Consider the following 47,545-nt stretch of genomic DNA (forward strand, 5'->3'; position numbering starts at 1 on the left):
TTACGGGTGCTGCAGGAACGGAAAGTCACCCCGGTCGGCGGGACAAAAGAGATTCCCGTTGACATCAGAATCATCACTGCCACCCACACTGAGCTGAGACAGCTTGTCCAATGCAAAAAGCTGAGAGAAGATTTATTTTACCGGCTTCACGTCTGTCCGATCCACCTCCCTCCATTAAGAGAACGCACCGAAGACATTCCCGGCCTCTTCCTCGAATTTCAGCGAAATCGCGGCTGGCGGGGGGAGCTTCCTGATGACTTTTTAGACCTATTAAAGAGCCGGAAATGGCCGGGAAATATCAGGGAATTGTTTAATGTATTTGAACGTCTTTCCGTCATGTTCCCGGACGGGCGGCTGTCAGAACGCCCCATCGCAGCCCTGCTTGAAGCGTCAGGTCTTAAAGAGGCGGCCGAGACTTATGAACAGGAAGAAGCGTCCCCTGTCTCCATCCGGGAGCACATTCAGAAAAACATCATCGTAAACGCGCTTGAATCAGCGAAGGGGAATGTCACGCTGGCCGCCAAAATGGCCGGAATCCCGCGGAGCACGTTTTACAAACGCCTCAAAAAATTCAAACTCACCACCGGACAATTGTAAGAAACAAGCATACTTCTCTTGGCTGCCGGACACGTTATGTGTGAGGCCTAAAGGAGGTTTGAGACGTGAATACACAGCGTGCGAAAGACATTTCGGAATCCGCCGCCATGGCGTATGTGACGTACGAAGGAGTCCCGATTTATATTCAGCATGTCAACGAAGACAAGGAAACAGCCAGAATTTTTCCGATCGGAAATCCGCAATTTGAGCAGGAAGTGCTGCTTTCTGATTTACAAGAGCATTTTTGAGAATGGGTCTGCTGATGACAGCAGGCCTTTTTCGTACCTGTGGGAACTTTCCCGCTTTTTGAGAAAAATAACTAAAAATGATTAAATGATCTAACTCCTCCAAACCCGGTACAGATCGGACCTTCTCATGATATAAATAAAATGTAAACGTTATCAGAGGAGGGCTTCACATGACAGACAAATCATTCTCAATCGTTATTGCAGGCGGCGGCAGCACATTTACCCCCGGAATTGTATTAATGCTTTTGAATCACCTGGAAGAGTTTCCGATCAGAAAGCTGAAACTTTATGACAATGATAAAGAAAGGCAGGAGCGGATTGCGGGTGCGTGTGAGGTATTTATAAAAGAAAAAGCGCCGGACATTGAATTTCTGGCGACTGATGACCCAGAGACGGCTTTTACGGATGTTGACTTCGTCATGGCGCATATCCGCGTCGGAAAATATGCGATGCGCGCGCTTGATGAACAAATCCCGCTGAAGTACGGCGTGGTCGGCCAGGAAACATGCGGGCCGGGCGGAATCGCATACGGCATGCGCTCTATCGGCGGTGTTCTGGAGATTCTTGATTATATGGAAACGTACTCGCCCGACGCATGGATGCTGAATTACTCCAATCCGGCGGCGATTGTGGCCGAAGCTACACGGCGCCTCAGACCGAACTCAAAAATATTGAACATCTGCGACATGCCGGTCGGAATTGAGGATCGCATGGCGAACATCCTCGGATTATCTTCACGGAAAGAAATGAACGTCCGTTACTACGGCTTGAACCACTTTGGCTGGTGGACGTCCATCACAGACCGGCATGGCAATGATTTAATGCCGAAGCTGAAAGAGCATGTCCGTGAATACGGCTACGTTCCGAAGACGGAGGCCGAACAGACTGAAGCAAGCTGGAATGACACATTCAAAAAAGCGCGCGACGTACAGGCGGCTGATCCGGATACGCTTCCGAACACATATCTGCAATATTACTTATTCCCGGATGATATGGTGAAAAAATCAAATCCGAACCATACGAGAGCCAACGAAGTCATGGAAGGGCGGGAAGCTTTCATTTTCAGCCAATGCGATATGATTACGCGCGAACAATCGTCGGAGAACAGTGAAATTAAAATTGATGATCATGCTTCCTATATCGTCGACCTTGCCCGGGCCATCGCTTACAACACAGGGGAGAGGATGCTGTTAATCGTTGAAAATAACGGCGCGATCGCTAACTTTGATCCGTCAGCCATGGTTGAGATTCCTTGTCTCGTAGGCTCAAACGGACCGGAACCGCTCTCAGTCGGGAACATACCGCAATTTCAAAAAGGCCTGATGGAACAGCAGGTGTCTGTCGAAAAACTGACGGCTGAAGCGTGGGAAGAGCGGTCATTTCAAAAGCTGTGGCAGGCGCTGATCCTGTCAAAAACAGTGCCGAACGCCCGTGTGGCAAGACTGATTCTTGAAGATCTGATGGAGGCTAACAAGGACTACTGGCCTGAGCTTGATGTAAGTCCGTCTCCTATTTCCTGATGACAATCTTCCCCGTTTTCTTTATCTGTTATTCTATATAATAGAAAGAAAACGGGGGGATTTTTGGGATGAGTCTTGAAGAACTGGTTAATCAGCATTACGCGAAATTAAATGACAACGATTTTTATATTTTAAAATATATATTGAATCATAAACATACGTGCTACCATCTCGGTATCAATGACATGGCGAAAGCCTGCAATGTCTCTCGGTCTTCCATCCTGCGGCTCGCCCAAAAACTGGGCTTCAGCGGCTACAGTGAATTCCGGGTTTTTCTGAAATGGGAGGATCAGCCTGAAGAGGGCGAGAATATGACGTTTGAAAAGCTGCTGGATGATATTGAAGCCAATGTAAAATACGTGAAGTCAAAAGATATGACGGAGATGTGCCGGCTGATAGATGAAGCAAAACGGATTTTCGTTTACGGATCGGGGACGGCTCAGAGGGTGTGCGCCCGTGAGCTGCAGCGGATGTTTGTATCCCGGCGGAAGTATCTGATTTTAATTCAGGACATCACAGAGTTTGATATCATGTGTGATGATTTTAAGGTTGATGACGTATTCATCATTATTTCTTTATCAGGCGAAACACCCGAATTAATTCCGCAGGTAAGGACCCTGTCCGCAAAGGGAGTTCCGTTTATTTCAATCACCAATCTGAAAAACAACGTACTGGCGCAAACGACGCCGTATAATCTTTATGCGACCAGCAAGCCGGTGACGTTAAGCGATAAAACGGAAATCGTCGCATTTGCCCCGTTTTTTCTGGTGGGCGAAGCGTTATTCCGCGCATATGTTGATTATAAAGAGCTCGAAAATTTTGATAAATAGCGGGAGGTCACGTGAAATGATGCAAAAAGTCCAGCGCTTCGGCAGCGCGATGTTTGTGCCTGTTTTATTATTTGCATTTTCCGGTATTATTGTCGGTCTGAGTACGCTGTTTAAAAATAAAACGCTGATGGGGCCGCTGGCTGATCCTGACGGGCTTTGGTATCAATGCTGGTACGTCATTGAACAGGGCGGCTGGACCGTCTTTAATCAAATGCCGCTCCTGTTTGCGATCGGCATACCTGTCGCCTTAGCGAAAAAAGCGCAGGCGCGGGCCTGTTTGGAAGCGCTTACAGTTTATCTGACATTCAATTACTTTATCAATGCGATTCTGACGGTTTGGGGCGGGGCTTTTCACGTCGATATGAATCAGGAAGCCGGCGGAACGAGCGGGCTGACGATGATCGCCGGCATCAAAACGCTTGATACGAATATTATCGGCGCCATCTTTATTTCATCTATTGTCGTGTATTTGCACAATCGTTATTTTGATAAAAAACTGCCGGATTTCCTGGGGATTTTTCAAGGATCTTCCTACATCGTTATCATTTCTTTCTTCATTATGATACCGATTTCACTTGCGGTGGCATACGTGTGGCCGATGGTTCAGTCCGGAATCGGCTCGCTGCAAAGTTTTCTCGTTTCTTCCGGGGCGATCGGCGTGTGGATTTACACGTTCCTGGAGCGGATTTTAATTCCGACCGGCCTGCATCATTTTATTTACTCGCCGTTTATTTACGGTCCGGCTGTGGCTGAAGGCGGTATCGTCACCTATTGGGCGCAGCATCTCGGGGAATACTCTCAAAGCGTCAAACCGCTGAAAGAATTGTTCCCGCAGGGGGGCTTCGCGCTTCACGGCAACTCGAAAATCTTCGGCATTCCGGGAATCGCGCTCGCTTTTTACGCCACGGCTTCAAAGGAAAAGAAAAAAATCGTCGCCGGCCTATTGATCCCGGTCACCTTGACGTCCATTGTCGCGGGAATTACAGAGCCGATTGAATTTACATTCCTTTTTATCTCTCCGTTTTTATTTGCGGTTCATGCTTTGCTTGCCGCTTCCATGGCAACCGTCATGTATATGGCCGGCGTCGTCGGAAATATGGGGGGCGGTTTGATCGAAGCTGCGACCTTGAACTGGATCCCGCTGGCGTCAAGCCACGGCTTGACGTATGTATACCAGATCATCATCGGGTTGTGTTTTACCGCTGTTTACTTTTTCGTCTTCCGTTTCCTCATTCTCAAATTCAACATCGCCACACCGGGCAGAGAAAAAGAGGAAGGGCAGGAAACAAAGCTCTATTCGAAAAAGGAGTACAGAGAACGGAAGCAGGCTTCAAAAGAAACAGCGGCGGCAGACGAAACACAGCAGGATACAGCCGCTTTGTATATTGAAGCGCTGGGCGGAAAGGACAATATTACGGAGATCACCAACTGCGCCACCCGTCTCCGCGTCACTGTCGCTGATGAATCAAAGGTCAAAAGTGACGCCGATTTCAGAGAGCTGGGAGCCCACGGCGTCGTCAGAAAAGGCAGGGCGCTTCAGGTCATTGTCGGATTAGGCGTTCCGCAAATGCGGGAGCGCATTGAACAGCAATTGGATCAATAAGGTCAAAACCTTCCCCTCCCCGGGAAGGTTTTATCTTTTTCGCAGATTATTGAAAAAACGGCACACCAAATTTCTTTATTCATTTGCCGGAAAGGCATAAAATAATAATATTGAACAAAGGATTTGGAGGCTTACACATGTCAAAGGCTTTATCATATGTAAAACCGTATTCTCTTTTAGCGGGAATCGCTCTGTTTTTCATGCTCATCGAGCTTGCGGTAGAGCTGATACAGCCCCTGCTGATCGGGAAAATCATTGACGAAGGAATTTTAAAGCAGGATCTCGGTACGGTTTGGCTGTGGGGCGGCGTGATGATCGGACTGACCGCTGTTTCATTCGCATCGGGCATTTTAAATTCGTTCTACTCCGCCCACATCAGCCAGAGCTATGCGTATGATACGCGAAAAGGGCTTTTTCAAAAGATTCAATCCTTCTCCTATTCGACGTTTGCGCAATTCTCATCCACATCGTTTATCACCCGGCTGACAAACGATGTGACACAGGTTCAGAATATGCTTTTCATGAGTCTCCGGTTTATGCTTCGTGCGCCGTTAATGATCGCGGGGGGCATTATTCTCTCGCTGACCGTCAATGCGAAACTCGGGTTTTTTCTGCTGATCACGGTGCCGATTTTGCTTTTGTTTTTGCTGTGGGTGCTGAAAAGAGGCGGCGCGCTGTTTCGGTCTGTGCAAAAGCGGCTTGATCAGGTCAACACGATCATGCAGGAATACCTGACGGCGATCAAACTGATTAAAGCGCTCCTCCGTGCAAACCACGAAGTGAAACGTTTTTTGAAATCGAATACGAAGCTGATGGAAAAAACGGTCTCCGCTTTTCGTCTCGTGGAAGCGGCGATGCCGATTTTAATGCTGCTGATGAACATTTGCATTTTGTTTATCTTATGGTTCGGCGCCAAAAGCATTGCTCAGGGCGGAGCGCAGGTCGGCGATGTCGTTTCCGTCATTAACTATGCGACGCGGATTACAGGCGCGCTGTCCGTCCTTCCTTTTCTCATCATGGTATTTTCCCGGGCGAAGGCTTCCGGAGAAAGAATCGGCGAGGTGCTGGAAACAGAAGGCGGCGAGGGAACGGGGCAGGACCCGGCACGGGCGCTTGCAGGCGGGATTGAGTTTCGCGAAGTGTCCTTCCGCTATCCGGGCATGGAAAAAGACGCGCTGCATCACGTGTCCTTTTCTGCCAGCCCGAAAGAAACGGTTGCCATTATGGGCGCGACAGGTTCAGGAAAATCAACGCTTTTTCAGCTGATTCCGCGCTTGTACACGGCTGATTCGGGCAGTATTTTCATAGACGGCAAACCGATCGGTGAATTCTCCGCTTGCGGGCTGCGCAGGGAAATCGGCTATGTTCCGCAGGAAGTGCTTCTGTTTTCGGGCACCATCCGTGAAAATATCGCCTGGGGGCGGGAGGATGCTTCACTAGATGAAGTAATGGAAGCGGCCCAAGACGCGCAAATCCATGACACGATTATGAAGCTGTCAAACGGATACGACACGGTGCTGGGACAGCGGGGCGTCAATTTGTCAGGCGGGCAGAAGCAGCGGATTTCCATCGCGCGCGCTTTTATCAGAAAGCCGTCCCTCCTGCTGTTAGATGACAGTACGAGCGCGCTTGATCTTCAAACGGAAGCGAAGCTTTTACAAGCGATCAGATCCTATGAATGCACGACACTGATTATTACGCAGAAAATAACGACTGCAATGAAGGCTGACACCATCTTATTGCTTGAAGACGGCGAACTGCTGGCCAAAGGCACGCACAAAGAGCTGATGGCACAGTCTCATCTGTACCGGCAGATTTATGAATCACAATTCGGAAAGGAGGGAGCTGACAATGCAAAAAGACATTCGTAAACCTTTCCGATATCCGAAAATACCGCTCAAATCAAATGAAGGCGGCAGAAAACGCGCGAAAGCAAAAGATACAAAAGGCACGCTGCGCAGAATCTGGTCTTATGTAGCCGAGAAAAAAGGGCTTTTAACCCTTGTGATCATCATGGTAGTCATAAGCGCCATATTCGGCCTGCTCGGACCGTTCGTCATCGGGAAAGCGATTGATCATTTTATCGTCGGACAGACGACAGACGGATTGGCGGGGGTGCTGTTCATCCTGTTTGGGATTTACCTCGTGCAATCATTGTCCTTATGGTTTCAAAACTATTGGATGATCAATATCTCGCAAAGCACCGTGTTTAAAATGCGGAGCGAGCTGTTTACCCATCTGCATGAGCTGCCGATTCCGTTTTTTGATAAACAGCGGCTCGGGGACTTAATGAGCCGGGTCACCAATGATATCGAAAATGTCAGCTCCACTTTAAATACATCCGTCATTCAAGTGCTGTCGAGCGTCATTACATTCGTCGGCACAATCTCCGTCATGCTGTACATGAGTCCGCTTTTAACATTGATCACGCTTTTGATTATTCCGATCATGCTTTTGAGCATTAAATGGATCACCAACCGGACGGGATTGCTGTTTAAACAGCAGCAGAAAAACCTCGGCGAGCTGAACGGTTTTATTGAAGAGTCGATATCAGGGGCGAAGGTCATTAAAGCCTATTCGAGGGAAGACCGCGTCATGAAACAATTTTTAGAAAAAAACGCGGCGTTACAATCATCGGGGTTTTGGGCGCAGACAATTTCGGGATTCATTCCGAAAGTCATGAACTCTTTAAACAATTTAAGCTTTACGATTATAGCGGCGGTCGGCGGGCTGTTTGCGCTGAAGGGATGGATTTCAATCGGTTCCATCGTCGTATTCGCCGAATACTCGCGGCAGTTCACGCGCCCTTTAAATGATTTAGCCAATCAGTTCAATACGATGTTATCGGCCATCGCCGGGGCTGAACGGGTGTTTGACGTGCTGGATGAAAAAGAGGAGCGGGAAGATGAAGAGCATGCGCTGTACCAGCCGATCAAAACGGGAGAGATTGAATTCCGAGATGTCTCCTTCGGCTATCAGGAAGACAGCCTGATCTTAAAACACCTGTCCTTCAGCGTTCCGAAAGGACAGTCCATCGCCTTCGTCGGACCGACCGGAGCGGGTAAAACAACCGTTACAAGCCTGATCGCCCGTTTTTACGAGCCGAATAACGGAAAAATTCTCATTGACGGAACGGACATCAAAAAACTGACGAGAACCAGTCTGAGAAAAAACATGGGGTTTGTCCTGCAGGATTCATTTCTCTTCCAGGGCACCATCAGGGAGAATATCCGCTACGGCCGGCTGGATGCTTCTGACAAAGAGGTGGAGGCAGCCGCAAAAGCCGCCAATGCCCACGGATTCATCGAACGGCTCCTGAAAGGCTACGATACCGTCCTTACCCAAAACGGCGCGGGCATCAGCCAAGGACAAAAACAGCTCATTTCCATCGCGAGAGCTGTGCTGGCGGACCCGGTGCTGCTCATTTTGGATGAAGCGACGAGCAACATTGATACAGTGACCGAAGTGAAAATACAAGAAGCGCTCGGCCGTTTAATGACGGGCAGAACAAGCGTCATCATCGCTCACAGGCTGAACACAATTCAAAAAGCCGATCAGATTCTTGTGCTGAAAGACGGCGAAATGGCTGAAAAAGGAACCCATGCCGAACTTCTAAGCCAGAACGGGTTTTACCGGGAATTATATGAAAGCCAGTTCCGGGAATCATAGATAGGGAAAAAGACCTCCGACAGAGTGCGGAGGTCTTTTTTTAGCGAAGGCAAATAGTACTTTTAAGTTATTTTCGTTAAATGTAACAAAATTACTTGACGTAAATAAGTTATGTATATATACTAGCTTACATAAAGTAAGTGATAATAATTTTCAAGGAGGATTTTATGAATAAATCATTCGAAACAGGAACACTGCTTTTAAGGGTTGTAACAGGTATTATCTTTTTTGTTCACGGTTTATCCAAGTTTCAAGGGTTGGAAGGAACTGCGCAATTTTTCCAGAGCATCGGGCTTCCGGCCTTTATGGTCTATGTCATCGCGACGATTGAGCTTGTCGGCGGGGTTCTGATCTTTTTCGGTTTGGCAACGCGCATTATCGGCGTTCTGTTTGCCGTCACATTAGTCGGCGCCATCTTCACGGCGAAGCTTTCCTCACCATTTATGGGCGGATCGGAATTTGATTTCATCTTACTGGTTGCGTCAATTCATTTAGCGCTTTCAGGAAGCCGTCTGCTTTCATTGGATCAGCTCCTTTTCAAATCAAAAAAGGGAGAAACTTTTTCAGCATAAGAAAGAAGGCGTTCAAATGACCGGCATTCATCAAGATACGGCAATCGGTTATGTCAAATTGACCATTAAAAATATGGAACGCTCGCTCGGCTTTTACCGGAATGTCATCGGCCTTCAAGTCATCTCGCAGACAGATCGTTCTGCAAGACTGTCAGCAGACGGAAAACGCGTCCTGCTGGTGCTTGAAGAAAATCCAAGCGCCGTCGTTCTGCCGGAGCGGTCTGTCACCGGCCTTTACCATTTCGCGATACTTCTGCCTGACCGGAAAGAACTCGGCATCGCAGTGGCCAGGCTGATTGAAAACGGCATCGCGCTCGGTCAGGGGGATCACGCGGTCAGTGAGGCTCTTTACCTGTCTGATCCGGACGGCAACGGTATTGAAATATACGCCGATCGTCCCCGCAGCACGTGGCGCCGGGATGCAGAGGGCAATTATGTCATGCAAACGGCGCCCGTCGATGTGGACGGGCTTTTGGAAGAAGCCGGAGCTGAACGGAAAAGCCGTCTCCCAGAAGGAACTGTTATCGGCCACATCCATCTTCATGTGACGGACTTACAGGAAGCCAAAGCGTTTTACACCGATATTCTCGGTTTTGATATTGTCGGCAATTACGCGGGCATGTCCGCTCTGTTTGTTTCAGCGGGAGGGTATCACCATCACATCGGTCTGAATATATGGGCCGGAAAACATGCGCCGCCGAAACCGGGAAATGCAAGCGGGCTGGATTATTACACCATCGCGCTGCCGCATCAAAAAGAGCTGTCACGTGTGACAAAAGCGCTGACCGATGCCGGCTTTGAGATCGAAGAAAAAGAAGAGGGCGTATTCGTCAAAGACCCTGTATCAGGGGCGGATATCGCATTTACACTGTAAGAAACAAACCTTGCCGTCTAACCGGCAAGGTTTTTTATTTTTCTGAAGTTTTCTTGAAAAGGCTCGGGAAAGAAGAACGTCGATTTGCAATATACACACGGCTTTTGAGTGACTGAAGAGAGCGAACATCTCAGTGATGCGCAAAAATGACGCGTGGAGCCGCCATCGCCGGCCCGAGCTCAGGGCATCCGCCGGATTGAAAAAGCTGTATGGGCAGAATTTGAATAGAAAAAGGCAAAAGCCGCATCCGGTCACAAGATGCGGCTTTTCATATACAATTTACAATTGTGTGAAAAATGTCCAAAATAAATTGTGCTTCCTGATTCTTCCTGATATGATAAGCCGAAAAAGGAGAACCTGAACAAATGAACTCAAATGCAGCACAGACGGAACAGCCGATGAAGCATAACGGAAACCGGATGACGGTCAAGGACTTTATCATTCTTGCCAAACCGGGGATTATCATCTCAAATTCACTCGCCGCATTGGGCGGATTTTGGATCGCATGGATTCAGTCAGAAAGGACGGGCGGAGGGCCCGGTATATTTGCCGCCATGGCGGTTGCCATGATCGGAACGGCGTTGGTCATGGCATCAAGCACTGTTTTTAATAACTTCTTTGACCGCGGCATGGACGCAAAGATGGCACGAACCCGCACCCGCGCAAGCGTCACGGGAAAAATACCGCCGCCGGCCATGATCCTGTACGGCACATGTCTCGGCGCCTGCGGATTCATCATGCTTGCTTCACTTAATGTACTGACCGCCGTTCTTGGCCTGCTTGCCTTTTTGCTGTATGCCGTCGTTTATACGCTTTGGTTTAAAAGACAATCCGTCTGGAGCACATTTGTCGGCAGCTTTCCCGGGGCGGCTCCGCCTTTAATCGGTTATTGCGCGCTCACCGGGTACATTGATATGCCCGCGATTTTGTTATACGCGATTATGTTTTTGTGGCAGCCGCCGCATTTCTGGGCGATCGGAATCAGGCGAAAGGAAGAGTATCGTGCCGCCGGCATTCCGCTTTTGCCGATCATAAAAGGCAATCGCGCCACAAAAATAAAAATGCTGCGCTATATTGCCGTTCTGACTGCGGTTTCGCTGCTCGTTCCTCTTTATATAGACGTCAGCCCGTTTTATACCGCGTCCGCTCTCCTGCTCGGAGCCATCTGGCTGTACCGGAGCGTCAAAGGCTTTCAGGCGGCGGATGACACGCAATGGTCGAAGGGGATGTTTTTTTATTCGATTGTGTATTTCAGTCTGCTTTTTCTTATTTTAATGGCTGATTCATTTATCAATGCGGTTCTCAGAACGTAAACAGGCGGCTTGCAGATACAGAGCCGCCCCGTTTTGTTTATGCTTTTTTGATGAGAGCCAAAATATCTTCAAGCCAGGAAATATAATTCCGTTCCCGCTCAAGCGCTTTTGTCAGTACGAGATAATGGCCGAAATCAGGAGAAGAAAATGAATCCGCCTCCGCGGACGATGTCATCAGTTCTTGATAACTGTTTTCCAGATCGGACAATTTCTCCTTCCGCTTTACGAGCTGGTCGGTGAATAGCTCATCCGCTTCTTCCTGTGTCAACGCTGAGATGAAATAAGCCTTCAGCATAAATTCATCCTTCACCGTTTCCGGAATCGGGTCTTTTTTCGTCAGCCAGGCAGCAAGCTCCAGCTCTCCTTTGTCAGTCAGCGTGTACATTTTTTTCTCAAGCTTTGTTCCTTGAATCGCAGTGCGAAACGTAATAAATCCCTCAGCCGTCAGTTTTTTTAATTCCGGATAAATCTGGCTGTGCTTTGCGCTCCAAAACTGGCCGAGCTCTTCCTTAAAATAGCTCGATATATCATATCCGCTCAATTCGCCTTTTCGCAAAAGCCCTAAAATCGCGTACTTTAAAATTCTCATGTTGTCCTCCAAGCCATTCATTTGACAGCTAGTATACCATACGGCCGCTCAAAAACGCAGAAGTGCCGGATGCTTGTCATTGAATCCGCGGCGGCAAAATCAGCAAAAATATGCAGAAAGAGGTTATCGAAACGGCAGCAGAACGGAAAAAGCCTTTCTCGTGTCTTTGCCTCATTCATATGACATCATGATATAATCATTGTAAAAATTAAGAAATAATAGGAGGGACATATGAAGACGGTGATTGTGTATGCAAACCCGGATGAGAACAGTTTCAATGCGGCTCTCGTAAAATACGTCGTCATGGCTTTAAAGGACAGCGGCCAAAGCTATACGGTCATTGACTTATACGCCGACCAATTTGATCCCGTGCTGAAGTACGGCGGCGAAAAAAAGCGCTCTGACATGAACCGGGACGCTGAAACGAAGAAATACCGGAAACTGATGAGAGAAGCGGATCATCTCATTTTCATCTACCCGCTGTGGTGGGGAGGCGTTCCGGCGATTATGAAAGGCTTTTTTGACAGAGTGCTTGTCTCCGGAGAAGCCTACACATATGAAAACGGCCGCGTAAAAGGACTGCTCCGGGCAGAGACGGCACAGGTCTTTTATACGGCGGATTCCCCGGGCTGGTACTTAAAGTGGTTCCGGAAAAACTCGGACTGGATTACGCTGAAAAAAGGCATTCTGCAATTTTGCGGCATTCAAAAAGCCGAGCGGAACCTTTTTTCTGTCGTCAAAACGAGCACACCCAAGCTGCGGGAAAAATGGCTGCGCCAAGCATACGCTAAAGTCCGGCGCGCTTGTGAAAAAGGAGCGGCCGCATGCAGATAAAAGAAATTTTCGTAATTCGCTGCCTGTCCTGTTTAAGTGTCGTTCTGCTTCACGTTGTTTCAATGGTGCTGATGATTCAGGAAGAGTCCCTAGCAAGTGCCGCCCATACGGTTGATGCTTTTCGGACCCTGTTGATGTTCAGCACGCCGGCGTTTATCTTTATTTCGGAATTTCTGCTTGCCAGGTCATACCCGGGAGGCGTTCCCGCGGGTTTTTTAAAGAAAAGGGGCAAAGTCATTTTCGTGCCGTTTCTGTTTATTGCCGCGGTGGATGCCATTTTAATGAAAAGCGTGGCGGAAGAAGGAGCCGGATTCGTTTCAGTGATCGGTAAATTTTTAGAAAATGTGTTTTTAGGAAACTTCATCGGCTACTTCATTCTTGTGATCTTTCAATTTTACATTCTCCATATGCTGCTGCACCGCTGGCTGAACAACACATCTCCCGTGTGGGTGCTGTCTGTTTCGTTTATCATCAACGCCGTCTATCTGGCTTACTTTTCCATCTTTCATCCGCCGGCATCATCGGGGCTTGATTCTATTTTTCCGTTCTTTTGGGTTCCGTTTCCGGGCTGGGTGTTTTATTTCTGTCTGGCATTTTATTGCGGAAAGGAATATCCGCGTTTTTTATCGCTCATCAATCAGTACCGTTATGCGGTTTACTTCAGTGCGGCCGTATCGGCAATATTGATTGTGGCCGTTTCATATATCAGCGGCGGCTCCATTTCCTCTAAGCGTCCGGATATTATGATGTACGCGGTCAGTATGATCTTTCTGTGTTTTCATCTGTTTTCAAAGCTCAAAAAAGTGCCCGCGATTGTGATGATGATCAGCAACTATTCGTTTTCAATCTATCTGCTGCACTCCTACTTTTTAATCAGCGGATATCTTCTGGAAGGCTATTTGCGATCAATGCCTTTGCCGGCTGCCATCCTTCTTTTATTTTTGATCTGCACGCTCGGTCCCATTTTCTTATCTTGGGTGTGCAACCATTTCAGATACGGATACCTGTTTGTCGGGAAAGTGTATCAGCCGAAGCAGACCAAAAGAAATACGGCGGCGCATCAAGGCCGCACAGTCTGAAAAAAAGGCGGCGTTTCGGCCGCCTTTTTGATACGGAAGTTGACATAACCTGCAAACGAAACCCCCCGCGGCAAGCCGGAAGCGAATGCCAGGCAAGCAGTATCGGGCAGCCTATCTCTAATTTTAATAGCGCTTTCACTGTAAGGCTGAAGACCCCGCTGCGGCCGTTTTGACGGATGCATTTATGACAACATAACGCCATCGATTTTCTCCCTTGTGAAGACCGATATATTGTATACTTATAGGAAATACTTTCAAAAAAAGTGAAAAAGAGAAAAACTGTGAGCTTGGATGAACGACTAAAAAGGAGCGGGGACATTATGAATGACTGTGTCAAAACATTCGGAGAACTTCCGGCCGAACTTTATTCCTTTGCGGGAGGAAAAGGGAGCATTCTCTCTAAAATGTATCAAAGCGGGTATCCTGTGCCTGAAGGGTTTGTGATTTTGCCGCCTGCCTTTCAGGACGGACAGCTGCGCCATCAGGCGAGAGAGGCTATTGATCAATATGTGAATTCCATCCGCAGCCGCCATGCATCTGCGTTGTTTGCCGTACGCTCATCCGCGCTGAGCGAGGATTCAGCTCAGGCTTCCTTTGCCGGAGAATTCGATACGGTGTTGAATGTCAAAACAGATCAAGACATGTCCAGGGCGATTGATGAAGTCCGCCGATCGGCACAGTCAGAAAGGGTAAAAGCGTACAGCGCCGTTCAGGGAATGGAAGATGAGCATGAAATCGCAATCGTCATCCAGCTGATGATACCGTCTGAGATATCCGGAGTGCTGTTTACCGCAGATCCGATTACGGGGAGCAGGCGGGAGATGACAGGCAATTACGTCTACGGTCTCGGGGAGCAGCTCGTTTCCGGGGAAGCCGATGCCTATTCTTTTAAACTGGCACGGCCTAAGAAAAAATATGACGGCCCCGGGGAATTTCGCAAATATGCGTCAAAGCTCTATAAACTGGCGAAAAAGCTGGAAAAAGATCTTGGAGGGCCGCAGGATATTGAATGGGCCGCCGCGGGCGGGACATTGTATATTCTTCAATCCCGCCCGATTACGACCTTACAGGCCGGAAATCTGGAAACCTATGAATGGAATGATTCTTTCAGCGGTGATTTTTTATGGACAAACACAAATATAGGAGAAGCGATTCCCGATGTGATGACGCCGCTGACATGGTCGCTCCTCCGGAATCTGGATGAAGAGTCGGGCATCATTCCGGGTTATTATGTCTGGTCCGGCAATATTTGCGGAAGAGCCTATAACAATATGAGCCAGCCTCTTTCCGTGCTCGCCGCTTTCGGTCTGAATCCGAAAGGCGGAAAAATAGGAAAAATGATGAGCGATACATTGGGAGAAATCCCGGCGGAAATGAAGATACCTTTATATCCGTTCTCAAAGTATGAACTTTTGAAGATCATCCCGAAAAAACTGAAACCGTATCTGTCGAAAATGAAGCAAGCGAAAAAAAACATGGCCTCCTACTTGGACGAATCGCCCGACTGGTGCCGGAATATTGAGGAAAAGCTGAAACGTGCCGAAACGGAGCAGGCATTATTAGCGATATGGAATGATGAGGTCTATCCGTATTTATGCAACGCGTGGTTTGCGTTAATATCCGGCGGGCGTGATTCTGCGCAATCCTCTTCGTCGTTAACCTCTCAATTAACAAAACTCGCAGGGATAGAAGATGCGAATCTCCTGCTGTCCAATCTAAGGGGAAAAGGCGGACTGGCAAGCCTGGAGCCGATTATCGGCATTGATCAAGTCATGAAAGGCCGTATGAGCGAGGAAGAATATCTCAGGAACCAAGGCCACCGAGGCCCGCATGAATACGAACTTTCCATACCTCATCCGGGAGAAAACCGGGATTGGCTGACGAAGCAGATCAAAGAACACAAGGAGTCGGGTATTGATGCCGAACAACTGCTTTTGAAACAGCAGCGGGCGCATGAACAGGCCTTCCGAAGATTTGAAGAAAAGTTTCCTCATAAGGTCAAATGGCTCAAAGCCAAAATGGAAAAAGCGTCAGGATACGCGAATATGAGAGAAACAACCAGATCCGAATTTGTCAGGGTGTACCGGACAGCCAGAGCATTCGCGCTCAGAGCGGCGGAAATGACCGGCATGAAGGACGATATTTTCTTCTTGTATCTGCATGAAATAACCGATCTGCTCGCGGGGAAAGAGCCGGCGGTTGCGTCGATTCAAGCGAGAAAGCAAAACTATGAAACCTATAAAAAACTGCCGCCGTTCCCATCCGTTATTAACGGAAGATTCAATCCGTTTAAATGGGCTGAGGATCCTGACAGAAGAGCGGATTATTACGATGCTTTTATGCCTGCGGAAACTGATGATGCGCACACTTTAAAAGGTTTCGCGGGAGCGGCCGGGAGAGTGGAGGGCATTGTCCGTGTCCTTGATGTCCCGGAAGACGGGGATTCTTTTGCGTCGGGGGAAATTTTAGTGACGTCGACAACCAATGTAGGCTGGACCCCGCTTTTTCCAAGAGCGGCCGCTATCATAACGGACGTCGGCGCCCCTTTGTCCCACGCGGCGATCGTTGCCCGGGAACTGGGGATTCCTGCCGTTGTCGGGTGCGGAAATGCAACGTCAAAACTGAAAACGGGGGACAGGGTGGCCGTTGACGGCGGGCAAGGCATTGTCCAGCTGGAACCGCGGCAGACTCCGGTCACTTCTGAAGAGGAAAATGGTAAACTGATAGAATAAAAACATGGGAAAGGAGCCGCGTATGAATAAAGCAGTTATTAACGGGGAGCAAATCAGAAGTATGAGCGACCTGCACCAGACATTGAAAAAGGAACTTGCCCTTCCTGAATACTACGGTGAAAACCTTGACGCTTTATGGGATTGTCTGACCGGCTGGGTGGAATACCCCCTCGTTTTAGAATGGAGACAGTTTGAGCAAAGTAAGCAGCTTACAAAAAATGGAGCCGAGAGTGTGCTTCAGGTCTTTCGTGAAGCGAAAGCGGAAGGCTGTGACATCACCATTATACTTTCATAATACGAGCAACGGGAGAGAGACAAAAATGGAAAAACAAACTCTCAGCTATCCGATTGGAGAATATCAGCCGGCTGAATCGATTTCGGCCGGACAGAAACAAGAATGGATCAATGCGCTGGAACACGCTCCGGCCAAACTGAAACAAGCTGTCAGAGCGATGTCGGACAGTCAGCTTGATACGCCGTACCGCGAAGGGGGATGGACTGTCCGCCAAGTGGTTCACCATCTGGCGGACAGCCACATGAACGGCTATACCCGGTTTAAATTGAGCTTAACGGAGAATGAACCGGAAATCCGTCCTTATGATGAAAAAGGCTGGGCCGATCTTCATGATTCCAAAACCGCCGCTTGCGGGGATGCGCTTGAGCTGTTAGCGATCCTGCACAGAAGATGGGCCGCTCTTTTGCGCTCCATGACGGAAGCCCAATTCAAACGGACATACTTCCATCCTGTATCTAAAGAGACGATTACGCTGGAACAAGCGCTAGGACTATATGTCTGGCACTCTGAACATCACATCGCCCATATTACTGAGCTTTCCCGGCGGATGGGCTGGCATCTGTCTTAGAGGATGCCGGCTTTCGGAAAAACGCCAAAACAGCCGCAGATACAATCGTGCATAATGAAATGACGGCGGCTGCCGTATAAAGATGGTGGTAGCCGCTGGCAATGCCCGCTTCAATCGCATCAGAAACCGCTTTTTTGACAGCGGGAACGGGGATTCGGCTTACCTGCTCCTGCAACGAAGAAAGTCCGCCGCCGATATCCGGCGTTTGCGCCTGACCAGCGGGAATGCCGCTTTTCGCTAAACGGTTTTTGATGTCATCTCCGATCCGGTCAAAGCCCGCTGTAATGAAGCCGGCATATAAAGCCGGAGCGAGGGTCAGCCCGACCTGCCTTACGAGTGACAGCGTGCCGAGCGCTGTTCCTTTGTTTTGGCCCGCCGTTTCTGATACAAGCACATTCAGCGGAGCCCCGAGCAGAAATCCGAAACCGATCCCCGCAATGACACTCGCTGTGACAAATTCCCATTTATCCGTCACCCATAACGGAAACAGGATGAAGCCTGCAAATGCGATGGCGCCTGATACAACCGCGGAAAAGACCGGACCTTTTTTATCCGTGATCGCCCCGCCGAGCCACGCTCCGATTCCTGACGCCAACGCGAGCGGCGTCATCCAATAACCCGCTTTCTCCGCCGATACGTGCAAATATTGCTCCGCATAAGAAGGAATAAAAATGACCGCAGCGAGCAGCCCTCCCGATAAAAATCCGATGACGAGCGTCCATTGAAACACTTTATTTTGCAGCAGCGAGTAGGCGAGAATCGGATCGCCCCCTCGGTTTTCAACCCGCTTTTCGACCTTAAGCAGCACCAGAAAGAGAAGTGCAGCTCCCAAAAGATAACCGTACACCTTTACGTTCATTATGCTTTCTGACAGCTTCGCCCCATCGAGATTCGTGATACCGATCATGCAAGATAAGATCGCAAGAGACAGCAGCATTGTGCCGGCGAGGTCAAGCCGTTTCGCCTCAGGCTCTTTCGTTTCAGCGATAAACAAACCGCCGCACACAACCAAAGCGGCGGCAATCGGCAGATTAATCAAGAACAGCCAATGCCACGATCCGGTTACATCAAGCAAAAAGCTCCCGATATTCGGTCCGAGGACGGCCGCCATACCGTTCATCGCCCCTAAAAGCCCGAGAGCTTTCCCCTGTTTCTCCTTCGGAAGCACGGCCAGCACATGCGAACTCCCGATAATAAAAATTCCGCCGCCGCCAAGCGCCTGAATGAGCCGTGCCGCCAAAAACATCGGGAAGCTCTGACTGAGTGCGACAAGCAAAGAGCCGAGTCCGAACAGCCCGACTTCCATCATAAACAGCTTTTTCCGCCCGTATCGGTCCGACAGCTTGCCGACAATCGGCACACTGACACTGAGTCCCAATGTGTAAAGGGTCACTCCCCACGATCCCCATGAAGGAGAAACATCAAAAGAGCTGTTCATCGTCGTCAGAGCAGCGGAAATAATTCCGTTGTCCAGCGCCGCCATGAACACACCGATCGTAAAGAGAGTGATGGCCCGGCTCTGGTTTTTTTCTGTTTGCAATGGCTCCGGCATACTGATCAATCCTCCTGTTTTTAATTCACTTCGAATATATTATTCACTTCAAGTGAATTAAATGTCAAACAAAAAAAGGCCGCCGATACCGGCAGGCCTTTTTCACCTCTATCCCTGTTTGGAAGAATCAAGCGCTCTTGCCAAAATGGCAAGCCCTTGATTGACCGTTTGTTTTTCTTCAGCGGTCAGCGTTTCCAATGAACGCTTCAATTTTACATGTCCTTTTTGATAAAGGCTGCGGAAAATATCTTTCGCGTTTTCCGTTAATTGAACGACGACTGAACGGCGGTCTTCTTCTGACGGAGCGCGTGTAATGAAACATGATTTTTCTAAACGGTCAAGCAGCCCCGTCGTATTTGAAAGGGAAGCGCCCATTTTCTCCGCTATGTCACTCACCTTAAGCGTCCCGTGGTTGTTCAGAAGCATCAGCACTTTCATTTGCGGCATGCTCATATCAAGCTTCATCCACTCCGATACATCGCCGAGCCCCGCCGATGTCATCACTTTCATGTACAGCACCCAAATATCCCGTTCCTCAGGAGAAAAAATATCGCCGCTTAATACTGTTGTATCATGCAGATTATAATCCATCGTCTCACTTCCTCATTTATACTCCTGCATATCATATTACTGATTTTAATCAGAGAAAGAAAGTTGCAGACGAGTTTTGTTTGAATGTGAGGTGGTAGTGTATAATATGTTGGAGATTATTGGGGGAATTATAATAAATAAGCTATTTTATGATGATTGGAGAGAACATTGCTGACTAAAAAGAATGCCTTATCGATATTAAAAGTATTATTTCCTATTGCAGTTTTGCTTTTAGTCATTTATCAGTCCAAAAAGGAATTGACAGACCTTTCTTTTAAACGAACGCTGTACATTATTAACGGGATTGAGCGTTACGATTTATTTATTCTCGTTCTGCTCGGCCTTCTTGCCGTCAGCGCAATGTCCTTTTATGACTTTGTGCTGAAACGGACGCTTCGCCTCAACATTCCGAATTGGAAAGTATTCAGGGTCTCTTTTATCGCCAATTCCTTTAACAATGTCCTTGGATTCGGCGGTCTGGCGGGCGTCGGGCTGCGGACGATGCTTTACAAAGAGCATACGAATGACGTAAAACGCCTTGTCGCAGGCATCGCCTGGCTTACGTCCTCAGCGCTGCTCGGGCTGTCCGTCTTCAGTATGTTGACCATCGCCCGGGTTCTGCCGGTTGGAGAGATTACAGGTGAGAAACCGTGGCTGTGGGCTGTTATCGCCGGAGTGGCGCTTATTGTGCCGGCAGCCTTAATCGCCGCTGGGATCAACAATAAAAAAGCTGGCGCAGAAGACGGTGAAGCAAAACCGAGGCATCCGGTTTTTTCTTACATCGGGGCATCGTTTGCTGAATGGTTTGCGGCGGCTGTCGTCATGTATTATTCCTTGTATGTCATGGGAATTCACGCGGATGTCCGCCATGTATTCGGTGTATTTGCCATTGCCGCTATCGGGGGAATCATCAGTCTTGTGCCGGGAGGATTCGGTTCGTTTGACCTTCTGTTTCTGCTCGGCATGCAGAATATGGGCTTTCCGCAGGAGGCGGTTGTGACATCCATCGTCATCTACCGGATTGTGTATTCATTTATTCCGTTTGTGTTCGGGCTGTTCTTTGCGGCTGGCGATTTAACGGAAAATACGCTTAAACGGCTGGAATCAAATCCGAAGATGGCGCCCGCCGTGGAAACGACGAACGTGCTTCTCGTATTCCAGCGCGCTATCTTAATCAGGGTGCTTTACGGATCGCTGTCGCTTTTGGTTTTCATGGCGGGAGTCGTCGTGCTGGCGTCCGTCGCCCTGCCGATTGACAGGGAGACGGTCATCCCGCATATTCCGCGCCCGGCGCTCCTTGCGTTTAACGCGTTATCGTTAAGCGCGGCTTTGATTCTTTTAATCCTGCCGATTGAATTATACAAACGGACGAAACGTTCTTATTCAATGGCGGTTGCCGCGCTGGTCGGCGGTTTTGTGTTCAGTTTCTTAAAAGGATTGAACATCAGCGCGATCTTTATTCTGCCTGTCGTCATCGTATTGCTTGTGCTGTTAAAGCGGCAGTTTATCAGAGAGCAGGCTTCGTATACGCTCGGCCAGATGATTTTTGCGGCCGCTCTGTTTATTATCGCCTTGTTTAACTACAATCTCATTGCCGGCTTTATTTGGGATAAAATGAATCGGCTCTTGCGTCACGACTATTTCGTCCATAACAATTCGCACATTACATATGCCACGATGACGGCCATTATTGTTGTGCCGCTGTTTTTCCTTTTGTTTACGTTCTTTTATCATAAAAGATCGAAGCCGATCGGAGAAGAGGCCGATCCTGAACGGCTGAAGTCCTTTTTGGCGGAAGAAGGCGGAAATGCGCTCAGCCATCTCGGCTTTCTCGGGGATAAGCGGTTTTATTTCTCAAGCGACGGCAAAGCGCTTTTATTGTTCAGCCAGATTTCCAGAAGGCTTGTCGTGCTCGGTGATCCGTCAGGACAGAGAGACTCTTTTCCGCTTGTGATTGAGGAATTTCTGAATGAAGCGCATAAGCAGGGGCTGAGTGTCATGTTTTATCAGATCGAACGTGAAGATCTGGCGCTGTACCATGACTTCGGCTATAACTTCTTCAAGCTTGGAGAAGAAGCGTTCGTGGATATGGAGGCCTTTACGCTCTCAGGTAAGAAAAAAGCGGGGCTGCGGGCGATTAACAACAAATTTGACCGCGAAGGCTACACATTTCATGTCGGGGAACCGCCGTTTTCCTCCGAGTTTATCGCCAAGCTGAAAGACATTTCGGACGAATGGCTCGGACCGAAAAAAGAGAAAGGCTTTTCCCTCGGTTTCTTCGACCGGGATTATTTGGAACAGGCGCCGATTGCTTACGTGAAAGACGCGGAAGGGGAGATCATCGCTTTTGCCAACCTGATGCCGATGTATCAGGAAGGCGAGATATCCGTCGACTTGATGCGTTATCGGAAAAGCGCGCCGAACGGTATTATGGACGCGCTTTTCATCCGGCTGTTTCTCTGGGCGCAGGAAAAAGGCTATACTACCTTCAATATGGGCATGGCGCCTTTGTCAAACGTAGGTACGGCTTTTACATCTTTCTGGTCGGAAAGAATCGCGGCCGTCATCTTCAACAACGTCCGGTATATGTACAGCTTCAGCGGGCTGCGGGCCTTTAAAGAAAAATACAAACCGGAGTGGCGCGGGAAATACTTGGCGTACCGCAAAAACAGATCGCTGTCCGTCACGATGATCCTCGTCACCCGCCTGATCGGAAAAACCAAAAAAAGACGCCGTTAAAAGGCGTCTTTTTTTTTGAATAATTGACTAAAAATTCTAATTTCGCTCTGTTATACTGAATAACATGATTATAAGGTGAAAGGAAGGCTGATGAATGAAACAGGCAACCGTGTTTAAATATGAAGCGTTTTCCGATATTCCGGATTTGGGAAATCCCGCGGGAATCGTCTTTAACGGAGATGATTATTCAGATGAAGAGATGCAGATGATCGCCGAAATGGCAGGGTACAACGAAACCTCATTTCTCTGTAAAAGCGGAGAAGCCGATCTGCGCATCCGCTATTTTACACCCGGCCACGAAATGAATTTATGCGGACATGCTACCGTCGCCTCTCTTTACGCATTAATTGAAAAGGGAAGGCTTCAGGCTGATCAGACATATCAAATTGAAACAAAAGCCGGCATTCTTCCCGCAAAAGCCGCTGAACGAAACGGCCGGGTATACATCACACTCGATCAGGCTCCCCCGCAATTTCTGCCGTTTACGGGCGACAAAGAAAAGCTTGCGGCCTCGCTCGGGATTACGGCTGAGGATTTTCACAGCGGGCTGCCGATTGTCTACGGATCAACGGGGATCTGGACACTGATTGTTCCGCTGAGATCACTTAAAGCATCACGGAATATGGTGCCGGACAACGCACAATTCCCCGCTATTTTGCGCGATCTTCCGAAAGCGAGCGTTCATCCGTTTTCTCTCGAAACCGTTCATCCGGAAAGTGATCTGCACGGACGCCATTTTTCTTCCCCTTTCTCCGGAACGACCGAAGATCCCGTCACGGGAACCGCTTCAGGCGTCATGGCAGCCTATATGCGGCAATACGGAGGCTCCGAAGCCGAATGCCTCACGATTGAACAAGGCCAGGAAATCGGGAAAGACGGAAAAGTGGAAATCAGGATCACGGAGGAAAACGGAGAGATGAACATCAAGATGACGGGAACGGCCGTGTATGCCGAAACAATCAATTTTCAGCTTCCGTAACGGTTTACAAAAGCCGGTCGTATCCGTTATATTATAAATGATAATCATTTTCATTTGGATAGGAAGGTGAATCGGCATGCCGAAAACCGAACAATTACAGCAAAACGAAAGTCTTGCACATACAATCAGAAACAGAAGATCCATCCGGTCGTTTAAACCGGAAACCGTACCTTCTGAAGTCATATTAGATATGCTTGAAACGGCCGTTTACGCACCGAACCACAGACTGACGGAGCCATGGCGTTTTATCTACGCAGCAAGCGAAGCGGGAAAAGCAAAGCTTGCGGACAGCTACGTCTCATTTTTCAAAAAGATAAAAGATGATTTCAACGAGGAAAAAGAGCGGAACATGAGAAAAAACCTCAGCGCCGTTCCGGGATTTTTGCTGGTCGTCTTAAAAGAAGATGAAAATGAATTTACGAGAAACGATGATTTCGCGGCGCTGAGCGGCATGATTCAAAACCTTCAGCTTCTCGCACATGAAAACGGCATCGGCATGGTCTGGAAAAGCGGCCGCATTATGTATGACAAACAGGTGCACCAAGACTTCGGCCTTGCTGACAATGAGCGCTTTGCCGCCATCATTCAAACGGGCTATCCTGATGAACAGCCTAAGGCGAAAGAACGGACGCCGGCAAAAAGCCTGTTTACCGAACTGTAAAAAAAATCCCCGTCTCTATACAGAGGCGGGGATTTCGTATTAGCGGGTTTTGCTTTTAGCTCTGTTGTCAGCGGCTTTCATCCGCGCCTGCGCTTCACGGTCAGCGGAATCAGCAAGCTCGCTTGAATATTCCTCATATGTGCCGTCTGTTTCGCGTTTCAAAGCATCCGGAACTTGAGGAAGTTTTTGTTTGTTTTTATCACGGTTTTTGTGAGTATGATTTCTGCCCATATCAATCGCCCCCTGAAAAAAGTGATATCAAACAAACATAGTATCTGTCCAATCCCGATCTTTATTCAGTTTATTTCCGTTTGGCTGCTCTTTCCGCTTTTTTGAATTCACCGGAATAAAGGACTTCCTGCATTTTTTTCAGATTGGCTCCCTGCTGATGTTTTTCGCGCTTCTTTTCCATAAAAGAAGACCCTCCTTCAAAACAGAATACCAATAGGATTGGCTTTTATTTCCGTTTTTATGCAGATAAGAGATCCTTTAAAGCCAAATCAAGTTCTTCATACGTAAATTGAAAACCGGATGTCAGCGCCTGCTTAGGCAGGGCGCGCTGGCCTTTTACGATCAGCAGGCTCATTTCTCCCAAGGCCTTCTCCAGAAAAAGTTCCGGTACGGGAATCCAATGGGGGCGGTGCAGGACGCCTGCGATCGTTTTTCCAAATTGCTTCATTTCCACGGGGTTCGGCGATGTTACATTCATGGGACCGGACAAGTCATCATGCTCCGCCGCATAAGCGATAAGTTCCGCGGCATCATCGACATGAACCCATGACAGCCACTGCCGTCCAGAGCCGATGGTGCCGCCGGCTAACAGCTTATAAGGGAGAACCATGAGCGGCAGGGCGCCTTTTTCACCGAGCATCACCCCGAATCTGGCATATACCGTCCGGATGCCGAGCGCTTCAATTTTCTGGCCTTCACGTTCCCATATATGAGCCGTATGACTGAGAAAGTCTTCATTTGACGTATCGGACTGTTCGGTGAACGTTTTCTCTGTACTTGTGCCGTAAATGCCGACGGCGCTTGCCTGAATTAAAGCCCGGGGTTTTTTCGGCTGCTGCTTCATAATCCGTCTGACTTCTCTCGTCGCTTCTACCCGGCTTGAGATGATTTGTTCCTTCGTTGTGTCCGTCCAGCGGTCAAAGATGGATTTGCCGGCGAGGTTCACCCATACATCAATAGGGGGAAGCTCGCGCTCAGGCGCCGCGTTTTCGGCCAGCCATTGAACATATGTCACATTTTTTTGTTCGGTTTCTCTCTGTTTTCTTGATAAAATATAGACATGATGTCCCCGGCGGGTAAACACACCTGTCAGATGCCGGCCCAGAAAACCAGTGCCGCCTGTCATCGCGATATTCATATCCATCTCTCCTTACACGTTGATACATATACTGTACCTCATTTGCCAAAAAGAAAAACGCCTGAACATCGGGGCGGGAAAGGAGACCGGGATGCCGTTTATTACAAAAATATCGACCCAAAAGAAAAATACCGAGCGCTTCAACATCTTTCTTGATGAGAAATATGCATTCAGCGTCGACGCCGACGTGCTTGTGCGTTTTGACCTGAAAAAAGGGAAAGAACTGGACGAGCTTGACATTCTTGAAATCCAGTACGGCGATGACGTGAAAAAAGCCTTTAACCGCGCCGTAGAATTTTTATCATACCGGATGCGCTCTGAAAAAGAAGTCCGGGATCATCTGAAGAAAAAAGAAACACCGGACATCGTCATTTCTGAAGTCATCCATAAACTGTACGATTACCGCTACTTAAATGACAAAGAATTTGCCGAAGCCTATGCGAGCACCCACAAAAAAACAAACGGCAAAGGCCCTGACGTCCTGTTCCGCGAGCTGAAAGCGAAAGGAATAGACGACGATACCATCAAGGAGACGCTCAGTGCGTTTACATTTGATGAGCAGATACAAGAAGCGCTGAAACATATCGGCAAAATCCTCAAAAAAGACAAAAAGCTGTCCACAAAAGAGATCAGACAGCGGGCGCAGATGCAGCTTCAGCGAAAAGGTTTCCCTTTCGACGTCATCAATGCCGCTCTGGAGCAGACGGAGTATGAAAATGATGATGAAGCCGAGATGGAAGCTCTGAAGGCTCATGCGGAAAAAGCGATCAGGAAATACCGCTATGACGGCAGCTATGAAAGCGGAATGAAGGTTAAACAGTACTTATTCAGAAAAGGATTCTCGATTGACGATATTGATCAATTTTTGCAGGAAGAGGAGTAAACTGAAATGGACAAACGATACAGTCAAATGACGCCTCATGAACTACAGACAGAAATTGCGGGACTGACGGAAAAAGCGCGAAAAGCGGAACAGATGGGCATTGTAAATGAACTGGCCGTGCTTGAACGGAAAATTACGATGGCCAAAGCTTACATGCTGAACCCGGAAGACTTTCGGCCCGGCGGGGTGTATCAGATAGAAGGTTCTGATGACACTTTCCGCATTGATTACATCAACGGCGTATTCGCCTGGGGACACAGATCTTCCCCGTCTGACGGGGAAGAAGCACTGCCGATTTCCGTTTTAAAAGAAAAAAAATAACAAAAGAGGCCGGTTCCGGCCTCTTTTTCTTTTCGGGCACATTCGTTTCATACTTTCAGTAAAAAATGATTGAATTCATTTTTGATATCTTTTAAGATGGAATTCGTTGTTTTTTAAATAAAAAGGAGGCGATTTGCGTTGAATATCAAAATGAAACAGCCATCTGTGAAATTAATGATTTTTGTTTTAATGATTTGCACATTTTCCATCGGGTATACGGAATATGCTGTCATGGGTATTCTGACGTCGATTGCCGATGACTTTCATATACATGTATCTTCAGCGGGCATGCTTGTTACGGCGTACGCGGCAAGCGTCTGCCTGACGGGCCCGATCGTAACCATTATCGCGGTTAAGCTGCCGAGAAAGCCGGTGCTGCTAGGATTGATGGGCATCTTCGTCCTTGCCAACCTGATGAGCGTCTTTGCGCCAAACTTCGCCGTGCTGGCGATTTCCAGAATTTTATCCGCATCCATCCACGGAGCTTTTTTTGCGATCGCCATGGTGTTTGCGAGTGAAATGGTGCCGCCTGAAAAACGTTCCGCCGCCGCCGCTTCCATGAACGGCGGATTAACCGTGGCGCTGATGCTCGGTGTCCCGTTCGGCTCTTATTTAGGAGATGCCCTTAACTGGCGGGCCGTCTTTTTCATTATTTCCGTTTTAGGCATGATCGGGCTGATCGGACTGATGCTGGTCGTACCGAACCGGAAACCGAAAGTGATTCCGATGCTGATGAATGAATGGAGTGTCTTTAAGCATAAGCAAGTGATTTTTTCCTTTGCGATCACCATTCTCGGCTACTCAGGCGTATTTATCGCTTACACGTTTATTGAGCCGATTTTAAGAGATTCAGCGGGGTTCGGCACAGTCGGCATCACAGGCGCATTATTTGCCTACGGTCTCGGCGGAGTGGCGGGGAATTTCTTCGCGGGGAAAGTGCCGCTCAAACTGCTGACACGCACGATGATCGGTGTGATGATCGGCTTGATCGGCGTCTTGGCGATTTTTCCTTATATCGCCGTTTTTCCAGCCGCCGCGGTTTCAGCGACATTTTTATTCGGCGCATGTGCGTTCGGCACGCCGCCGCTTTTGCAGACCAAGGTTATTTCTTCCTCTGAAAACGGCACGACAATCGCCGCTGCGGTGAGCGTTTCCGCCTTTAACCTGGCAAACGCGCTCGGCGCCTGGATCGGCGGATTGATTCTCGGGGGAACGGGATCTTACTCATGGCTGTTTGCCGGCGGTGCGCTGATGACGGCTCTCGGCCTTGTGCTTTCCACGTTCGCTCATCTGTCTGAGAAGAAAGATGTTTATGATTACCAAGTGCATAAAGGGTAACAAAAAGCTTGCAGGGGATATTCCGCCTGCAAGCTTTTTTCAGTGCTTCAATGTAATGCTGATCACCGTATGTTTATCACTCTCAGCTAAGGACATATTCCGGGTTTCCGGTACTCCGTCTTTTTCAAAAACGACGGCATAGGTTCCTTTCGCGCCGCTTTTCCATGCAATCTCGCCGTGGTGATCAGTCTTGCCTATTATCTCTCCGCGGTCTATATTCGGCTGATGATCTGACTCCGCCGCTTTCATCACGGTGACCGTCACACCGGCCGCCGGTGAACCGTCTGCATCCTCAACATGGAGCGTAACGGGCAATGCTTTTTTGGCGGCGGAATCATTCGCTTTGCCGCATCCGCATAAAACGGCCGCCGCGAGAAAGAAAACAAAAGCTTTATTGATTTGACCAATATTGAATGTTGTCGAATACACTGTTTGTCACCCTTGTTCCCAGATTGTAAGACGACCCGCCGTTTGTATGAATCGCAATGGCGGTCTGGCCGGTGTCGCTGTAATTGCGGTAAACGGGCGATCCGCTCTGGCAGCCGTACGTATCTGTCGTATAAGTGAGTTTATATGTCTCGGCAGAACGAATCGGCTTGCTGTCCGACCACATGGAACCGGACACTTTGTCGCACGGATATCCTGTCACGGTTGAGGAAAGCCCGGCCGGACTGGAACTGTTGGTCGTCCGGTAGCCGTACCAGCCGACAGTATTCCCGGGCGACCCGTTTACTTTGATTGCCCCGTAGTCGTAGTTTGTGTCACCGTTTTCTGTCCACCCTTTGACACTGTAGAATGTCTTGCCTGAATAAGAGCCGTACGGGTACGATGATCCGTTGCGGCCCGGAGCTGCCGTAATTTTAGATGCCCAGCCGTTTTTCTGGTCATACACGCAATGTCCCGCCGTAACGATCGTGTCGGCATTGACAAAAAAACCGGTGCATCCGTAGGTGCTTGTGCTGCCGCTGTATGTAACGGTCAGCTGTGCTGTCGCTCGATATGGAAATGATGTTGTAGGAGAAATTCTGATTCGTTCGTCTGTCCCAATAATACTGGAAGGCTTTAATGACTTGATGTCAGCTTTGCTGTTTTGTGCAAGCTGTCTTTTGGTGAGGCCCGTTCCTTCATAAGCGGGGGATGTCTGTGTTGTTTGTACAGGCTGATTCTGATTTGCGTCAAACTCCTCACCGCTGTTTGATACAGATGTCTGCGGGCTGCCCGCTGCTTCAGCTGAAACAGCAAATAATGAAACTGACAGTAAGAATGCGGTAAGGCTCAGCAATCGTTGTGAAACTGTCTTCATTTTATAAAACCCCTCCTTTTTTGTCTACCGGTTTTCGTTTTAACATTTAACATATTATGGAATTTATTTAGCGTTATGACCGCAAAAGGATGTTTTTTTCCGCAAAAAAAAGACCGGGTCATTCCCGGTCTCTTACGGTGTGTGTTATCGTCTGCCTGAAGCTCTCATGCGCTCTTGCGGGTGCGAATTAATTGAACCGTCCGCCCGTTTAGAAGCGTAGTCATCCTTTGCCCGCGGTTCGCCTTCAAACTTATTATTGTTCTGATTAGGAAATCCTTTTGCCTTGTTCCGGACCATTTGTTTTCCCCCTCGGCCAATATCAAAAGGTTGCGCCTTCTGGACTGAAGACGTAAAGTTAGTATATGCCTGTGACAAGCTGCGTAAAAGCAGCAGGTTTTCCCAAGGAAAGGAGACAGAGACATGAATACATATATCGACAAACTGACGAATTTGCTGCTTGAGAAAAATGACATGCTCAGCTATTTGCAAGCGCGAACTTGGGTTGAGCTTTTATGGGGAGATTTCGAAGCGACTTACGCAAAAGCCGGCCGCCCGTATCAAGGAGAGCAAATGACGGAACGCGTGGTCAAGGAATGGATCGAATCATACGGCAGCAAGCTCCATATGTTCCAGAGCGTACGGGAAGACGTTTCTCATTATTTGGATCAAAGCAGGGGTCTCCTGCATTAACATAGCAGTTCGCCCGCCGGATACCGTCCGGCGGTTTTTTCTTTTTATAAAAGAAATAGGAAAATCATGTTTGACGGCCCGCGGAATGTGGAAATGTGTAATAACTTATAAAATAGCGGGGAGGAACCACAATGAACATGAAAAAGGGGTTAACCGCATTTATTCCGGCCGCAGGACTTTGCTTATTTTTAGCCGCAGGCACCGTTTTTTTTGATCCGGCAGCGAATGCCGCAGCAGTTCAGCAGACAAAAATAGACACCGCAGCAGATACATATATCGTGAAAGCAGGAGAACTTAACGTCCGCAAAGAACCAAATAAACAAGGGTCGATTATCGGCACGCTTCGTTCAGAGGATTCCGTAAAGGTTAAACGGCTTCAAGGAGCAGATTGGGCTGAGATTGACTACAAAGGGCACAAAGCCTATATTTCCACGCATTTTCTGATGAAGCAGCCGGTGAAGGCGGTGACGGCGAAACAAACCGCTTTTTATACGCCGACTTTGGAAACCGGCAAAAAAGGGTCCGTTAAAGCGGGTGAAACCGTCAATGTGCTCGGCTGGGGGTTCAGCCATGACGGAGGGTTTGACCGTAAATGGGCGTACGTCACATACGGCGGGAAAGCAGGTTATGTGAAAACGGCCGACTTAACTCAAAAATAAAGATTCAGGCAGGCGAATGAGCCTGCTTTTTTTCTGAAACCTTCCGCCTTTCCTTTCGTAAAAGATGAAAAGGAGAGTGAGGGATATGATAATGGTGATCGGCGGCCTTCTGATGGCTGCGGCCGGCATTTTAGTCACATTTTTTCCGCCGAAGTCGATCAACAGCCTGTACGGATATCGGACGAAGCGCTCTATGGCGGATGAGTCGCAGTGGAAAGAAGGCAATCGATTCAGTGCGCTTCTCATGATTTTGTTCGGCCTTATATCGGCGGCAGCTGGATTTGCGGGCAGCCTGCTTATCCGGCTGACTCAGCCGTTCGCCCTGATCGTTCAGGCCGTATTATTGATTGCGATCAGCGTACTGATCATCGTCTTAACAGAAAGAAGATTGAAACAAACGGGGAGGAGAATCGATGAATGACATTACGTTTCACATGATCGAAACAAACGGAGTGACGCTGCACACGGCTTCAACCGGTCCGAAAGACGGTCCTTTGGCGGTGCTGCTGCACGGGTTTCCGGAATTCTGGTACGGCTGGAAGAGCCAGATCAAACCGCTGGCGGATGCCGGATACCATGTTGTCGTGCCTGATCAGCGCGGCTATAATCTCAGTGACAAACCGGAGGGCATTGAAAACTATACCATTGATACGCTCAGAGACGACATTATCGGGCTGATCACTCATTTTACAGATGACAAAGCCGTCGTCATCGGCCACGATTGGGGAGGAGCCGTGGCCTGGCATTTAGCATCCACGCGGCCGCAATACGTTGAAAAATTGATCACGGTCAATATCCCGCACCCGGCGGTTATGCGGAAGGTCACACCGTTCTACCCGCCGCAGTGGAAGAAAAGCTCTTATATCGCTTTCTTTCAGCTGCCGGAAAAGCCGGAACGGAGATTGTCTGAAGACAATTACCGCGTATTGGATCACGCGATCGGCTTATCCGAACGACCGGCGCTTTTTTCACGGGAAGATGTCGACAGCTACAAAGAAGCTTGGGGCAGAAAAGGAGCGCTCACGGCGATGCTGAACTGGTACCGGGCGATCAGAGCCGGCGGTTTAGGCCCTGCCGTTCCGCTTAAAATGCCCGTTCCGTACCGATTAATATGGGGCGTCAATGACCAAGCGCTGAGCAAAAAGCTCGCCAAGGAAACAAAACGGATGATTCCAAACGGCGACTTAATCTTCATAGATGATGCCTCACATTGGGTCATTCACGAAAAACCGCGCATCGTCAGCCATTTGATTCATGAATACCTTCAGCAATAAAGTCTGTCCCGCGTACAGACTTTTTCTTTTTTTTCTCATATCTGCCGAAAAACATGACAAAATATAAACCATATGCAGAAAAAATTTTCTTTCCCTGTAACAAAAAAATGGTTTAAACGTCATTAAAAAAAGGAAAAGCCTTACTGAAGTTTTGCGGACAATTCCTTTAAGGCCGTCCTAAAAAAAGAATAATACAAAGAAGGTGCCTTCATGAAACAAAGGTTAATCTCAATTATTATTCCGTCTTACAATGAAGGGAACAACGTCAAGCTCATTCATGAATCTTTAAAAAAAGAGTTTCAGACGATTCATTATGACTATGAAATTTTCTACATCAATGACGGAAGCGCGGATGACACCCTTCAGCAGATTAAAGAACTGGCCGCCAGAAACCATCGCGTCAAATACATATCTTTTTCCCGCAACTTCGGGAAAGAAGCGGCCATTTTGGCAGGATTTGAACACGTGCAGGGCGAAGCGGTAATCGTGATGGACGCCGATCTGCAGCATCCGACCCATCTGCTGAAAGACTTCATTCAAGGCTATGAAGAAGGGTATGACCAAGTCATCGCGCAGCGCAACCGAAAAGGGGACAGCCCCGTGCGTTCCGTGCTTTCTTCCCTGTATTATAAATTTATCAACAAAGCCGTCGAAGTGGACCTGCGTGACGGGGTCGGAGATTTCCGCCTGCTGAGCCGGCAGGCCGTTGATGCCCTTTTGAAGCTGAGTGAAGGAAACCGTTTCTCGAAAGGGCTGTTCTGCTGGATCGGGTTTGACCAGAAAATCGTATTTTATGAAAATGTCGAAAGGAAGAACGGCACGTCCAAATGGTCATTCAGCAATCTGTTCAACTACGGAATGGACGGTGTCGTCTCCTTCAACAACAAGCCCCTTAGGGTATGCTTTTTCACCGGTATTCTGATATTGCTTTTGTCGATGGTTTATATTGTAACGACCTTTGTTCATATTCTGACACACGGCGTGTCCGTACCCGGATACTTCACCATTATTTCCGCCGTGCTGTTTTTAGGGGGCATCCAGCTTTTGAGTCTCGGCATCATCGGAGAATACATCGGCCGGATTTACTATGAAACAAAAAAACGCCCGCACTATTTAATTAAAGAAGCGAATATAACGTACGGAGAACAAAATGAAACGAATTATACAAAAAAGCGCAAGTGGAACCATTAAACAGCCGCCGCTGTGCGCAGGGTCTGGGGACGTTGTATGAAAAAAAATAAATGGATCTTGCCGGCAGCCTGTGTGCTGGCTGCGGCAGCCGCTCATATTTTTTTCTTAAAAGAGTGGTCGCAAGGCCGCTATATGACGGGGTCTGGAGACGGGATCGCCCAAATGGCGGTCTTCAAAAAGCTGCTGTTTGATCAATATATGAACGGCAGGCTGTTTTACAGCTATTCGTTCGGACTGGGCGGGGGCGTGTACAGTCAGCTCGGCTATTATTTCTCTACTTCTTTTCTATTCCTGTTTATCTCCGCCGCTGTCCGCTTTTTGCAGCTTATTCAGCTGACGGGTGAGGCTGATGCGCTGTTTTGGGCGCAGGCCTCCGTTTTTATCAGCATCGCCAAGCAGAGTTTGATCATATTCACGGCGGCGTGTGTGTTCCGTTATTTCGTCAAACGGCCGGTGCCCGCTTTTGCCGGCGCCGTGTTGTACGGGGTCTCGATTATCTACTTCCGGCATGAGGTGTATTGGGACTTTTTCACTGACAGTATGGTGTGGCTGCCGCTGCTCGTGCTCGGCGCGGAAAAAATCATCAGGGAAAAAAAGCCGGCGTGGTTTATCTTCGCCTGTGCGCTGACATTGATCAACAACTTTTATTTTGCGTATATTAATCTGATTTTCATCGGCGTTTATATCTTATTCAGGTGGATGATCCCCCTTGAAGGCAATGAGGCGAAAAGGCTCACTCAATGCAGGATATTTATTCTGTCGGGTCTTCTCGGGTTCGGCATAAGCGCAGTTTCCTTTATTCCTGTCGTATACGGGTACCTTCATAATCTGCGGCCGCCGTATTCAGAGCATATTGCATGGCTTGATTTTTCCGACAATATTTTATTTTCTAGCCGGATTATCATCCTGCCGGCGGCTTTTTTGCTTTTTCTATTTACATTTACTTTATACAAAAATCGCTTGTTCCGTCTGTTTGCGGGAATCAGTCTGCTGTATATTCTGTTTCACTTCAGTCCGTTCGCGGCAAGTGCCTTTAACGGTTTTTCAGCTCCGCAGAACAGGTTTGAATACGTCCTGTGCTTCACGATTGCCGGAACGGTTTCAGCCGGGCTTTCTAAGCTTTCAGACATCAGCATGAAGAGTATGCTGATGTCCGCCGTACTCGTCGTTCTGCTCTATTGGAGCCAGGTGAGGCGGTACAGTCTGGATATTTCTGATCACGCCAACCTGCCCGTCATCCTTCTTCTGGTGCTGAGCATAGCCGCTTTCTTTGCAGCAAAGACAAGACTGAAAGGCGCGGTGCCCGCCGTCTATGCCGTCATTTTGCTTACGGCTGTGCTTACGGCTAATACATATGAAAAATATGCTTTATCAGAAGGCGGGAAGATTTATACGGTATCGCATACCTTTATGACGGGTGCTGACTATAAAGGCAAAGAGCAATCAGAGCTCATTCAGCGTCTGAAAGAAAAAGACCCTGATCCGTTTGCCCGTTTAGATTGGATGAACGGTGTTTTCAATAACACCCCGATCATATACGGGTTCAACGGATTCAGCGTATACTCAAGCATACTGAACCGCAATCTGCTGTCCTTTTACTGGAACGACCTCCAGATTGACATGGGCAGAGAAAGCGTCAGCCGCTATGCGACATTAGGAAACAGGGCTAATTTATACAGCCTGCTTTACGGAAAATATTATATGACGGAAAAAACAAACGAGGCCGGCGTGCCGTACGGGTTCAAAAAAATCATGGAATCAACCCATTATGCGGTTTATCAAAATCAATATATGCTTCCGTTCGTACGGACAGCCGATCGCGTATATAACGAGGGCGGCCTGAAAAAAGCGCCCGCCCTTGCCAGGGAACGGGCAATGCTTGACGGGATCGTCATGGAATCAAGCACAACCAACACGAAAAAAGCGCCTGAGGCGAAAAATATGATCGGCCATGCAGAGGTAGCGGCCGAACATGGCGATTATCATAACGGCATCCTGACGGTAAACGAAGACGGCGGCGGCCTGATCATTACGCCGCAAGCCGCTAAGATGGACGGCGGCGATTATTACGTCAGCTTTTATTTGAAGAATAAAGCGAAGGACCAGGGCTTTACATTAAAAGTGAACGATTACACGACAACGAGAAAATCGAATCAATCCATTTACAAAACAGGTGTCAACGATCTTACTGTCAGAGTGCCGAAAACAAAAAACATCCAAATCCATCTGCCGAAAGGATCGTATCAGCTTGACAGACTGGCGCTTTATGAAGAACGATACGATACGCTGAAAAGCGCATACCGAAAAGCGGAAAAAGAACCGCGGGTCGATCTAAGCTGGCGCGGAAATACGCTTCATATCTCGTATGATAACAAAACCCGCGCGCCGTATATCATGCTTCCGATTCCATATGAAAAAGGCTGGGAGCTGAAGATAAACGGCAGAAAAGAGCAGATTGAAAAAGCGGATTATTCCTTCATCGGATTTAAAGCGCAAAAAGGAAAAAACGATATTCAATTAACGTATTACCCGCCGTTTTTTAAACCCGCGGCCGCTCTATCGGTGATCAGCCTCGTGTTTGCCGCTATATATGTGAGAAGACAAAAAAAGCCCGGCTCTTAAACAGAGCCGAGCTTTAATTTTTTCTGCAATTTTTCCTCGCTGAAAATCCAGCCCGTGTAAGAAGAGAGAAGCTCTAAATCATGACTGAGATGGACGATGGCGACAAAAGGATAGTGGCCTTTGCTCCGGTAGCGCAAATCAATAAAGCGCACCTCATAATGATCTTTAAAGGTATCGACCTCCCACCTGTAAACGGGGGAAAATGAAAGAAAGGCTGCAATATTTTCGTCCTGTTTCGCGGCCTTCATCACATCGGTTTCCGGAACGGGCACGCGGTTGAATGTATCCAATATCACGACATGGCCGTCAAGGCTTCTGCCGACATAAAAGGCATGCGCCGTCGTCACGGCGATACGCCACTGCCTGAATTTCATCGTCGGCGAAATAATGATGGTTTCAATCTCCTCTTCAATCATTTCGCGCAGCCTTCGCTTTATCCGCAGCTGCATCAAAAACCGGACGGCGTAATATCCTGCGAGGATGATATAAAGCATCAGAAATGTCACGCCCGGATGACCTCCGATATACCACACGGCAATCGCGGCCAAATGGCTGACGAAAATAAACGGATCAAAGGTATTGATTAAACCGAGAGCGATCCATTTTCTCGAAAACGGGCGGATGGCCTGCGTGCCGTACGCGTTAAAAATGTCAACAAACACATGCAAAACGACAGCGAGAAGCGTCCACAGCCACAGGTGCAAAAAGTTCGCTTCCGGATAAAACATAAACAAAATACCCGGAATCAGAACGGACCAAAATAAAACGGCGGGAATGGAGTGCGTGAACCCTCTATGATTTCGAATATAAACGGCATTATTTTTCAGCTTTAATATGGTATCAATATCAGGTGCCTGAGAGCCGGCAAGAGCGGCGATCATAACTGCCTGAGACATGGGGGTGTGCATGCCGACGGCAGGATCAAGAGTTGCGATTCCGCCAAGCGCGATACCCATGACAACGTGAGTGCCAGTATCCATTGTTGACCTCCTAGCAGGCGTTAACAATCAGTCGCCCGCATATTTCGCATTATAAGATATTCCCCATTTTCTGTTTGCCCAATCATGGCGTTTATCCGCCGTTCTCATATGTTTCCGCTTTTTCTTTATCACTATTTAATGTAACATATTATCGTAACGTGCCCTAAGTTTACACCAAAATACGGTGTCAAGAAAAGCGGAACCCGAAACATCTGAGGAGAAGATATGAACGCACTTGAAGAAAAAATGAAACAAAAAGATATAGACAAATTTCGCGAGGACTTAATTACATGGTTCGAAAGAGAACAGAGAATTCTGCCGTGGAGAGAAAATCAGGACCCGTATCGGGTGTGGGTGTCAGAGGTGATGCTGCAGCAGACGCGCGTAGAAACCGTTATCCCTTATTTCCGGCGGTTTGTTGAGCAATTTCCGACCGTTTCGGCGCTCGCTGAAGCCGATGAGGAAAAAGTGCTCAAAGCCTGGGAAGGGCTAGGTTATTACTCCCGTGTAAGAAATCTGCAAAGTGCCGTAAAAGAAGTGCATGAGCGGTACGGGGGAGTCGTCCCTGCCGAAGAAAAGGAATTTGGCGGACTGAAAGGCGTCGGCCCTTATACAAAAGGCGCCGTGCTCAGCATCGCATACAACAAACCGATTCCCGCCGTAGACGGCAATGTGATGCGTGTCATGTCGAGAATTCTTTCCATATGGGACGATATCGCAAAACCTAAAACGAGAACCATTTTCGAACAGGCGGTATCCGCTTTCATTTCTCATGAAAAACCATCTGAATTCAATCAGGGTTTAATGGAGCTCGGCGCAATCATCTGCACCCCGAAATCGCCGTCCTGCCTGCTTTGCCCCGTACAAAAGCACTGCTCGGCATTTGCGGAAGGGACAGAGCGGGAGCTGCCCGTTAAAAGCAAAAAGAAAAAGCCTGGAATAAAAACAATGGCAGCCGTTGTGCTGACAGACGATCAAGGCGATGTCTATATTCATAAACGGCCGCCAAAAGGCTTGCTCGCCAACTTGTGGGAGTTTCCGAATACCGAAACCCAGAAAGGAATCAAAACCGAAAGAGAGCAGCTTGAAGCCTATTTAGAAAAAGAGATGGGAACAACCGCTGAAATCGGGGAGCTGGAAGGCATCGTAGAACATGTTTTCACCCATCTCGTCTGGAATATTTCGGTCTTTTTCGGTAAAGTAAAACAAGTGTCGGATACAACGGAATTTATACGGGTCACAAAAGAGGAGCTCGAGGAATACGCATTTCCCGTTTCCCATCAAAAGATATGGAAAATGGCGGAAGAAAGCGGCCGCCTGTAAAAAGCGTCAGTCATAGCTGACGCGAGTGCCGTGGCCGTAATCCGCTTCATTCCGTTTCAGTCCGCCGCGGGCTTCGATTTCCTGAATCAGTTCCCGGTATTTGGACTGGCCTTCTTCGTTTAAATACGGCATAATTTGCTGGAAGGCATGATGGAAATAGGCGAGCTCTGAATCTCTCCAATCTTTTTTGGGCATCATGGCCAATTCGCCCATATCACGTCCGACATACATATAAAAGACCCCTTTCAACACATATTGCTTTTATTGTTTGTTGAATGAAAAGAACTATACACAGCAAGGAGCTGAGGAAAAATGGAACAAAATAAATGCGCACTGATCACGGGAAGCAGCCGCGGCGTCGGGAAAGCAGCCGCCATCAGACTCGCGGAAAAAGGATACAACATCGTCATCAATTACGCCCGCAGTAAAAAAGCGGCATTAGAAACCGCCGAAGAAATTGAAAAACTCGGCGTGAAAACGCTCGTCATTAAAGCCAATGTCGGCCAGCCGGCAAAAATCAAAGACATGTTCCGCCAGATTGACGAAACATTCGGCAGACTGGACGTGTTCGTCAATAACGCGGCTTCAGGCGTGCTGAGACCGGTTATGGAACTTGAAGAAACACACTGGGACTGGACGATGAATATCAATGCGAAAGCATTGCTTTTCTGCGCCCAGGAAGCAGCAAAGATGATGGAGAAAAACGGAGGCGGCCACATCGTCAGCATCAGCTCGCTCGGCAGCATCCGCTATCTTGAAAACTATACGACGGTCGGTGTCTCAAAAGCCGCTTTAGAATCGTTAACCCGTTATCTGGCGGTTGAGCTGTCTCCGAAAAATATCATCGTAAACGCGGTGTCAGGCGGAGCGATTGATACGGACGCGCTGAAGCATTTCCCTAACAGAGATGAACTGCTGGAAGATGCCCGCCAAAATACGCCGGCCGGCAGAATGGTCGAAATTAAAGATATGATCGATACGGTGGAGTTTTTAGTTTCTTCAAAAGCGGACATGATCCGCGGCCAGACCATCATTATTGATGGCGGACGCTCTCTGCTCGTATAAGTTTTAAAAAAGATGAATAGCCCTATCGTCTCCTGCGCATTCTAAAGTGCGTGGAGGTGATAACAATGGCAAACTCAAAATTCAGCAAAACAGACGTTCAGCAGGTGAAAAGACAAAACCAGCAATCAGCTTCCGGTCAGGGTCAATTCGGCACTGAATTCGGCAGTGAAACTGATGCGCAGCAGGTTAGAAAGCAAAACCAATCTGCTGAACAAAACAAACAGCAAAACAGCTAATCACTGAAACGAAAAAGCACTTCATCTTCGGATGGAAGTGCTTTTTTCTGTTGCCGAAACGACAAAACTTGTGATTCCTCTACAGAATGAGTCAAAGGGTTTTCCGGCGGAAAATCGAAATGGTAAGGAGTATCAACCTAAAAGCCTAAGGAGGAACCCGATGTCAGAGTTTGAAAAGCTTGTAAGTGAACAGATGAAAATCATGGATCAGCTTCTCGAGCTGCAGTCAGAACTTGACCGCTGCCGGCAGGTGGAAGCGGAACTCATCAGTCTGGAAAGAGATGCAAAGCTGGACAATGTACAGGACGAAATTGCGACAAAGCGAAAAGACCTGGCCGGCATACAGGAGTTATTCCAAAGGCAGACAGAGCAAGTCATCCAGTCTTATCGCAGCACGGAAAAGCCGTCTTCCTATGTGCAGAAATGAATGTGCCATTCCGGAAGCGGAGTGGTTCTTTTATTTTCATTTTTTAATTCGTAACGTTATAATAGTGAAAAGACTTGTCGGAAAGCAATTGCGGCTGCATTGACTGCAGGGCTTTACAGAAAGTAGGGGAGAAATATGGGATATCCCAAGGAAGGAGAAACCATTCAAATTCACAGCTATAAGCATAACGGGCTGCTTCATCGAATTTGGAATGAAACGACGATTTTAAAAAGTACGGAATTGTGTATCATCGGAGCCAACGACCGGACAATGGTGACGGAATCCGACGGACGGACGTGGGTGACGAGAGAACCGGCGATCTGCTACTTTCATGCCCGTCAGTGGTTTAACGTCATCGGAATGCTGAGAGATGATGGGGTACACTATTATTGCAACATCAGCTCGCCGTTCGCTTATGACGGAGAGGCCATCAAATATATTGATTACGATTTGGATGTCAAGGTGTTTCCGGATATGACGTATAACATTCTTGACGAGGATGAATACGATGACCACCGCAAATCAATGAATTACCCTAAAGAGATCGACAGCATTCTGAAGGAGTATCTGAATACGCTGCTGCACTGGATTCATCAGCGGAAAGGACCGTTTGCTCCGGAATTTGTTGATATGTGGTATGAACGGTATCTGCGATATACAAAATAAAGAATACAATAAAAAAAACCTGTTGGGGTGTCAACAGGTTTTTCACATGGGCTCACACGCCTTAAAGAGAGAGGGGGATAAAGTGTGGGCGTAATCAGACGCTATATGCAATTTGTAAAACCTTATAAAAAACAAATTTTTATCACAGTGTTAATCGGCATCATAAAATTCTCCATCCCGCTGGCTCTCCCGCTGCTGTTAAAATACGTGGTCGATGACATTATTCAAGGGAGCGGAACGGCAAGCGCTAAAACATCATCGCTATTCACGATAATGGGCATCATGTTTGTGCTGTTTTTAATTCTGCGTCCCCCGGTAGAGTACTATCGGCAATATTTCGCGCAATGGACGGGCAGCCGGGTGCTCTATGATATCAGGGGAGTATTGTTTGATCATATTCAAAAATTGAGCCTGAGGTTTTATGCCAACACGAGAACGGGCGAAGTCATTTCCCGGGTGATAAATGATGTCGAACAGACAAAAGACTTTGTCATAACGGGACTGATGAATATCTGGCTTGATATGATGACGGTGCTGATCGTCATCTGCATTATGTTTACACTCGATGTCAAGCTGACATTGATATCTGTCATTTTGTTTCCGTTATACGGAATTTCAGTGAAATACTTTTACGGCCGCCTCCGAAAACTGACACGTGAGCGTTCTCAGGCACTCGCCCAAGTTCAGGGACATTTGCACGAACGAGTTCAGGGGATGCCCGTCATCAGAAGTTTTGCCATTGAAGATTATGAACAAGCCAATTTTGATGAAAAAAACGGACATTTTCTGGACAGAGCGATCCGTCATACGAATTGGAACGCAAAAACGTTTGCAGTCGTGAATACCATTACGGATTTGGCGCCGCTGCTCGTTATCGCGTTTGCGGGTTATTTTGTCATAAACGGTCCGCTGACGGTAGGGACGATGGTTGCGTTCGTCGGCTATATTGACAGAATGTACAATCCGGTCAGAAGATTGATCAACTCATCGACGACGCTGACCCAGTCGATCGCTTCAATGGACCGCATATTTGAATTTATCGACGAGCCGTATGAACTGACTGATAAACCGAATGCAGTAAAAGCTGACGGCATTAAGGGCGAAGTTGAATTCCGAAATGTCTCGTTCCGTTATGAGGAAGGAAAAGAAACGATTTTGCAGGACGTTTCCTTAAAGGTGACAAAAGGGGAAACCGTCGCGCTCGTCGGGATGAGCGGCGGCGGTAAATCGACGCTTGTCAGCCTCATACCGCGTTTTTATGATGTATCCGGTGGCAGCCTGCTGATTGACGGCACAGATATTCGCGATTATGAAGCGAGAAGCCTCCGCAATCAAGTCGGAATGGTGCTTCAGGATACGTTTCTGTTCAGTGAGACGATTCGTGAAAATATCGCCATCGGTAAACCGGGAGCGTCTCTGGATGAGGTGGTTGCGGCTGCGAAAGCGGCAAATGCCCATGAATTTATTATGAATTTCCCCGAAGGTTATGAAACCAAAGTCGGCGAACGGGGCGTCAAATTGTCAGGCGGGCAGAAACAGCGGATTTCCATCGCGCGTGTATTCTTAAAAAATCCGCCGCTGTTAATCTTGGATGAAGCGACATCGGCTCTTGATCTGGAAAGTGAACACTACATTCAGGAAGCGATGGAAAAGCTTGCGAAAAACCGGACGACATTTATCGTCGCCCACAGGCTGTCCACGATTACGCACGCGGATAAAATTGTCGTCATGGAAAACGGCGCCGTCGTCGAAACCGGCACGCACGAGGAATTAATGGCCCAAGGCGGCCAGTACAGACACTTATTTACGATTCAGAATTTGAACTGATACAAAAACGTATGCCGTCCGAATGGGCGGCATACGTTTTTTTGAATGCAAAAAAACCCGGTTTTACGGAAGCACCGGGTTACTCATCATCGTCTGTTTCTAGTTCGCTGTCTTTCGGGTGGTATGTCTGGAAACTCGTAATCAGTGTATCGAGATGTTCCAGCTGCTCACGGTATTCCGCAACCGCAGCCATAATGCTGAGCATATTGTAATCAAGCAGTTCATCCTCGCAGTTCTGCTGATTTTTCAAGAAAGACTTCGTCAAAAGCTGTTTATATCTTATGCTTTCTTCAGCATCGTCATCATGCGGTTTGATCTTGCCGACCGTCCGCATCAGAATCCTTTCGTGCCAATGAAGCAGATAATCAATTTCTTCTGTCAGCGTCTCCTGAAATTCCTCCGGCATATGATAAATCTCGTTTTCATAGCGGTGCAGCTTTTTCAGCGTATCAAGCGCCCGATTCGCCGTAATAATCGCCTGTCTGAACAATACAAGCTTGCGCGACTTTACATACGTCGTTTTCTTAAAGTAGCTTCTCTCCTCTTTATAAAGAAGGTACGTATGATCAAGCTTCATCATCTTTTCCTTCAGCTTCTCAATATCCTCTTTCAATATCGAGTGTTCCGTGGACTGACGCATCGTCAGCCTGATCCATTTCATGATCTCATCGGTATATTCAACCGTATGATGAGTCAGCTTCGTTTCGTATTTCGGCGGAAGAAACACAAGGTTCACAATAAAAGAAGACAGCACGCCTAAAATAACGGTGCTTGTTCGTATCAGAGCGAACGTCAGGAAGCTGTTTCCCGGTGTTTCTAAAATTGCGATAACCGTCACGAGCGCAATCGAAATGGTGTGTTCAATTTTCAGTTTTAACATGATCGTGATGACAATCACTGCGGTCAATCCGATCATAATCGGACTCGGTCCGAAAATCAGTCCGAATGCCGTAGCGATGACAGCGCCGATGATATTTGCCTGAACCTGATCAATAATGATAAGAAAAGACCTGTAAATAGAGGGCTGTATGGCAAATATAGCTGCAATCCCGGCAAAGATCGGCGACGGAAGTCCGATCCATGATGCTAAGTAGAGCGCGAGCGTAATCGCAATCCCTGTTTTTAAAATGCGGGCACCAAGTTTCATTGGTTTGTGCGTGCATTCCTTTCTCTAATAAATTATGTGCCGAACGAACGGCTGACACTTACATTTCCCTGTCGGCTGATTTGCTAAACAATAAAGTAATATACAGGGATCATACCAATTATTCAAGGTCTTTTTTTGAAAAAACCATTATCTCACAAATCGGACAAAAAGAAAAAGCGGAAGCCCTGGGCTCCCGCTTGTTTCAGCAGTTATTTTTTCATATGTCTGAACGCATCTTCAACGGCTTGTAAAGTGGCGTCGATATCCTCTTCAGTATGTGCGGTTGTGATAAACCAAGCTTCATACTTCGATGGAGCGAGATTGATGCCGCGCTCAAGCATCAGCTTGAAGAACTTGGCGAATGCTTCTCCGTCCGTATTTTCCGCCTGCTCGTAATTGACGATCTTTTCACCAGTGAAGTAAACCGTGAGCGCGCCTTTTAAACGGTTGACGGTGATGGTAATGCCATGTGTCTCCGCATGGGCGAGAATGCCTTGCTCAAGTCTGGCGCCGAGCTCATCAAGCCGTTCATAAACGCCTTCTTCCTTCAGCACTTCCAGGCAGGCGATGCCTGATAGGATAGATGCCGGGTTTCCAGCCATTGTGCCGGCTTGATATGCCGGGCCGAGCGGAGCAACCTGCTCCATGATCTCTTTTTTGCCTCCGTAAGCGCCGATCGGCAAGCCGCCCCCGATAATTTTACCGAGCGCCGTTAAATCAGGCTTCACTTGAAGAAGATCCTGCGCGCCTCCGTACATAAAACGGAACGCCGTGATCACTTCATCATAAATGACGAGCGCGCCCGCTTTATGGGTCAATTCATTTACCTGTTCTAAAAATCCTTCTTCAGGTTCAACGATGCCGAAGTTGCCGACGATCGGCTCGACGAGAACCGCTGCAATTTCCGAACCCCATTTATCCAGCGCGGCTTTGTAGCTTTCAATATCATTGAAAGGAACGGTAATCACCTCATTGGCGATGCTTTTCGGCACGCCGGCGGAATCAGGGGTGCCGAGCGTAGACGGGCCGGAACCCGCAGCGACAAGTACGAGATCAGAATGGCCGTGATAGCAGCCGGCGAATTTAATGATTTTTGTCCGGCCTGTATAAGCGCGTGCAACCCGGATCGTTGTCATTACCGCTTCAGTGCCTGAGTTTACGAATCGTACTTTATCAAGTGAAGGAATGGCCTCCTTCAGCATTTTGGCGAAAGTGACCTCATGTTTGGTCGGCGTCCCGTACAGCACGCCGTTTTCAGCCGCTGTTTTAATCGCTTCAGTTATATGCGGATGGGCATGTCCGGTAATAATCGGGCCGTAAGCCGCTAAATAATCGATATACTGATTCCCGTCTACATCCCAGAAATAAGCGCCGTTCGCTTTTTCCATCGCAACGGGTGAACCGCCGCCTACCGCTTTATAGGATCTGGACGGGCTGTTCACGCCTCCGACGATATGCTCTAACGCTTCCTTATGAAGTTCAACTGATTTTGTATACAAAAAATGACCCTCCTAATATCTCCTTACATCATGTTCTATTGTAGCATGCTTCATTGCGAGCACAACGGTTCATGCTTCCAGAAAAGAGCGGGAGGATAACGGTTGTAATCTTAACGTGAATTGGATACGCTTAATAAAAAACCCGGAGGTATAAGAAATGACGATTGAAATCGGACAAACAGCACCGGATATGAAATTAGTGAATGACAGCGGGGAAGAAGTAGCATTGACGGATTTTAAAGGGAAGTACGTCGTTCTCTATTTTTATCCGAAAGACATGACACCCGGATGCACGGCGGAAGCATGTGATTTCCGTGATCAGCACGAAAGTTTCGCGGGACTTGATGCGGTTATTATCGGAGTAAGCCCTGACAGCCGTGATAAACACGAAAAATTTAAGCAAAAACATGATCTTCCTTTCCAGCTCCTCGTTGACGATGAACACAAACTGGCGGAAGCTTTTGACGTGTGGAAGCTGAAGAAGAATTTTGGGAAAGAATATATGGGTATCGAGCGATCCACTTTTTTGTTAGATAAAGAAGGCCGTCTTGTGAAGGAGTGGAGAAAGGTAAAAGTGAAAGATCACGTTGCCGAGGCGCTTCGCGAATTGGAACAAATTGCGTCTAATTAATGGACAAATGCTGAACTCACGGGGTTTTCTTCAGATTACATTTGACAGGAGACCGGAAAAAGATGTACACTAATTATAAACATTATAAAGTAAGAATCTTTTTTAGAAGAGAGGTGCATGACGGATGGCTGCACATGAATTAAAAGAAGCCTTAGACACGTTGAAGGATACGGGAGTCCGGATTACTCCTCAACGTCATGCCATTCTGGAATATCTCGTGGATTCTATGGCACATCCGACAGCGGACGATATATATAAAGCCTTGGAAGGGAAATTCCCTAATATGAGTGTTGCGACAGTGTATAACAATTTGCGTGTATTCCGGGAAGCGGGGCTTGTAAAGGAACTGACGTACGGAGATGCGTCCAGCAGATTTGACTTTGTCACCTCTGACCATTATCACGCCATTTGTGAAAGCTGCGGAAAAATCGTAGACTTCCATTATCCCGGGCTTGACGAAGTGGAACAGCTTGCGGCTCACGTCACGGGGTTTAAGGTAAGCCACCACCGTTTGGAAATTTACGGCGTCTGCCAAGAATGTTCCAAAAAAGAAAACCACTAAACGAAGCTGACCGCTTTGATACGGTCAGCTTCGTTTATTTTACACTGTTTTTTCTGTTATAAGACTCATCGAACGCTTTGCCTTCCAATCCTTTATCCAATGTGAGCGGCTCTCTGCAATGCATGCACATATCCACTCTGCCCAGAATCTTCGTTTCTTTCTCGCAAGCGGGGCACATCACCCGGACCGCTTTTGTGGACAGCATGCCGATCCAAAAATAAACGGCGGTGCTGAGCCCGATCGACAGCAGGCCGAGAATCATAAACAAGCTGGCAAGCAAAACAGACTGCTTAAAGAACAGCCCGATGTACATAATGATAAACCCAACGAAAACCAAACTTAACGCAAACGTTCTGATCTTATTAATTTTGCTTGAGTATTTCGCCATGTCCATCCCCCTCTCGTTTAACTATAGCACAAAACAGATGGCATATTCTTCATGTTTTCGTAAGAAAAGGGAAGAATAAATATGGCACCTGAAAGGAAATTTGTTATAATAGTGCAATGTGTTTAGAAAAAAGGACTTTCATGTTTTATCATAGAAATGTAGAAACAATAGCTAGTGAAACAATCGCATTGGAGGAATCGTAATGGACAATCTTCTCCGTCCAATTTACCAAGAAAGAGCAAGTCATCCCGATACGCTGGCCGTCCTTATGATTGAGAGAAGGAGTAAAGCATCATCCATCACGGATAACTTTGATGCGGTCATGCTTGTCATTGTCAAACAGGCTGATGAACCTCTTTTTATAAAGCATTATGAATTCGAACAAAAAACCGCTTCTTTACATATTGTAACGGATGCTCTGCTTCAGGAATGGATTCTGCTTGGGACCAATAGAAGAGTCATAGATTGGATCATCAACGGCAAAGTACTGTTTGACCGCAATGAATATATATCTGAACTCAATGACCGGCTCAGCACTTTTCCTTTCGCCGAGCGGAAATTAAAGATCGGAATGGAATACGGCAAGCTGATCAGAAGATTTGTAGAAGGAAAAGCGTTTTTTGAAGCTGATCATTTTCTGGATGCATATTATGCGGTAGTGCATGCTCTTCACCACTTGGCCCGCATAGAAGTGATTGACCGGGGATTTTATCCCGAAACGACAGTCTGGAACCAGGTCCGTCACATTGAGCCGCAGGTATATAAGCTATACTCCGAACTTGTCGAGAGTCACGAAAGTTTGGAGAAAAGGCTCGAATTATTATTCTTAGCAAATGATTTTCTCATCCATTCAAAAGCTGAAATCGGTTCTGCCCACCTTTTTCAAGTGATGAAAGAAAAAGAAATGTGGCAGTTTGGAGAATTGCTTCAGCACCCTGAACTGGTGCACTTCACCCAAGATCTCGGTGTCATGCTTGATTATCTGACGGAAAAAGGCTTTGTTGAAGTATCTCAAATAGAGACCAAAGGGCAGGAAGTATATCATCGAGGATATTCTTTCAAAAAAAGTGTTGACGCTGAATCATAGGCATGGTATATTATTAAACGTCGCTGATGCGCTTCAACAAAAAGCTCACAGCGGCGGAGAAATAAAAACAAAAAAACATTTGACAGCAACTCGCTGAAATGTTATACTGAAAAAGTCGCCTCGAGATGAGGTTGAAATGATCTTTGAAAACTAAACAAGACAAAACGTACCTGTTAATTCAAAGTTTTAAATAAATCGCACAGCGATGTGCG

General features: G+C 47.7%; 49 protein-coding genes and 1 pseudogene (1 of these 50 running past the window's edge). 36 read left to right on the plus strand and 14 right to left on the minus strand.

Features of this window, described 5'->3' with window-relative positions; genetic code table 11:
* From AC1RRX_RS14020 to cyoE, 10 genes are all read left to right on the plus strand, one after another.
* Window positions 1-597 carry the 3' end of a sigma-54-dependent Fis family transcriptional regulator gene (locus AC1RRX_RS14020; RefSeq protein ID WP_144464562.1) on the plus strand. The gene continues 1,212 nt to the left of window position 1, outside the view, so 597 of the gene's 1,809 nt are visible here — the last part of the coding sequence; its start codon lies beyond the left edge, outside the window; it ends in the stop codon at window positions 595-597.
* A gap of 65 nt (window positions 598-662) precedes the next feature.
* Entirely contained in the window at window positions 663-845 is a 183-nt protein-coding gene (locus tag AC1RRX_RS14025; protein WP_003155535.1) for an H-type small acid-soluble spore protein, read from the plus strand.
* Window positions 846-1,015: 170 nt separating this feature from the next.
* The gene (glvA, locus tag AC1RRX_RS14030; RefSeq protein WP_007610111.1) at window positions 1,016-2,365 is read left to right on the plus strand and encodes a maltose-6'-phosphate glucosidase; all 1,350 of its coding nucleotides are present in this window, start codon (window positions 1,016-1,018) and stop codon (window positions 2,363-2,365) included.
* Window positions 2,366-2,433: 68 nt separating this feature from the next.
* Window positions 2,434-3,195, plus strand: a complete 762-nt coding sequence (locus AC1RRX_RS14035) for a MurR/RpiR family transcriptional regulator (protein ID WP_007408530.1) — start codon at window positions 2,434-2,436, stop codon at window positions 3,193-3,195.
* 16 nt (window positions 3,196-3,211) lie between these two features.
* On the plus strand, window positions 3,212-4,798 hold the full coding sequence (locus tag AC1RRX_RS14040; RefSeq protein WP_144464560.1) for an alpha-glucoside-specific PTS transporter subunit IIBC: 1,587 nt from the start codon (window positions 3,212-3,214) through the stop codon (window positions 4,796-4,798).
* Window positions 4,799-4,935: 137 nt separating this feature from the next.
* On the plus strand, window positions 4,936-6,669 hold the full coding sequence (locus AC1RRX_RS14045) for an ABC transporter ATP-binding protein (protein ID WP_144464557.1): 1,734 nt from the start codon (window positions 4,936-4,938) through the stop codon (window positions 6,667-6,669).
* The gene (locus tag AC1RRX_RS14050) at window positions 6,650-8,467 is read left to right on the plus strand and encodes an ABC transporter ATP-binding protein (RefSeq protein WP_144464555.1); all 1,818 of its coding nucleotides are present in this window, start codon (window positions 6,650-6,652) and stop codon (window positions 8,465-8,467) included. The genes AC1RRX_RS14045 and AC1RRX_RS14050 overlap by 20 nt, the downstream gene beginning before the upstream one ends.
* A gap of 167 nt (window positions 8,468-8,634) precedes the next feature.
* Entirely contained in the window at window positions 8,635-9,039 is a 405-nt protein-coding gene (gene catD / locus AC1RRX_RS14055) for a DoxX family oxidoreductase CatD (RefSeq protein ID WP_032870707.1), read from the plus strand.
* Window positions 9,040-9,055: 16 nt separating this feature from the next.
* Window positions 9,056-9,913, plus strand: a complete 858-nt coding sequence (catE, locus tag AC1RRX_RS14060; protein ID WP_144464553.1) for a catechol 2,3-dioxygenase — start codon at window positions 9,056-9,058, stop codon at window positions 9,911-9,913.
* A gap of 365 nt (window positions 9,914-10,278) precedes the next feature.
* Window positions 10,279-11,226, plus strand: coding sequence for a heme o synthase (gene cyoE, locus AC1RRX_RS14065; RefSeq protein ID WP_144464549.1), 948 nt, complete (start codon window positions 10,279-10,281; stop codon window positions 11,224-11,226).
* 37 nt (window positions 11,227-11,263) lie between these two features.
* On the opposite strand, the gene AC1RRX_RS14070 is transcribed toward cyoE, so the two are convergent.
* Window positions 11,264-11,815 carry a PadR family transcriptional regulator gene (locus tag AC1RRX_RS14070; protein ID WP_012117104.1) on the minus strand — a complete coding sequence of 184 codons (552 nt, stop codon included), beginning with the start codon at window positions 11,813-11,815 and terminating at the stop codon, window positions 11,264-11,266.
* 231 nt (window positions 11,816-12,046) lie between these two features.
* Here AC1RRX_RS14070 and AC1RRX_RS14075 point away from each other — a divergent pair, with 231 nt between their 5' ends.
* From AC1RRX_RS14075 to bstA, 5 genes are all read left to right on the plus strand, one after another.
* Window positions 12,047-12,649: an NAD(P)H-dependent oxidoreductase gene (locus AC1RRX_RS14075; protein WP_144464547.1), complete on the plus strand. Its 603-nt coding sequence runs from the start codon at window positions 12,047-12,049 to the stop codon at window positions 12,647-12,649.
* On the plus strand, window positions 12,640-13,728 hold the full coding sequence (locus AC1RRX_RS14080; RefSeq protein ID WP_144464545.1) for an acyltransferase family protein: 1,089 nt from the start codon (window positions 12,640-12,642) through the stop codon (window positions 13,726-13,728). The genes AC1RRX_RS14075 and AC1RRX_RS14080 overlap by 10 nt, the downstream gene beginning before the upstream one ends.
* Window positions 13,729-14,048: 320 nt before the next feature.
* Window positions 14,049-16,460 (plus strand): PEP/pyruvate-binding domain-containing protein, encoded by a 2,412-nt coding sequence (locus tag AC1RRX_RS14085; RefSeq protein ID WP_144464543.1) that lies wholly within the window; start codon window positions 14,049-14,051, stop codon window positions 16,458-16,460.
* 22 nt (window positions 16,461-16,482) lie between these two features.
* Window positions 16,483-16,755 carry a ribonuclease inhibitor Barstar gene (locus AC1RRX_RS14090; protein ID WP_033575012.1) on the plus strand — a complete coding sequence of 91 codons (273 nt, stop codon included), beginning with the start codon at window positions 16,483-16,485 and terminating at the stop codon, window positions 16,753-16,755.
* Window positions 16,756-16,780: 25 nt separating this feature from the next.
* Window positions 16,781-17,323: a bacillithiol transferase BstA gene (gene bstA, locus AC1RRX_RS14095; protein WP_144464541.1), complete on the plus strand. Its 543-nt coding sequence runs from the start codon at window positions 16,781-16,783 to the stop codon at window positions 17,321-17,323.
* Here the strand turns inward: bstA and AC1RRX_RS14100 are convergent.
* On the minus strand, window positions 17,283-18,875 hold the full coding sequence (locus AC1RRX_RS14100; protein WP_144464539.1) for an MFS transporter: 1,593 nt from the start codon (window positions 18,873-18,875) through the stop codon (window positions 17,283-17,285). The genes bstA and AC1RRX_RS14100 overlap by 41 nt on opposite strands.
* Before the next feature lie 108 nt (window positions 18,876-18,983).
* Window positions 18,984-19,466 (minus strand): MarR family transcriptional regulator, encoded by a 483-nt coding sequence (locus tag AC1RRX_RS14105; RefSeq protein WP_012117110.1) that lies wholly within the window; start codon window positions 19,464-19,466, stop codon window positions 18,984-18,986.
* 168 nt (window positions 19,467-19,634) lie between these two features.
* Between AC1RRX_RS14105 and mprF the strand changes: the two genes are divergently transcribed.
* From mprF to AC1RRX_RS14120, 3 genes are all read left to right on the plus strand, one after another.
* Window positions 19,635-22,205 carry a bifunctional lysylphosphatidylglycerol flippase/synthetase MprF gene (mprF, locus tag AC1RRX_RS14110; protein WP_094032652.1) on the plus strand — a complete coding sequence of 857 codons (2,571 nt, stop codon included), beginning with the start codon at window positions 19,635-19,637 and terminating at the stop codon, window positions 22,203-22,205.
* A gap of 94 nt (window positions 22,206-22,299) precedes the next feature.
* Complete coding sequence (locus tag AC1RRX_RS14115; RefSeq protein WP_094032653.1) at window positions 22,300-23,184, plus strand: PhzF family phenazine biosynthesis isomerase; 885 nt, start codon at window positions 22,300-22,302, stop codon at window positions 23,182-23,184.
* 76 nt (window positions 23,185-23,260) lie between these two features.
* Complete coding sequence (locus tag AC1RRX_RS14120; protein WP_007408549.1) at window positions 23,261-23,845, plus strand: nitroreductase family protein; 585 nt, start codon at window positions 23,261-23,263, stop codon at window positions 23,843-23,845.
* Window positions 23,846-23,884: 39 nt separating this feature from the next.
* Here AC1RRX_RS14120 and AC1RRX_RS14125 read toward each other — a convergent pair whose 3' ends face one another.
* The 3 genes from AC1RRX_RS14125 to AC1RRX_RS14135 all read right to left on the minus strand — a co-directional run bounded on the left by AC1RRX_RS14125 (window position 23,885) and on the right by AC1RRX_RS14135 (window position 25,214).
* Window positions 23,885-24,076 carry a YfhD family protein gene (locus AC1RRX_RS14125; RefSeq protein ID WP_003155508.1) on the minus strand — a complete coding sequence of 64 codons (192 nt, stop codon included), beginning with the start codon at window positions 24,074-24,076 and terminating at the stop codon, window positions 23,885-23,887.
* A gap of 70 nt (window positions 24,077-24,146) precedes the next feature.
* Window positions 24,147-24,257, minus strand: coding sequence for a YfhE family protein (locus AC1RRX_RS14130; RefSeq protein ID WP_003155504.1), 111 nt, complete (start codon window positions 24,255-24,257; stop codon window positions 24,147-24,149).
* Between the two features lie 57 nt (window positions 24,258-24,314).
* Window positions 24,315-25,214 (minus strand): TIGR01777 family oxidoreductase, encoded by a 900-nt coding sequence (locus tag AC1RRX_RS14135; RefSeq protein WP_094032654.1) that lies wholly within the window; start codon window positions 25,212-25,214, stop codon window positions 24,315-24,317.
* A gap of 91 nt (window positions 25,215-25,305) precedes the next feature.
* Between AC1RRX_RS14135 and recX the strand changes: the two genes are divergently transcribed.
* From recX to AC1RRX_RS14150, 3 genes are all read left to right on the plus strand, one after another.
* A complete protein-coding gene (gene recX, locus AC1RRX_RS14140) occupies window positions 25,306-26,097 on the plus strand; it encodes a recombination regulator RecX (RefSeq protein ID WP_094032655.1) in 792 nt (263 codons plus the stop codon).
* Between the two features lie 6 nt (window positions 26,098-26,103).
* Window positions 26,104-26,418 carry a YfhH family protein gene (locus AC1RRX_RS14145; RefSeq protein WP_007408553.1) on the plus strand — a complete coding sequence of 105 codons (315 nt, stop codon included), beginning with the start codon at window positions 26,104-26,106 and terminating at the stop codon, window positions 26,416-26,418.
* A gap of 144 nt (window positions 26,419-26,562) precedes the next feature.
* Window positions 26,563-27,756: an MFS transporter gene (locus AC1RRX_RS14150; protein ID WP_076982912.1), complete on the plus strand. Its 1,194-nt coding sequence runs from the start codon at window positions 26,563-26,565 to the stop codon at window positions 27,754-27,756.
* A 39-nt stretch (window positions 27,757-27,795) separates the two neighbouring features.
* On the opposite strand, the gene AC1RRX_RS14155 is transcribed toward AC1RRX_RS14150, so the two are convergent.
* The 3 genes from AC1RRX_RS14155 to AC1RRX_RS14165 all read right to left on the minus strand — a co-directional run bounded on the left by AC1RRX_RS14155 (window position 27,796) and on the right by AC1RRX_RS14165 (window position 29,356).
* The gene (locus AC1RRX_RS14155; protein ID WP_007408555.1) at window positions 27,796-28,185 is read right to left on the minus strand and encodes a DUF2606 family protein; all 390 of its coding nucleotides are present in this window, start codon (window positions 28,183-28,185) and stop codon (window positions 27,796-27,798) included.
* Entirely contained in the window at window positions 28,148-29,059 is a 912-nt protein-coding gene (locus tag AC1RRX_RS14160; protein ID WP_007408556.1) for a trypsin-like serine peptidase, read from the minus strand. The genes AC1RRX_RS14155 and AC1RRX_RS14160 overlap by 38 nt, the downstream gene beginning before the upstream one ends.
* 144 nt (window positions 29,060-29,203) lie before the next feature.
* The gene (locus AC1RRX_RS14165) at window positions 29,204-29,356 is read right to left on the minus strand and encodes a small, acid-soluble spore protein K (protein ID WP_003155495.1); all 153 of its coding nucleotides are present in this window, start codon (window positions 29,354-29,356) and stop codon (window positions 29,204-29,206) included.
* Between the two features lie 123 nt (window positions 29,357-29,479).
* Between AC1RRX_RS14165 and AC1RRX_RS14170 the strand changes: the two genes are divergently transcribed.
* The 6 genes from AC1RRX_RS14170 to AC1RRX_RS14195 all read left to right on the plus strand — a co-directional run bounded on the left by AC1RRX_RS14170 (window position 29,480) and on the right by AC1RRX_RS14195 (window position 35,495).
* Window positions 29,480-29,749 carry a YfhJ family protein gene (locus AC1RRX_RS14170; RefSeq protein WP_003155492.1) on the plus strand — a complete coding sequence of 90 codons (270 nt, stop codon included), beginning with the start codon at window positions 29,480-29,482 and terminating at the stop codon, window positions 29,747-29,749.
* Window positions 29,750-29,880: 131 nt separating this feature from the next.
* Complete coding sequence (locus tag AC1RRX_RS14175; protein ID WP_007408557.1) at window positions 29,881-30,408, plus strand: SH3 domain-containing protein; 528 nt, start codon at window positions 29,881-29,883, stop codon at window positions 30,406-30,408.
* 85 nt (window positions 30,409-30,493) lie between these two features.
* Window positions 30,494-30,829 carry an SdpI family protein gene (locus AC1RRX_RS14180; RefSeq protein ID WP_007408558.1) on the plus strand — a complete coding sequence of 112 codons (336 nt, stop codon included), beginning with the start codon at window positions 30,494-30,496 and terminating at the stop codon, window positions 30,827-30,829.
* Window positions 30,822-31,682: an alpha/beta fold hydrolase gene (locus AC1RRX_RS14185; RefSeq protein ID WP_144464537.1), complete on the plus strand. Its 861-nt coding sequence runs from the start codon at window positions 30,822-30,824 to the stop codon at window positions 31,680-31,682. The genes AC1RRX_RS14180 and AC1RRX_RS14185 overlap by 8 nt, the downstream gene beginning before the upstream one ends.
* A gap of 210 nt (window positions 31,683-31,892) precedes the next feature.
* Complete coding sequence (locus AC1RRX_RS14190; protein ID WP_003155484.1) at window positions 31,893-32,873, plus strand: glycosyltransferase family 2 protein; 981 nt, start codon at window positions 31,893-31,895, stop codon at window positions 32,871-32,873.
* Between the two features lie 36 nt (window positions 32,874-32,909).
* Window positions 32,910-35,495 (plus strand): YfhO family protein, encoded by a 2,586-nt coding sequence (locus tag AC1RRX_RS14195; protein ID WP_144464535.1) that lies wholly within the window; start codon window positions 32,910-32,912, stop codon window positions 35,493-35,495.
* Here the strand turns inward: AC1RRX_RS14195 and AC1RRX_RS14200 are convergent.
* Window positions 35,492-36,475, minus strand: coding sequence for a metal-dependent hydrolase (locus tag AC1RRX_RS14200; protein ID WP_003155481.1), 984 nt, complete (start codon window positions 36,473-36,475; stop codon window positions 35,492-35,494). The genes AC1RRX_RS14195 and AC1RRX_RS14200 overlap by 4 nt on opposite strands.
* 225 nt (window positions 36,476-36,700) lie before the next feature.
* Here AC1RRX_RS14200 and mutY point away from each other — a divergent pair, with 225 nt between their 5' ends.
* Window positions 36,701-37,798: an A/G-specific adenine glycosylase gene (gene mutY / locus AC1RRX_RS14205; protein WP_012117124.1), complete on the plus strand. Its 1,098-nt coding sequence runs from the start codon at window positions 36,701-36,703 to the stop codon at window positions 37,796-37,798.
* A gap of 6 nt (window positions 37,799-37,804) precedes the next feature.
* Here the strand turns inward: mutY and yfhS are convergent, their stop codons facing one another.
* A complete protein-coding gene (gene yfhS, locus AC1RRX_RS14210) occupies window positions 37,805-38,029 on the minus strand; it encodes a mother cell protein YfhS (RefSeq protein ID WP_007408563.1) in 225 nt (74 codons plus the stop codon).
* A gap of 81 nt (window positions 38,030-38,110) precedes the next feature.
* Between yfhS and fabL the strand changes: the two genes are divergently transcribed.
* The 5 genes and pseudogenes from fabL (at window position 38,111) to AC1RRX_RS14235 (ending at window position 42,019) form a co-directional block, all read left to right on the plus strand.
* The gene (fabL, locus tag AC1RRX_RS14215; protein WP_003155478.1) at window positions 38,111-38,863 is read left to right on the plus strand and encodes an enoyl-[acyl-carrier-protein] reductase FabL; all 753 of its coding nucleotides are present in this window, start codon (window positions 38,111-38,113) and stop codon (window positions 38,861-38,863) included.
* 83 nt (window positions 38,864-38,946) lie between these two features.
* A pseudogene (locus AC1RRX_RS14220) lies at window positions 38,947-39,099 on the plus strand (gamma-type small acid-soluble spore protein); the annotation flags it as partial.
* 160 nt (window positions 39,100-39,259) lie between these two features.
* Window positions 39,260-39,526 carry a YgaB family protein gene (locus tag AC1RRX_RS14225; RefSeq protein ID WP_003155476.1) on the plus strand — a complete coding sequence of 89 codons (267 nt, stop codon included), beginning with the start codon at window positions 39,260-39,262 and terminating at the stop codon, window positions 39,524-39,526.
* A gap of 135 nt (window positions 39,527-39,661) precedes the next feature.
* Window positions 39,662-40,192, plus strand: a complete 531-nt coding sequence (gene ntdP / locus AC1RRX_RS14230) for a nucleoside tri-diphosphate phosphatase (protein ID WP_003155475.1) — start codon at window positions 39,662-39,664, stop codon at window positions 40,190-40,192.
* Window positions 40,193-40,276: 84 nt separating this feature from the next.
* On the plus strand, window positions 40,277-42,019 hold the full coding sequence (locus AC1RRX_RS14235) for an ABC transporter ATP-binding protein (RefSeq protein WP_014417243.1): 1,743 nt from the start codon (window positions 40,277-40,279) through the stop codon (window positions 42,017-42,019).
* A 79-nt stretch (window positions 42,020-42,098) separates the two neighbouring features.
* On the opposite strand, the gene AC1RRX_RS14240 is transcribed toward AC1RRX_RS14235, so the two are convergent.
* On the minus strand, window positions 42,099-43,166 hold the full coding sequence (locus AC1RRX_RS14240) for an aromatic acid exporter family protein (protein ID WP_039252280.1): 1,068 nt from the start codon (window positions 43,164-43,166) through the stop codon (window positions 42,099-42,101).
* A gap of 209 nt (window positions 43,167-43,375) precedes the next feature.
* On the minus strand, window positions 43,376-44,665 hold the full coding sequence (locus AC1RRX_RS14245) for a glutamate-1-semialdehyde 2,1-aminomutase (protein WP_061861288.1): 1,290 nt from the start codon (window positions 44,663-44,665) through the stop codon (window positions 43,376-43,378).
* Window positions 44,666-44,822: 157 nt separating this feature from the next.
* Here AC1RRX_RS14245 and bcp point away from each other — a divergent pair, with 157 nt between their 5' ends.
* Entirely contained in the window at window positions 44,823-45,296 is a 474-nt protein-coding gene (gene bcp / locus AC1RRX_RS14250; RefSeq protein ID WP_144464533.1) for a thioredoxin-dependent thiol peroxidase, read from the plus strand.
* A 124-nt stretch (window positions 45,297-45,420) separates the two neighbouring features.
* Window positions 45,421-45,858, plus strand: coding sequence for a peroxide-responsive transcriptional repressor PerR (gene perR, locus AC1RRX_RS14255; RefSeq protein ID WP_003155465.1), 438 nt, complete (start codon window positions 45,421-45,423; stop codon window positions 45,856-45,858).
* A gap of 34 nt (window positions 45,859-45,892) precedes the next feature.
* Here the strand turns inward: perR and AC1RRX_RS14260 are convergent, their stop codons facing one another.
* Window positions 45,893-46,246: a YgzB family protein gene (locus AC1RRX_RS14260; protein WP_007408568.1), complete on the minus strand. Its 354-nt coding sequence runs from the start codon at window positions 46,244-46,246 to the stop codon at window positions 45,893-45,895.
* 202 nt (window positions 46,247-46,448) lie between these two features.
* On the opposite strand from AC1RRX_RS14260, the gene AC1RRX_RS14265 reads away from it, so the two are divergent.
* Entirely contained in the window at window positions 46,449-47,333 is an 885-nt protein-coding gene (locus AC1RRX_RS14265) for a nucleotidyltransferase-like protein (protein ID WP_007408569.1), read from the plus strand.
* The last annotated feature ends 212 nt before the right edge of the window (window positions 47,334-47,545 follow it).

Source organism: Bacillus sp. GW821-FHT11D08, from assembly GCF_058808515.1.

Coding starts and splice junctions, on each gene's coding strand:
- AC1RRX_RS14240 (WP_039252280.1), bottom strand. CDS start 43,166: ATGAAACTTGGTGCCCGCATTTTAAAAACAGGGATTGCGATTACGCTC.
- AC1RRX_RS14050 (WP_144464555.1), top strand. CDS start 6,650: ATGCAAAAAGACATTCGTAAACCTTTCCGATATCCGAAAATACCGCTC.
- AC1RRX_RS14090 (WP_033575012.1), top strand. CDS start 16,483: ATGAATAAAGCAGTTATTAACGGGGAGCAAATCAGAAGTATGAGCGAC.
- AC1RRX_RS14165 (WP_003155495.1), bottom strand. CDS start 29,356: ATGGTCCGGAACAAGGCAAAAGGATTTCCTAATCAGAACAATAATAAG.
- AC1RRX_RS14100 (WP_144464539.1), bottom strand. CDS start 18,875: ATGCCGGAGCCATTGCAAACAGAAAAAAACCAGAGCCGGGCCATCACT.
- AC1RRX_RS14135 (WP_094032654.1), bottom strand. CDS start 25,214: ATGAATATCGCGATGACAGGCGGCACTGGTTTTCTGGGCCGGCATCTG.
- AC1RRX_RS14185 (WP_144464537.1), top strand. CDS start 30,822: ATGAATGACATTACGTTTCACATGATCGAAACAAACGGAGTGACGCTG.
- AC1RRX_RS14115 (WP_094032653.1), top strand. CDS start 22,300: ATGAAACAGGCAACCGTGTTTAAATATGAAGCGTTTTCCGATATTCCG.
- AC1RRX_RS14265 (WP_007408569.1), top strand. CDS start 46,449: ATGGACAATCTTCTCCGTCCAATTTACCAAGAAAGAGCAAGTCATCCC.
- AC1RRX_RS14145 (WP_007408553.1), top strand. CDS start 26,104: ATGGACAAACGATACAGTCAAATGACGCCTCATGAACTACAGACAGAA.
- fabL (WP_003155478.1), top strand. CDS start 38,111: ATGGAACAAAATAAATGCGCACTGATCACGGGAAGCAGCCGCGGCGTC.
- glvA (WP_007610111.1), top strand. CDS start 1,016: ATGACAGACAAATCATTCTCAATCGTTATTGCAGGCGGCGGCAGCACA.
- AC1RRX_RS14175 (WP_007408557.1), top strand. CDS start 29,881: ATGAACATGAAAAAGGGGTTAACCGCATTTATTCCGGCCGCAGGACTT.
- catD (WP_032870707.1), top strand. CDS start 8,635: ATGAATAAATCATTCGAAACAGGAACACTGCTTTTAAGGGTTGTAACA.
- AC1RRX_RS14035 (WP_007408530.1), top strand. CDS start 2,434: ATGAGTCTTGAAGAACTGGTTAATCAGCATTACGCGAAATTAAATGAC.
- AC1RRX_RS14080 (WP_144464545.1), top strand. CDS start 12,640: ATGCAGATAAAAGAAATTTTCGTAATTCGCTGCCTGTCCTGTTTAAGT.
- ntdP (WP_003155475.1), top strand. CDS start 39,662: ATGGGATATCCCAAGGAAGGAGAAACCATTCAAATTCACAGCTATAAG.
- recX (WP_094032655.1), top strand. CDS start 25,306: ATGCCGTTTATTACAAAAATATCGACCCAAAAGAAAAATACCGAGCGC.
- AC1RRX_RS14260 (WP_007408568.1), bottom strand. CDS start 46,246: ATGGCGAAATACTCAAGCAAAATTAATAAGATCAGAACGTTTGCGTTA.
- AC1RRX_RS14160 (WP_007408556.1), bottom strand. CDS start 29,059: ATGAAGACAGTTTCACAACGATTGCTGAGCCTTACCGCATTCTTACTG.
- AC1RRX_RS14190 (WP_003155484.1), top strand. CDS start 31,893: ATGAAACAAAGGTTAATCTCAATTATTATTCCGTCTTACAATGAAGGG.
- AC1RRX_RS14085 (WP_144464543.1), top strand. CDS start 14,049: ATGAATGACTGTGTCAAAACATTCGGAGAACTTCCGGCCGAACTTTAT.
- mutY (WP_012117124.1), top strand. CDS start 36,701: ATGAACGCACTTGAAGAAAAAATGAAACAAAAAGATATAGACAAATTT.
- AC1RRX_RS14180 (WP_007408558.1), top strand. CDS start 30,494: ATGATAATGGTGATCGGCGGCCTTCTGATGGCTGCGGCCGGCATTTTA.
- AC1RRX_RS14170 (WP_003155492.1), top strand. CDS start 29,480: ATGAATACATATATCGACAAACTGACGAATTTGCTGCTTGAGAAAAAT.
- AC1RRX_RS14200 (WP_003155481.1), bottom strand. CDS start 36,475: ATGGATACTGGCACTCACGTTGTCATGGGTATCGCGCTTGGCGGAATC.
- yfhS (WP_007408563.1), bottom strand. CDS start 38,029: ATGTATGTCGGACGTGATATGGGCGAATTGGCCATGATGCCCAAAAAA.
- perR (WP_003155465.1), top strand. CDS start 45,421: ATGGCTGCACATGAATTAAAAGAAGCCTTAGACACGTTGAAGGATACG.
- catE (WP_144464553.1), top strand. CDS start 9,056: ATGACCGGCATTCATCAAGATACGGCAATCGGTTATGTCAAATTGACC.
- AC1RRX_RS14040 (WP_144464560.1), top strand. CDS start 3,212: ATGATGCAAAAAGTCCAGCGCTTCGGCAGCGCGATGTTTGTGCCTGTT.
- bstA (WP_144464541.1), top strand. CDS start 16,781: ATGGAAAAACAAACTCTCAGCTATCCGATTGGAGAATATCAGCCGGCT.
- cyoE (WP_144464549.1), top strand. CDS start 10,279: ATGAACTCAAATGCAGCACAGACGGAACAGCCGATGAAGCATAACGGA.
- AC1RRX_RS14125 (WP_003155508.1), bottom strand. CDS start 24,076: ATGGGCAGAAATCATACTCACAAAAACCGTGATAAAAACAAACAAAAA.
- AC1RRX_RS14225 (WP_003155476.1), top strand. CDS start 39,260: ATGTCAGAGTTTGAAAAGCTTGTAAGTGAACAGATGAAAATCATGGAT.
- bcp (WP_144464533.1), top strand. CDS start 44,823: ATGACGATTGAAATCGGACAAACAGCACCGGATATGAAATTAGTGAAT.
- AC1RRX_RS14070 (WP_012117104.1), bottom strand. CDS start 11,815: ATGAGAATTTTAAAGTACGCGATTTTAGGGCTTTTGCGAAAAGGCGAA.
- AC1RRX_RS14045 (WP_144464557.1), top strand. CDS start 4,936: ATGTCAAAGGCTTTATCATATGTAAAACCGTATTCTCTTTTAGCGGGA.
- AC1RRX_RS14120 (WP_007408549.1), top strand. CDS start 23,261: ATGCCGAAAACCGAACAATTACAGCAAAACGAAAGTCTTGCACATACA.
- AC1RRX_RS14075 (WP_144464547.1), top strand. CDS start 12,047: ATGAAGACGGTGATTGTGTATGCAAACCCGGATGAGAACAGTTTCAAT.
- AC1RRX_RS14195 (WP_144464535.1), top strand. CDS start 32,910: ATGAAAAAAAATAAATGGATCTTGCCGGCAGCCTGTGTGCTGGCTGCG.
- AC1RRX_RS14130 (WP_003155504.1), bottom strand. CDS start 24,257: ATGGAAAAGAAGCGCGAAAAACATCAGCAGGGAGCCAATCTGAAAAAA.
- AC1RRX_RS14105 (WP_012117110.1), bottom strand. CDS start 19,466: ATGGATTATAATCTGCATGATACAACAGTATTAAGCGGCGATATTTTT.